Source organism: Sphingomonas sp. JUb134 (genome assembly GCF_004341505.2).
Taxonomy (GTDB): Bacteria; Pseudomonadota; Alphaproteobacteria; order Sphingomonadales; family Sphingomonadaceae; genus Sphingomonas.
Genome location: NZ_SLYP02000004.1, coordinates 1 through 55904 on the forward strand (window position 1 = coordinate 1; position 55904 = coordinate 55904).

55 protein-coding genes and 4 pseudogenes (1 of these 59 running past the window's edge) are annotated in these 55904 nt (G+C 64.3%); 28 read left to right on the top strand and 31 right to left on the bottom strand.

Annotated elements, in window-relative coordinates; genetic code table 11:
* From EDF69_RS19105 to EDF69_RS19160, 12 genes are all read right to left on the bottom strand, one after another.
* Positions 1-2031, bottom strand: a 2031-nt coding sequence (locus EDF69_RS19105; RefSeq protein ID WP_204991479.1) for a heavy metal translocating P-type ATPase, incomplete at its 3' end; no start/stop codon positions are given.
* Positions 2028-2636 carry a cation transporter gene (locus EDF69_RS19110; RefSeq protein ID WP_004212885.1) on the bottom strand — a complete coding sequence of 203 codons (609 nt, stop codon included), beginning with the start codon at positions 2634-2636 and terminating at the stop codon, positions 2028-2030. The genes EDF69_RS19105 and EDF69_RS19110, both read right to left, overlap by 4 nt.
* Positions 2633-3319 (bottom strand): ZIP family metal transporter, encoded by a 687-nt coding sequence (locus EDF69_RS19115; protein WP_004212882.1) that lies wholly within the window; start codon positions 3317-3319, stop codon positions 2633-2635. Before EDF69_RS19115 ends, EDF69_RS19110 begins: the two co-directional genes overlap by 4 nt.
* 3 nt (positions 3320-3322) lie before the next feature.
* Complete coding sequence (locus tag EDF69_RS19120; protein ID WP_017183574.1) at positions 3323-3736, bottom strand: hypothetical protein; 414 nt, start codon at positions 3734-3736, stop codon at positions 3323-3325.
* A 47-nt stretch (positions 3737-3783) separates the two neighbouring features.
* On the bottom strand, positions 3784-4161 hold the full coding sequence (locus EDF69_RS19125; protein WP_021238674.1) for a hypothetical protein: 378 nt from the start codon (positions 4159-4161) through the stop codon (positions 3784-3786).
* Entirely contained in the window at positions 4158-4646 is a 489-nt protein-coding gene (locus EDF69_RS19130; protein WP_004212879.1) for an SRPBCC domain-containing protein, read from the bottom strand. The genes EDF69_RS19125 and EDF69_RS19130 overlap by 4 nt, the downstream gene beginning before the upstream one ends.
* A gap of 53 nt (positions 4647-4699) precedes the next feature.
* Positions 4700-7945, bottom strand: coding sequence for an efflux RND transporter permease subunit (locus EDF69_RS19135; RefSeq protein ID WP_004212878.1), 3246 nt, complete (start codon positions 7943-7945; stop codon positions 4700-4702).
* A gap of 3 nt (positions 7946-7948) precedes the next feature.
* Positions 7949-9127, bottom strand: coding sequence for an efflux RND transporter periplasmic adaptor subunit (locus tag EDF69_RS19140; RefSeq protein WP_004212877.1), 1179 nt, complete (start codon positions 9125-9127; stop codon positions 7949-7951).
* Positions 9127-10404 carry a TolC family protein gene (locus EDF69_RS19145; RefSeq protein ID WP_013039111.1) on the bottom strand — a complete coding sequence of 426 codons (1278 nt, stop codon included), beginning with the start codon at positions 10402-10404 and terminating at the stop codon, positions 9127-9129. The genes EDF69_RS19140 and EDF69_RS19145 overlap by 1 nt, the downstream gene beginning before the upstream one ends.
* 60 nt (positions 10405-10464) lie before the next feature.
* Complete coding sequence (locus EDF69_RS19150; protein ID WP_007406840.1) at positions 10465-10761, bottom strand: hypothetical protein; 297 nt, start codon at positions 10759-10761, stop codon at positions 10465-10467.
* 73 nt (positions 10762-10834) lie between these two features.
* Positions 10835-12802 carry a cytochrome c/FTR1 family iron permease gene (locus EDF69_RS19155; RefSeq protein WP_004212871.1) on the bottom strand — a complete coding sequence of 656 codons (1968 nt, stop codon included), beginning with the start codon at positions 12800-12802 and terminating at the stop codon, positions 10835-10837.
* Positions 12802-13428: a cation transporter gene (locus EDF69_RS19160; RefSeq protein WP_004212870.1), complete on the bottom strand. Its 627-nt coding sequence runs from the start codon at positions 13426-13428 to the stop codon at positions 12802-12804. Before EDF69_RS19160 ends, EDF69_RS19155 begins: the two co-directional genes overlap by 1 nt.
* Positions 13429-13506: 78 nt before the next feature.
* On the opposite strand from EDF69_RS19160, the gene EDF69_RS19165 reads away from it, so the two are divergent.
* Entirely contained in the window at positions 13507-13923 is a 417-nt protein-coding gene (locus tag EDF69_RS19165) for a MerR family transcriptional regulator (RefSeq protein ID WP_004212867.1), read from the top strand.
* Here EDF69_RS19165 and EDF69_RS19170 read toward each other — a convergent pair.
* Together EDF69_RS19170 and EDF69_RS19175 are read right to left on the bottom strand one after the other, a co-directional pair.
* The gene (locus EDF69_RS19170) at positions 13917-15119 is read right to left on the bottom strand and encodes an aspartyl protease family protein (RefSeq protein WP_013039112.1); all 1203 of its coding nucleotides are present in this window, start codon (positions 15117-15119) and stop codon (positions 13917-13919) included. The genes EDF69_RS19165 and EDF69_RS19170 overlap by 7 nt on opposite strands.
* A 289-nt stretch (positions 15120-15408) precedes the next feature.
* Positions 15409-15981 (bottom strand): recombinase family protein, encoded by a 573-nt coding sequence (locus EDF69_RS19175; protein ID WP_009824027.1) that lies wholly within the window; start codon positions 15979-15981, stop codon positions 15409-15411.
* Between the two features lie 191 nt (positions 15982-16172).
* Between EDF69_RS19175 and EDF69_RS19180 the strand changes: the two genes are divergently transcribed.
* Positions 16173-17573, top strand: a complete 1401-nt coding sequence (locus EDF69_RS19180) for a Mu transposase C-terminal domain-containing protein (RefSeq protein WP_004212864.1) — start codon at positions 16173-16175, stop codon at positions 17571-17573.
* On the top strand, positions 17500-18378 hold the full coding sequence (locus EDF69_RS19185) for an AAA family ATPase (RefSeq protein WP_009824028.1): 879 nt from the start codon (positions 17500-17502) through the stop codon (positions 18376-18378). The genes EDF69_RS19180 and EDF69_RS19185 overlap by 74 nt, the downstream gene beginning before the upstream one ends.
* A gap of 314 nt (positions 18379-18692) precedes the next feature.
* Here EDF69_RS19185 and EDF69_RS19190 read toward each other — a convergent pair.
* Positions 18693-19505: pseudogene (locus EDF69_RS19190) on the bottom strand (integrase); the annotation flags it as partial.
* Between EDF69_RS19190 and EDF69_RS19195 the strand changes: the two are divergent.
* Positions 19486-20163: pseudogene (locus EDF69_RS19195) on the top strand (Tn3 family transposase); the annotation flags it as partial. The pseudogenes EDF69_RS19190 and EDF69_RS19195 overlap by 20 nt on opposite strands.
* Positions 20164-20342: 179 nt before the next feature.
* Positions 20343-21269, top strand: coding sequence for a hypothetical protein (locus EDF69_RS19200; protein WP_132884437.1), 927 nt, complete (start codon positions 20343-20345; stop codon positions 21267-21269).
* Here EDF69_RS19200 and EDF69_RS19205 read toward each other — a convergent pair.
* The 3 genes from EDF69_RS19205 to EDF69_RS19215 all read right to left on the bottom strand — a co-directional run bounded on the left by EDF69_RS19205 (position 21263) and on the right by EDF69_RS19215 (position 24956).
* Positions 21263-22279: a ParB/RepB/Spo0J family partition protein gene (locus EDF69_RS19205; RefSeq protein ID WP_029624404.1), complete on the bottom strand. Its 1017-nt coding sequence runs from the start codon at positions 22277-22279 to the stop codon at positions 21263-21265. The two genes, EDF69_RS19200 and EDF69_RS19205, sit on opposite strands and share 7 nt — an antisense overlap.
* Before the next feature lie 79 nt (positions 22280-22358).
* A complete protein-coding gene (locus EDF69_RS19210; RefSeq protein WP_010124628.1) occupies positions 22359-23564 on the bottom strand; it encodes an AAA family ATPase in 1206 nt (401 codons plus the stop codon).
* A gap of 165 nt (positions 23565-23729) precedes the next feature.
* Positions 23730-24956: a replication initiation protein gene (locus tag EDF69_RS19215; RefSeq protein WP_204991480.1), complete on the bottom strand. Its 1227-nt coding sequence runs from the start codon at positions 24954-24956 to the stop codon at positions 23730-23732.
* Between the two features lie 580 nt (positions 24957-25536).
* Here EDF69_RS19215 and EDF69_RS19220 point away from each other — a divergent pair.
* The 4 genes and pseudogenes from EDF69_RS19220 to EDF69_RS19235 all read left to right on the top strand — a co-directional run.
* Entirely contained in the window at positions 25537-26391 is an 855-nt protein-coding gene (locus EDF69_RS19220; RefSeq protein ID WP_132884436.1) for a DUF7146 domain-containing protein, read from the top strand.
* 78 nt (positions 26392-26469) lie between these two features.
* Positions 26470-27798, top strand: coding sequence for a strawberry notch-like NTP hydrolase domain-containing protein (locus EDF69_RS19225; RefSeq protein WP_204991481.1), 1329 nt, complete (start codon positions 26470-26472; stop codon positions 27796-27798).
* A 109-nt stretch (positions 27799-27907) separates the two neighbouring features.
* A pseudogene (locus EDF69_RS19230) lies at positions 27908-29204 on the top strand (IS110 family transposase).
* Positions 29205-29418: 214 nt separating this feature from the next.
* Positions 29419-30588, top strand: a pseudogene (locus tag EDF69_RS19235) (strawberry notch family protein); the annotation flags it as partial.
* Positions 30589-30726: 138 nt separating this feature from the next.
* Here the strand turns inward: EDF69_RS19235 and EDF69_RS19240 are convergent.
* Genes EDF69_RS19240 through EDF69_RS19990 form a run of 3 tightly spaced genes read right to left on the bottom strand, consistent with a single transcriptional unit; the run spans position 30727 to position 33523 of the window.
* Positions 30727-31731, bottom strand: a complete 1005-nt coding sequence (locus EDF69_RS19240) for a tyrosine-type recombinase/integrase (protein WP_024310637.1) — start codon at positions 31729-31731, stop codon at positions 30727-30729.
* Positions 31728-32642, bottom strand: a complete 915-nt coding sequence (locus EDF69_RS19245) for a tyrosine-type recombinase/integrase (protein WP_132884434.1) — start codon at positions 32640-32642, stop codon at positions 31728-31730. Before EDF69_RS19245 ends, EDF69_RS19240 begins: the two co-directional genes overlap by 4 nt.
* Complete coding sequence (locus EDF69_RS19990) at positions 32636-33523, bottom strand: tyrosine-type recombinase/integrase (RefSeq protein WP_425336705.1); 888 nt, start codon at positions 33521-33523, stop codon at positions 32636-32638. Before EDF69_RS19990 ends, EDF69_RS19245 begins: the two co-directional genes overlap by 7 nt.
* A gap of 129 nt (positions 33524-33652) precedes the next feature.
* On the opposite strand from EDF69_RS19990, the gene EDF69_RS19995 reads away from it, so the two are divergent.
* Positions 33653-34069 carry a hypothetical protein gene (locus tag EDF69_RS19995; RefSeq protein WP_170233927.1) on the top strand — a complete coding sequence of 139 codons (417 nt, stop codon included), beginning with the start codon at positions 33653-33655 and terminating at the stop codon, positions 34067-34069.
* A gap of 259 nt (positions 34070-34328) precedes the next feature.
* On the opposite strand, the gene EDF69_RS19255 is transcribed toward EDF69_RS19995, so the two are convergent.
* The 8 genes from EDF69_RS19255 to EDF69_RS19290 form a co-directional block, all read right to left on the bottom strand.
* A complete protein-coding gene (locus EDF69_RS19255) occupies positions 34329-36794 on the bottom strand; it encodes a strawberry notch-like NTP hydrolase domain-containing protein (protein WP_132884433.1) in 2466 nt (821 codons plus the stop codon).
* A gap of 120 nt (positions 36795-36914) precedes the next feature.
* Complete coding sequence (locus EDF69_RS19260) at positions 36915-37493, bottom strand: replication initiator protein A (RefSeq protein WP_165890082.1); 579 nt, start codon at positions 37491-37493, stop codon at positions 36915-36917.
* Positions 37462-37872 (bottom strand): replication initiator protein A, encoded by a 411-nt coding sequence (locus EDF69_RS19265; protein WP_132884431.1) that lies wholly within the window; start codon positions 37870-37872, stop codon positions 37462-37464. The genes EDF69_RS19260 and EDF69_RS19265 overlap by 32 nt, the downstream gene beginning before the upstream one ends.
* Before the next feature lie 569 nt (positions 37873-38441).
* Positions 38442-39680 (bottom strand): plasmid replication protein RepC, encoded by a 1239-nt coding sequence (gene repC / locus EDF69_RS19270; protein WP_018251163.1) that lies wholly within the window; start codon positions 39678-39680, stop codon positions 38442-38444.
* Positions 39681-40046: 366 nt separating this feature from the next.
* A complete protein-coding gene (locus EDF69_RS19275; RefSeq protein WP_132884430.1) occupies positions 40047-40505 on the bottom strand; it encodes a MarR family transcriptional regulator in 459 nt (152 codons plus the stop codon).
* Positions 40472-40957 (bottom strand): hypothetical protein, encoded by a 486-nt coding sequence (locus EDF69_RS19280; RefSeq protein WP_018251165.1) that lies wholly within the window; start codon positions 40955-40957, stop codon positions 40472-40474. The genes EDF69_RS19275 and EDF69_RS19280 overlap by 34 nt, the downstream gene beginning before the upstream one ends.
* 22 nt (positions 40958-40979) lie before the next feature.
* A complete protein-coding gene (locus EDF69_RS19285) occupies positions 40980-41321 on the bottom strand; it encodes a hypothetical protein (protein WP_018251166.1) in 342 nt (113 codons plus the stop codon).
* A 27-nt stretch (positions 41322-41348) separates the two neighbouring features.
* The gene (locus EDF69_RS19290) at positions 41349-41837 is read right to left on the bottom strand and encodes a hypothetical protein (protein ID WP_017980767.1); all 489 of its coding nucleotides are present in this window, start codon (positions 41835-41837) and stop codon (positions 41349-41351) included.
* Between the two features lie 848 nt (positions 41838-42685).
* Here EDF69_RS19290 and EDF69_RS20000 point away from each other — a divergent pair.
* Positions 42686-43018: a recombinase family protein gene (locus tag EDF69_RS20000; protein WP_425336706.1), complete on the top strand. Its 333-nt coding sequence runs from the start codon at positions 42686-42688 to the stop codon at positions 43016-43018.
* Entirely contained in the window at positions 42997-43404 is a 408-nt protein-coding gene (locus EDF69_RS20005) for a helix-turn-helix domain-containing protein (RefSeq protein WP_425336707.1), read from the top strand. The genes EDF69_RS20000 and EDF69_RS20005 overlap by 22 nt, the downstream gene beginning before the upstream one ends.
* Before the next feature lie 66 nt (positions 43405-43470).
* On the opposite strand, the gene EDF69_RS19300 is transcribed toward EDF69_RS20005, so the two are convergent.
* Positions 43471-43989 (bottom strand): rhodanese family protein, encoded by a 519-nt coding sequence (locus EDF69_RS19300; RefSeq protein ID WP_132884429.1) that lies wholly within the window; start codon positions 43987-43989, stop codon positions 43471-43473.
* A 4-nt stretch (positions 43990-43993) separates the two neighbouring features.
* Positions 43994-44305, bottom strand: a complete 312-nt coding sequence (locus tag EDF69_RS19305) for an ArsR/SmtB family transcription factor (protein ID WP_132884428.1) — start codon at positions 44303-44305, stop codon at positions 43994-43996.
* 501 nt (positions 44306-44806) lie between these two features.
* On the opposite strand from EDF69_RS19305, the gene EDF69_RS19310 reads away from it, so the two are divergent.
* The 16 genes from EDF69_RS19310 to EDF69_RS19385 all read left to right on the top strand — a co-directional run.
* Positions 44807-45172, top strand: coding sequence for a DUF305 domain-containing protein (locus tag EDF69_RS19310; protein ID WP_021224444.1), 366 nt, complete (start codon positions 44807-44809; stop codon positions 45170-45172).
* A 1-nt stretch (position 45173) separates the two neighbouring features.
* On the top strand, positions 45174-46613 hold the full coding sequence (locus EDF69_RS19315; protein ID WP_021224443.1) for a YncE family protein: 1440 nt from the start codon (positions 45174-45176) through the stop codon (positions 46611-46613).
* 1 nt (position 46614) lies between these two features.
* On the top strand, positions 46615-47124 hold the full coding sequence (locus tag EDF69_RS19320; protein ID WP_021224442.1) for an RNA polymerase sigma factor: 510 nt from the start codon (positions 46615-46617) through the stop codon (positions 47122-47124).
* Positions 47121-47891 (top strand): anti-sigma factor family protein, encoded by a 771-nt coding sequence (locus EDF69_RS19325; protein WP_021224441.1) that lies wholly within the window; start codon positions 47121-47123, stop codon positions 47889-47891. The genes EDF69_RS19320 and EDF69_RS19325 overlap by 4 nt, the downstream gene beginning before the upstream one ends.
* Before the next feature lie 337 nt (positions 47892-48228).
* Entirely contained in the window at positions 48229-49101 is an 873-nt protein-coding gene (locus tag EDF69_RS19330; RefSeq protein WP_132884427.1) for a LysR family transcriptional regulator, read from the top strand.
* A complete protein-coding gene (locus EDF69_RS19335) occupies positions 49098-50249 on the top strand; it encodes a TDT family transporter (protein WP_132884426.1) in 1152 nt (383 codons plus the stop codon). The genes EDF69_RS19330 and EDF69_RS19335 overlap by 4 nt, the downstream gene beginning before the upstream one ends.
* A gap of 89 nt (positions 50250-50338) precedes the next feature.
* Entirely contained in the window at positions 50339-51574 is a 1236-nt protein-coding gene (locus EDF69_RS19340) for a molybdopterin-dependent oxidoreductase (RefSeq protein ID WP_132884425.1), read from the top strand.
* A gap of 12 nt (positions 51575-51586) precedes the next feature.
* Complete coding sequence (locus EDF69_RS19345; protein ID WP_132884424.1) at positions 51587-52069, top strand: c-type cytochrome; 483 nt, start codon at positions 51587-51589, stop codon at positions 52067-52069.
* Between the two features lie 157 nt (positions 52070-52226).
* Complete coding sequence (locus EDF69_RS19350; RefSeq protein ID WP_054435627.1) at positions 52227-52826, top strand: recombinase family protein; 600 nt, start codon at positions 52227-52229, stop codon at positions 52824-52826.
* A 130-nt stretch (positions 52827-52956) separates the two neighbouring features.
* Entirely contained in the window at positions 52957-53307 is a 351-nt protein-coding gene (locus EDF69_RS19355) for a type II toxin-antitoxin system RelE/ParE family toxin (protein ID WP_054435626.1), read from the top strand.
* Entirely contained in the window at positions 53304-53642 is a 339-nt protein-coding gene (locus EDF69_RS19360) for a helix-turn-helix domain-containing protein (RefSeq protein ID WP_054435625.1), read from the top strand. Before EDF69_RS19355 ends, EDF69_RS19360 begins: the two co-directional genes overlap by 4 nt.
* A gap of 26 nt (positions 53643-53668) precedes the next feature.
* Positions 53669-53908, top strand: a complete 240-nt coding sequence (locus EDF69_RS19365) for a Fis family transcriptional regulator (RefSeq protein WP_132884423.1) — start codon at positions 53669-53671, stop codon at positions 53906-53908.
* Between the two features lie 188 nt (positions 53909-54096).
* On the top strand, positions 54097-54780 hold the full coding sequence (gene parA / locus EDF69_RS19370; RefSeq protein ID WP_054435623.1) for a ParA family partition ATPase: 684 nt from the start codon (positions 54097-54099) through the stop codon (positions 54778-54780).
* Positions 54777-55043, top strand: coding sequence for a ribbon-helix-helix domain-containing protein (locus tag EDF69_RS19375; RefSeq protein WP_054435622.1), 267 nt, complete (start codon positions 54777-54779; stop codon positions 55041-55043). Before parA ends, EDF69_RS19375 begins: the two co-directional genes overlap by 4 nt.
* A gap of 53 nt (positions 55044-55096) precedes the next feature.
* Positions 55097-55348, top strand: coding sequence for a ribbon-helix-helix domain-containing protein (locus tag EDF69_RS19380; protein ID WP_231635604.1), 252 nt, complete (start codon positions 55097-55099; stop codon positions 55346-55348).
* Positions 55349-55705: 357 nt separating this feature from the next.
* On the top strand, positions 55706-55904 hold the beginning of the coding sequence (locus EDF69_RS19385; RefSeq protein ID WP_239556343.1) for a replication protein A. 341 nt of this gene lie beyond the right edge of the window; the window shows 199 of its 540 coding nt (coding positions 1-199); the start codon lies at positions 55706-55708; its stop codon lies beyond the right edge, outside the window.

A 55904-nucleotide genomic window follows, 5' to 3' on the forward strand; every position in this document is an offset into this window, starting at 1 on the left:
GCCGGAGATCATTATCATCCGCGACACGCCCATCTCGTGCAGCCGACGCAACGCGGTCTTGGCAGCTTCGCGAGGCGTGTCCATCAGGCCGATCGCGCCCAGGTCGCGGTCCCCCTTGCGGACCACCATTGTCGTGCGGCCGTTCTCGCGCAGCTTCGCGATTGCGTCCTGCGCGCCCTGCCCCAGCGCCGGAATGCCCTCACTTCCGAACATCTCGGCCTTGCCGATCCACACCGTCTCGCCATCCACGCTCGCGGTGACGCCCCGACCGGTCAGGCTCTTGAGGTCGCCGGCAGTCGGCACGGCACGATCGTTCAGACGTTCGCGGCCGTCCTTGACGATCGCTTGGGCCAGGGGATGGTCGCTCAACGCTTCGACGGCGACAGCCAGCGCCAGCAACTCGCCTTCATCGGCGCCATCGACGGGCACGACATCAGTGATGCGCGGACGACCTTCGGTCAGCGTGCCCGTCTTGTCGAAAGCGATCGCTTTGAGCGACCCGAGGTTTTCGAGCGGTGCACCGCCCTTCACGAGCACGCCGCCCCGCGCTGCACGGGCAACGCCCGACAGGACCGCGCTCGGCGTTGCGATCGCGAGCGCGCACGGGCTTGCCGCCACCAGCACCGCCATCGCGCGATAGAAGCTGTCGCGGAACGGCTCGTCGACGACCACCCATGCGAACAGCAGGAGCACTGACAGGACCAGGACGGCGGGCACGAAGATCCGTTCGAACCGGTCGGTGAAGCGCTGCGTCGGCGACTTCTGCGTCTCCGCTTCGCTCACCATCTTCACGACCTTGGCAAGCGCGCTTTCATTGGAACGGCGTGTCACCTCGATCTCGATCGCGCCGCCGCCGTTGATCGTACCAGCAAAAACCCGGCTTTCCGCGTCGACTGCATCGGGCTTGGCGCGTGCCGCTGCGGCATCTGCGACCGGCACCTTGTCGACCGGGATGCTTTCACCCGTGACCGGGGCCTGGTTGATCGCGCTGGTGCCCTTGATGACGAAGCCGTCGGCAGGCAGGCGCTCGTTCGGGCGGACGATGGCAATGTCCCCGACGACCATCTGCTCGACCGGGATTTCGCTGGTCTGCCCGCCGCGTCGCACGGTCGCGGTTTCGGGCGCGAGCTTCGCCAGCGCCTCGATCGCCTTCTTGGCGCGGCCCATTGCATAATGCTCAAGCGCATGGCCGAGGCTGAACAGGAACAGCAGCAGCGCACCTTCGGCCCATGCGCCCAGCGCAGCGGCGCCGGCCGCAGCGACCAACATCAGCGTGTCGATCTCGAACTTCTTCATCCGGAGGTTGTCGATCGCCTCGCGCAGCGTGAAGAATCCGCCGAAGAAATAGGCTGCGATATAGCAGGCGGTCGGCAGCCATTCGGGCGCGCCAGCGACCAGCCTCTCGATCGCGTAGCCGATCCCCAGCAGCGCGCCACAGGCGAGCGCGAAGATCAGCTCGGTATTGGGGCCGAGAAATTCGGCGTGGCTATGGTCGTGGCCATCGCCGGGGCCGTGCTTCTCTTCGCCCGCGCCGTGGCCCCCGGGGCCGTGGTCGTGGCCGGCATGTTCATCGGCAGCGACCCGCTTGCCCACCCTCACCTTCAGCTTGCGAAGCGCAGCGCGCACCTCCTCTTCGGTGGTTTCGCGGCGATCATATTCGACCCGGACAGACCCGCTGGTGCTGGCGCTTGCCTGGACCACGCCGGGCAAGGCGCACAGCGCATCGCTGACCGTGCGCGCCCGACGTTCGTGGTTGATCCCCGTCACCTGCCAGATCGCATGGCCGTAGCGCTCGGTGATTTCGGCACCTGCGGCGCGCACCATTTCGCGCAACCGTGGCAGCGGCAGCTTGGCGGCATCGAAATGGATGCACAGCGCCGCTGGCGTGTTGCCGTCGAGACAGATCACATGCGCCCGCTCGACACCTTCGCGCTTTGACAGGGTTGATACGAGACGGTCCAGGCAGGCATCGGCCGCGTCAGGAAGGTCCGGCAACAACACTGGAATGTCGAGTTCGAGCTTGTCGTTCATGACGACCTCCTTTCGCTTTTCTTGGTTTCGGCGCGCGCGTCGCGCAGGATTTCGACACCGCCCTTGATGGCGATGATGGCGGTGGCGAAGCCGACCAGCAGGTCCGGCCAATTGGTACCCAACCACAGCACCAGCACGCCGGCGATCAGGATGCCGCCGTTGGAAATGAAGTCGTTGAAGCTGAAGGTGGTTGCGGCCCGGAGATTGACGTCCGGATCCTTGAGGCGCTGGAGCAGCCGCAGGCAGAGGTAATTCACGACGCCGGCGATCGCGGACATGACCATCATGGTAGGTCCGATGGGCTCGCTGCCCTGCACGTAGCGCCGTCCGACATCGATCAAGATGCCGCCCGCGAAGATCAGCAGCATGACGCCCGAAGCGACCGCGGCGCGTGTCTTCCATGTCTGGCCCCGGGTGAGCGCCACAAGGCTCAGCGCATACACAGCCGTATCGGACAGGTTGTCGACGCCGTTGGCGATCAGCGCGCTCGAGTCCGCGAAGAAGCCGGAAACGAAGAAGCCCGCAGCGATCGCCGCGTTCAGCAGCAGGACGATCCACAGTGTGCGGCGCTCCTGCCCGCCATTGTTGTCGTTGCCCGGGATCATCCCATCATCTCCTCAAGTGTCAGCAGGGCCAGGAAGCCGACGAAAAACATCGAGCTGATGAGCGGGGTGTCGGGTTTCTCGTGCGCCTCGACCAGCAACTCCTCCGTGACGAGGTAGAGCAGCGCCATCAGCCCGAAGCTGAGGAAGCCGGCGATCATCACCGGCGACAGCGCGGCGACCGGCACGGCAGCGAGCGCGCCGATCGGCAGCAGCAGGGCCAATGCCGAGACGATCACGATGATGCGCAAGCGCGAGCGATAGGTTTCCGCCAGCTCGTCGGTCAGCGTCAGTCCCAGAAATAACACTTCCAGAGTGAGCGCGATCGTCAGCAGGAGACCTGCCTTCTCGCCCGCCACGAAAGCGAGGCCGAGCACCAGGCCGTCCACCAGAATGTCGATGCCGATCGCGGCGAGTAGCGCCATCGGCCCCTTGAAGCGGGCCTCAAGAGCCTTGAGCCCCAGCATGGTCGCGACGCCCGCCGCCCCGCCGATCAACGTCGCGCTGGGCGATGCCTCATGCTTGACCTGCGGCAGGATTTCGGTCGCTGCCGCCGCGAACACGACGCCGGCAGCGAGATGCTGTAGGCCCGCCACGAGGCCAGGTTTCAACTTGGTGCGGCTCGCGACAATCGCGCCGAGCACGACCGCCAGCACAGGCGCAAGCGTATAGAGCAGTGCCTGCATTTCCTAGGACTCCTCCGGGGTTCGGTGGCAGACGCGGATCTTCCCGCGTCGCGTGAACGCGATCGATCCGCCCGCCACGACAGCCCGCGAATGGTCGCCGCGAAACTCGTCACCGGTTCGCTGCGCGCGCAGGATCTCGGTCCTGCCCTTCGGCAGCCAGGTGACGGCCATTTTCAAGCCTTCATCGATGAAGTCGACATCGGCGCGTGTGCCGTCGTCGCAGTACATGATGCGCTGCGCGATTAGTTTCGACGTCAGATGCTTTTCATGCGCCGGCTCGGTAGGCTGGGTCGGCGCTGGATTACACGCCCCTATAACCGCCCCGGAGACGAGAACGACGCCGAGGCGCGCGATCGCCAGACCGGCCCGATTCAGGCCGCACAAGGTTGTCACATTTGAAATCGACGTGTCAGACATCGGTCTCTTCCGACGAAGCGCCCTGTGGCGTTCGAAGGCAGGGCAGTTCATCGCGTGCCTTCCTGCTCGCAGATCCGGGTACGGCCATCGCCTTCCACGATGGTGAGCTGCGACCCCTTGAAGGTCGCGGTGGCTGTTTCGCCGACATATTGCAGGCCCTGCGCTGGCGCGGTCAGCATCATCGGCGGTCCCCCGTTGGAGCGCCGCAAATCGATCTGCAGGCCGTTGTCCTTGTAATCGACGAACAGCGGTTCCCCGTCGGAACAGCGATATCTATGCCGCCCCATTTCCCCGGTCGTCACGGCGCTGTCGGACGAATGGATCTGCTGCTCCGTTGGCGGGGCTGGCGGCTTTCTTTCCGAGCACGCCGCGAGCCCGACAACGAGGATGACGGCGGGCAGCACCCGCTTACAGTGCATCATCATCGCGCCTTCCTCCTGTAGCGGAAGGGGACGCGCTGACGATTGATAGCCCGGGCAGGCTGACCTACCCGCCAGCGGAGATAGGTTGCGAGGCGATCGTCAGATTCGACCATCAGGGATCGCAGGCGGCGCAACATCATCGCCGCGAACGGCAGGGAGAGCGCCCCGCGCAGCGTGCAGCTATGCGTTAGCCTGGTGCCGCCATCGTCCCCCGCCAGCTCGTACCGCTCTTCGAGCGTGAACAGATAGGGGATGCCGCAGGACCAAGCGAAGGCGTGCGGTTTATCGAATCGATCAATCCGTGCTGGCGTCCGAATTGGCCGGGTGATGCCCTGGATCGCAAAGGTGCATTCTGTGTCGCCGAGCCGGGACGGATCATCGAGAAATACGAGCGGACTCCACGCCCGGCGATGATCCGGATCGGTGAGTGCCGACCAGATGCGCAGTGGCCCGCCGTGAAGCATCGAGCTGGTTATGGTGCGAGGCATATCCCCATCTCCCAGAGATGGGCGGGGCGATCGCGGATCGCCCCGCCCATCCATCAGGCCAAGTTGTTCACGAAGGTCTGACCGTGGTCGTCCCCTTCATGCTCCTCATTGTAGTGCTCGGGTTTCTCGATCACTTTCTGCCCGAACCGGGCATAGAGTGTCGGCAGCACGAACAGCGTAAGAAGCGTCGCCGAGATCAGACCGCCGATGACGACCGTCGCCAAAGGCTTTTGAACCTCTGCGCCGGCGCCTTCGCCCAGCGCCATCGGCACGAAGCCGAGGCTGGCGACTAGCGCGGTCATGATGACGGGTCGCAGACGCTGCATCGCGCCAACATGCGCGGCTTCCTCGCGGCTCATCCCTGATCGGATCAGATCTTGGATCGAGCTGACCATGACGAGGCCGTTGAGGACCGCGATGCCCGAGAGGGCGATGAAGCCCACTGCCGCCGAGATCGAGAAGTCCATGCCCCGCAGGAACAGCAACAGGACGCCGCCCACCAGCGCGAAAGGCACGCCGGTGAACACGATCGCGGCGTCGCGGACCGATCCCAACGCCCCGTAGAGGAGCAGCAGGATCAAGATGAAGCAAGCCGGAATGACCAGCTTCAGCCGTTCGCTTGCCGATTGGAGGTTCTCGAACTGGCCGCCCCATTCGAGATAGGTGCCGGCAGGCAGCCGGAGTTGGCTGCCGATCGCCGCCTGCGCATCCGCCACGACGGATCCGACGTCGCGGCCACGCACGTTGGCTTGCACCACCACGCGCCGCTTGCCGTTCTCGCGGCTGATCTGGTTCGGACCATCGACCACCTTGATCTCGGCGACGCTGGACAGCGGTACATAGCCGCCGCCTGCCACCGGCACCTGCACCTGTTGGAGCAGGCCGATGTCGGCACGCTGCGCCTCCGACAGGCGGATCACCACGGGGAAGCGACGGTCGCCCTCGAAGATCTGGCCCGATGTTCGCCCGCCGATCGTCGCAGTCACGGTGTCCTGCACATCCTGAGCCGTAACGCCCAACCGCGCCATCGCGTCGCGGTTGACGCGAATGTCGAGCATGGGAAGACCGGTCGTCTGCTCCACCTTCACGTCCGCTGCGCCTTGCGTTCTGCGCAGCACCGCCGCGATTTGCTCGGCCGTCCGGTTCATCTGGTTGAAGTCGTCCCCGAACACCTTCACCGCGATGTCGCCGCGCACGCCGGCGATCAGCTCGTTGAAGCGCATCTGGATGGGCTGGGTGATCTCGTAGGCATTTCCCGGAATCTTCGCGAGATTACCCTCGATCCGGCTGACCAGCTCCTCCTTGGGAAGCTCAGGATCCGGCCAATCCTTGCGCGGCTTCAGGATGACGAACATGTCGGTCGCGTTCGGCGGCATCGGGTCGGCCGCCAGCTCGGCGGTGCCCGTCTTGGAATAGACGAATTGCACCTCCGGCTGCTTCGACATCATCCGCTCGATCGGCACCTGCATCGCCTGGCTCTGCTGGACCGACGTTGCCGGAATGCGGAGCGACTGGATCAGCAAATCGCCTTCGTCGAGCTGCGGCAGGAACACCGAGCCGAGCGTAGTGAAAGCAAGCGCCGCCACCACAAGGCTTCCCACACCCGCACCGATCGTCAGCGTCGGGCGCTTCATGGCCCGGTCGAGACCGGGTTCGTAGCGCTTCTTCAGCCACGTGATGATGCGGCCGTCCTTCTCCTCGACCTTCTTCGACAGCCAGATCGCAATCATCGCCGGCACGAAGGTGAGAGAGAGGATGAAGGCGAAGGCGAGCGCGATGATGACGGTCAGCGCCATCGGTCCGAACGTTTTACCCTCCACGCCGGTCAGCGTGAGCAGCGGTACGTAGACGAGGATGATGATTGCCTGCCCGTACACAGAGGGACGGATCATCTCACGCGCAGCGGCTGCCACGGTCGCGAGCCGTTCCTTGACGCTGAGCAATCGGCCTTCATGATGCTGTTGCTCGGCAAGCCGGCGCAGCGCGTTTTCGACAATGATGACGGCGCCGTCGACGATCAGACCGAAGTCCAAAGCCCCAAGGCTCATCAGATTGGCCGAGACCCCAGCGCGCAGCATACCAAAGCCTGTCAGCATCATGGTGATCGGGATGACCAACGCCGCGATCAGGGCCGCACGGAAGTTGCCGAGCAGCAGGAAGAGCACGACGATGACCAGCACCGCGCCTTCGGACAGGTTTTTCGCGACCGTCTTGATCGTCGAATTGACCAGCTCGGTGCGGTTCAGCACCGGCTGAATTACGACGTCAGGAGGCAGCGAAGCGTTGATCGTCTTCAGTTTCTCAGCGACCGCGGTCGACACGATGCGGCTGTTCTCGCCGATCCGCATGATCGCCGTGCCGACGACGACTTCGGTACCGTTCTCCGATGCCGAACCCATGCGGATCGCCTGACCCGTCTTCACAGTCGCAACTTGTTCGACCGTGATCGGCACGCCGTTACGTGTCGCGATCACGGTCCTGGCCAACTCGCTGGCATTGCGAACGAGCGCATCCGAGCGAACAGCCAGACCTTCGCCATTGCGATTGACGAAGCCACCGCCGACGCTGGTGTTATTGCGCTCCAGCGCATTTCCCAGGTCCGTCAGCGTGATGCCGAGCGAGGCCAGCTTCTGCACGTCGGGCACGACGAGGAACTGCTTGGCGTAACCGCCAATCGAGTCGACACCGGCGAGGCCCGGTGTGGTCTTCAGAAGCGGCGTCACGATCCAGTCCTGCGCGGTGCGCAGGTAGGTCGCCTTGTCCTCTTCGGTCGTCAGTCGCTCGCCCTCTGGCGTGATGTAGCTGCCATCGGGCTGTTGGCCCGGTTCACCGGGCTTGTGCTTGTCGTCCTCGCGATGATCGAGACGAACGGTGTACATGTACACCTCGCCCAGGCCTGTCGCGATCGGACCCATTTCAGGGTTCACGCCGTCGGGCAGATTCTCTTGCACGCCCCGCAGACGCTCGCCCACCTGCTGGCGGGCGAAATAGATGTCCGTCGCGTCCGAAAAGACCGCCGTGATCTGCGCGAAGCCGTTGCGGCTCAACGAGCGCGTATATTCCAGGCCGGGGGTGCCGGCGAGCGCGGTTTCGATTGGAAACGACACCTGCTTCTCGACCAGCTCGGGCGAGAGGGCAGGCGCGCGGACGTTGATCTGGACCTGATTGTTGGTGATGTCCGGCACCGCGTCGATCGGTAGCCGGTAGAGGGAAAAGGCGCCGATGGCGGCGACGATGACGGTGAGGAGCAGGACTAGCCAGCGCTTCTCGACCGCCCAGGTTACGATACGGGCGATCATGGCTTAATCCTCGTGGCTCGCTTCGCCCTTGCCGATCTCGGCCTTGAGCGTGAAACTTCCGGTGGTGGCGATCTGTTCGTTGCCGGTCAGGCCCGACCGGACGATCACCGTGTCGCCCGACGCATCGCCGAGCTGGACCGGGGTCGCCTTGAAGCCGGTGGGCGTGCGCACGAACACGACCGACTTGCCCTCGAAACTCTGGACCGCCGTCGTCGGCACGCGGACCGCCCCGCTCCCGCCGCTGCCCGTGAGCTGCACGGCTGCCGTCACAGGCTCGCCGACCCGCCATTCGCCACCGCGATTGTCGAGGGTGGCGAGCGCAGGCACGAGCCGCGTCTGCGGATCAAGCGCCGGCGACACGAAGGTCACGCGGGCGGTCGCCTGACGGCCTGCCGCCTTCACCAGCACCGTATTGCCGGGACGCACCCGGCCCGCATCCTCGGGCTTGAGATTAAGCGCGATCGACACCTGGCTCAGGTTGGCGATGCGATAGAGTTCGGCATCCGCCGCGACCGTTTGTCCCAGCGTCACGGGGCGCGCAATGATCTGGCCCGAGATCGGCGCGGCAATGCCGAGCCGGTTGAGCCCGCCGCCGCCGACACCCGCCGCCGAAACCATGCTCTGCGCCTGCGTCAGGGCGATCCGCGCCTCCGTCGCCGCTGTGCGGGCGGCGATCAGATCCTGTTCAGGGGAGACTCTCTGCGCGAACAGCCGCTGTTCGCGCGCGAGGTTCGAATTAGCGAGCTGAAGCCGCGCCCGCGCCGCCTCGACCTCGCCCTTGATCTGCGCCGCCTCGCGGCTTTCGATGACCGCAATGGTCTGGCCGCGTCCGACCGATTGGCCGAGGTTACGGGTGAGCGCGACCACGCGTCCCGCAATTGCGGCCGAGACGACCTGCGTTCCCTGTGGGTCGCCCTCGATGATCGCGGGCAGCTCGATCGTCCCGGCCCCGCCGATGATCGGCCGTCCGACCTGGACGCCCGCTGTGGCGATCTGGTCGGCACCCAATGTGACGACGCCTTCACCGGCATGACCGCCTTCAGCACCGCCCTTTTCCGTGCCCGCTGCCGTCTCATTGGCAGCTGCGCCTTCGGCAGTTGCCTCGTTTCCGCCATCCTTGCCGCCGCAGGCAGCCAAGAGCAGGGCGAGCGACGCCGCGCCCGCGAGATAAAAGCTCTTCATCACTGATTCCCCCCATTGGGCGCACGAGCGGTCAGTCGCTCCACTTGCGCGCGGGCATTCTGGTAATTGGCAAGCGCGTCGATCGCGGCGACCCGCGTTTCGGCGAGCGTGCGTTCAGCATCGAGCAATTCGAGCTGGCCGAACTTGCCCTCGCGATAGCCGATCCGCGCGATGCGGGCGGCCTCCTGTGCAGCCGCCAGCGCCGGCCCCGACGCCGCACGAGCCGTCGTTGCGGCATTGGCCGCCTGCGCCTGCGCGTCCGTGATCGCCTGTTCGATGTCGAGCGCGGTCACGCGGCGCTGCGCATCCGCCTGGGTCCGCTGCGCGGTCGCCTGCGCAATCGCGGCGCGACCATTGTTGAACACCGGGATCGGGATCGACACGCTGAACACCGCCGCCATGTCGTTGGTCGCTTCCAGGCGGCGGATCGACGGCCCGACGTTCAGGTCAGGCACGCGATTGGCGCGCGCGAGCCGCACGCCGGCTTCGGCAATGGAGAAATCCGCGTTGGCTGCCGCCAGCGCGAGTGTGCCGGTCGTGTTGACCGGTGCCAACGGCCCATAGACGTTCACATCGGGAAGGCGATCGAGCAGCGTGTCATCGAGCAGGCCGTCGATCGGCCGTCCGATCCGACGCGCCAGATTGGCGCGGGCCGCCTCGGCCAAGCGAAGCTGCCGCTCCACATTGGCGTCGGCATTGATACGCGCGACATCCGCGCGCTGTTGCTCGAGTGGCGATGCCCGCCCTGCCTGCACGCGAACGCTCGCGGCCCGCAGCGCATCGCTGGCGATCCGGGCCTGATCGCGGGCTGTCATTACCCGGCGATCGGCCGCGACCGCTTCGACATAGAGCTGCGTTACCTGAAGCCGGACATCCGCCGCGATGATCGCGGCCTGGATCTCGGCCCGGGACAATTGCGCATTGGCGACCGCGACGCGGGCGCCGCGCTTGCCGCCTAGCTCGATCGGGATCGCAAAGCCGACCGTGGTTTCCGCGCTGCGGACCCCCCGATACGGCCCGGAGCCGATGACATTCTCGACTTGGCCTTGAACCACCGGATTGGGCCGCAAGCCGGCGACTGTGCGACCTGCACGGGCCGCGTCGATTCCAGCTGTCGCCGCTTCCGCAGCAGGGGCCGAACCGCCCGCTGCACTGACCGCTTGGTCAAGCGTGTAGACCGGCGCATCCTGCGCAACAGGCGCGGACGGTCCGACCTGCGCCTGCGCCATCGTGGCGCAAGACGCTGCGGCCAGCATGGCCGCGAGGATACGATTCATGAAAATAGGACTCCTGACGATGATCGACAGGGGCGCGCCAACGCACGCCCAAATCGGACGTCAGGCTTGGGGGGGCCTCAAATGGACCATGCCGGTGCGGCCGTCGAGCGACGCAGAGGCGGAGATTGTCGGCTTGGGCACTGTGAGGACGGGGGTATATTCCATCGTCGTGCGCGCAGGCGCGCCGACGTCGTGTCCGTGACAATAATTGTGATGATGCGGGACATTCTTGTCCGAGTCCGATGGCACCTGATCGATGTCACCGGCGGTATGGACCGTGAACTCAACGCCCGCGATGCTTCCCCCCGCCAGATCGGCGGCATGGGCCATGCCGGAGAAGCTGGTCAGGACCAGCATCAGGCATGTCAGGAAAGGCAAAAAGGCTCGCACTAGCTTGCCTCTATCACGGAAGGGTTTTCATGTCATTGCACTAATTCGAACCAAGGGTCACTGAGCCGGAACCCGAGCGGGATCGGTCGCGCCCGTTCCAGGCGAACCCGACCGCAATGGCGACCGCCATCAGGAGTTGCGCCAGCACCGATTGCCAAGTGGGAAACACGCCGAGCATCGACAGCCGTGGCACGTCCGCGAGCGGTGCGATGTTGATAAGGCCGGCTTCCTGGAGCGCGGCGACGCCTTTACCCGCCAGCACGACGGTCAGGACCGCCATGAGCCAGGAGCTATAGCGGAAGAACTGCGCGATCGGCAGCTTGCGACTGTAGCGAAGCATGGCCCAAGCGATCAGGCTGAGCAGTCCAATCGCCGACCCGGCCCCCGCGAGAAGCATCCCGTTGTCACCTTGCGCCGAAAGCGCGGCATAGAACAGGATCGTCTCGAAGACCTCGCGATAAACTACGACGAACGCCAGCCCGAACAGGAACCAGCCCGACCCGCCCGAGAGCGCCCGCGACATCTTCTCGCGAATATAGCGCTGCCACTGATCGGCCTGCGCCTTGCCGTGCATCCAAATCCCGACCGAGAGCAGCACGACCGCGGCGAACAGCGAGCCAAACCCTTCCGTCAGCTCCCGGCTCGCACCGCTGATCCCGATCGCATAGGTGGCGACCGCCCAGGTGATCCCGCCCGCGATGATCGCGCTGACCCAGCCGCCATGCACGTACCGCAGCGCCTCGCCGCGCTCGGCTTTACGCAGGAACGCGATCATGGCGACAACGATGAGCAGGGCTTCGAGCCCTTCACGCAGCAGGATCGTGAACGCGCCCAGGAACGTGGACGCTTCGGTGGCGGCATCAGGCGCGAGCGCCGCTTCCGCATCGTCGAAAAGGCCGCCCAGTACTGCGACCTTCTCCGCGAGATCATCGGGCGACGCGCCCCGGTCGATCGAGGCGCGGAACTCCCCCATCGCGCCCTCGATTCGACCCATCAGCGTCGCGTCGCGCGCGGTGAGTGTTGGCTCGATCGGCTCGAACCCATCGAGATAGGCCGACAGCGCCAGCTCTTTCGCCATGCGCGCATCGCCGCGCCGCGCAGCCGCCACGCTTTCGGCGAGTTTGGCGCGGGCGACCGCGAGCGAGCCGGGAGCCTGTTGTATCACCTGTTCGGGATGACGACGCAGGAACGCGAGCACTGGGTCAGCCTTGGCGTCGCCGATCGCCGCGCCGAGCGCGGCCGGGGTGAGCGCGACCAGGGTTTTCAGGTCCGGAATGCGCCGGCGAAGGGTCGGGTCGGATTTCCAAAGCCGCTCGCCTTCGCGCGCCTGCGCATCCGTGAAGGCGAAGCTCCCGGCTCGGAATGCTAACGCCCAGCGCTGATCGTTGGGCAGATCGGCGAAGCTCTGCATCGCGGTCCCGTCGATGCCTTGCGTCACCACCTGATAGAGCGCGAACACGCTGCGCTGGCGCGCGCGCTCGGCATCGGTGAAAGCAATCGGGGGCGTAGCGAGCTTGGCGGCGTCAGGGCCACGGCCGTTGCCCGTCATCCCGTGGCAGGACGCGCAGGATTGTCGGAACAGTGCATCGCTGGAGACGAGGTTCGGAGCCTTATCGGGCGCGAGCGGCACCGGGTAGGCGCGCAACAGATCGGCCGCGAGCCCGTGCGCCAATGTTGCCACCTGTTCAGTCGGTCCCTTTTCCGCGATCACCGCCTGGAGGTTGGCAGCCCGCTGGATGAGGGCTTGACGCTCCGGCTTCGCCGGCAGGCCCTGAAGCCGTGTCGAGACCGACGCGGCGAACTCCGTCATCTCGGCATATTCCGACGTGCTCTTGATCCGACCGTTGGCGACCGCGCCGCCATAATCGACGGCCATATAGTCGAGCAGCCGCCATGCGGTTTGCACGTCGCCGGGTTCGGCGATTGCCGCAGCAGGGATCAGCAGCGCCGCGAGCGCGGAGAGCAGCCGCAACGAGAGCATTGCCCGGATCAACGCGAGCAGACGCACTACCGCTCTCCCAATTCGCGCCGAGCGCCAGTGACGATTTCATAAGCGGAGTGGAGGAACAGGAGGGCGATGAGGCCGGCGACGGCGAGGTCCGGCCAGGCGCTTCCTGTCCACGCCACCAGACCGGCCGCGGCGATCACCGCCACGTTGGCGAGCGCGTCGTTGCGGCTGAACAGCCAGATCGCGCGAACATTGGCGTCCCCTTCCCGGAAACGCGCAAGCACCAAGGCGGACACGACATTGATCGCGAGCGCGACAACGCCGATTGTGCCCATCAGTTCGGCATCGGGCGCGGTTGCGTTCAGGGCGCGCCAAATCGCGAAACCGATTACGCCCACGCCAAGCGCACCGAGAAACAACCCCTGCGTCAGCGCGACCTTTGCCCTCGCCCGTGCGGACCAGGCAAGCGCGAGAAGACCGATAAGGCTGATCGACCCGTCCCCGAGAAAATCGAGGGAATCCGCTTTCAGCGCTTGGCTATCGGCGATGAACCCGCCGAACAGCTCGGCGACTCCGAAGCCGAGGTTGAGCACCACGACGGTCAGCAGCGCACGGCGATAGGCCGGATCGGTTTGCGCGCGCGCGGGCTCCCCGTGGCACCCGCAGCTTTCGGTAGAAGCATTCATGCGGCCTTCCTTACCACCTCCAGTCGCTGTAGAAGCAAGCGAAATGTGCGACACGTTCGCATAAGCAAGGATGGCATGATGAAGCCGGTGATGATTGGGCAGCTCGCCAGCGAGACCTCGACGAAGGTGACGACGATCCGCTTTTATGAGTCGATCGGGTTGCTCCGATCCGCCCCTCGCACGGCGTCGGGTCGCAGAACCTACGATGCCAGTGACATTGAGCGTTTGCACTTCATCCGCAACGGTCGCCGGCTTGGCTTCTCCGTCGACGAGATCCGTTCGTTGATGGGGCTGGCGCAGAACCCGGACCAGGATTGTGGTGCCGCCTCAGCTATCGCTGCTCAGCACCTCAAGGATGTGGAGGAGAGACTGGCGCAACTCGCGGTGTTGCGGGATGAGTTGGCAATGCTCAGCCAGAGCTGCACCAAGGCGCGCATGGCCGATTGTCGGATCATGAAGGCGATCGGCAAAGGCCACCCTCAAGCCGATCAATAATAATCGGCCAGCCTGAGCTCGCGCACATCACCCGAGGCCATCGTCAGCTTTACGAGGGTGCCAGCAGGCCGGGAGCGCACTTGCCAGAGCTCCCCACGCGTATAGTTCGCATCGATCGAATGGCCGTTCACCGCCACGATCCGGTCGCCGACCGCCCAGCCAGCCTTTTCCGCGGGACTGTTCGCCGCCACATGAACAACGGTGAGCGCCGTTGGTGAGGCTGCGAGGCCAAGGCCGCTACGGTCCTTCAGCATCGGCAGGCGACGACGAGGACCGAGTGGCCGGAGCCACACGAATCCGGCGGTCACGTCGAACACCACGTCGAATTGAGCGATCAGCGGTAGGCCGACATTGCCAACCGTGCTGGTGGAGAGCCAAGCTCTCATCCCGAGTGTGGGGACGTTCGAGACGCCAAGCCCTTCGATGTTGATGTTCTGGATCGTGAAAGCATCGTTGATACGCACACCATCGACGCCGCCGATCGCCGCGGTCGAGACGAGCTTCCCGTTCAACAGCCCTTGATCGCGGGCATAGGCCGACGAGAGCATCAGCGCGGCCGAGCTGCCAAGATCGATCATCAAGGGCACGGGAGGCAAACCCGAGACGGAAGCTCGAATGAACAGCTCCTGCTTGGCACCGCGCCCGAGCGCGACAGCGCGCCAGTCGGGACCGGCGAGAAACGTGCCTGACTTGACGACCGCCATACGCCTTTTCGCGAAATCGAGCGCGATGCAGCTACCCGTGAACATATCGGCACCGAGGAGGATATCGATCGGTCGTCCGAAGGCCGCCGACACTGAACTCAGATCACCAACGACGGCAAAGGGTAAGCGACGGGTTTCGCGGGCGAGCTGTACGTCGATGTCGCGGACCAGCAGCACCGGGGCCTTGGCGCTCAGCCCGCTAATCATGCGCCGCTCACCATCGTTCAAGCCGAGCTTCGCCGCGAGCGCCGTGCTCATGATCGACGCGCCGCTGCCACTGTCGAGCACCGCCCGCACCGGCACTCCGCGCACTTGTGCCGAAACAAGGAGGGTATCACCCGTGCCGACTTCCAGCGGCTCCCATTCGAGGTGAGCCGCACCGAAGTTCCACGAGCCCGCAGACCGGGAAGTCTGTCGCGCGAGCGTTGGAGAACCGAGCACCAAGCCGGTTCCACAGGCCACCAGCCGCGCCACTAATGAGCGTCGAGACATACCGATTGCTTCAACACGGGCCGTCAAAAAGCCACCTCCAGCCCCCCGTCCGCAGGAGAGCAAATTGCGGTTACATGCTCCAGCCACTGGAGGAGCAAGTGCTTTTGGTGCGCCCGAAAATCCTCAGAAGCGCTTGGAGAACTTTAGATGAAGGATGGTGCAGACCGCTTAGATGCCTTCCCGATAACGAACGGTTCCGGGGGACGCTGGGCCGATCGGGACCGCGAACGGTGTAAACGCTCGCGCTAAGTGGCGGCATTCTGATCGCGCTATTTGTCGGCGAGCGTCGCTACGCGGCTACCGGCTTGGTCTCGGCCGATCGCACATAGGCGTAGAGTTTTGGCTTGGAGATGCCGAGCATCGAGCAAATCTTGGCGATCGGCATCGTGTTCTCGTGGTAGAGCCTGACGGGCAGGTCGCGCTTGTCCTTGCCGAGTGCGGCCGGCCGGCCACCCTTCTTGCCGCGAGCGCGGGCTGCGGTGAGACCGGCCTGGGTCCGCTCGCGGATCAGGTTGCGCTCGAACTCCGCCAATGCCCCGAACAGGTGGAAGGTAAGCTTGCCCGACGTGGTGGTCGTGTCGATCGCCTCGTGCAGGCTCAGCAGCCCGACCTTTTCCTCGTCGAGGTAGGTCATCCATCCGATCAGATCACGGAGCGAGCGGCCGAGCCTGTCGAGGCGCCAGACCACCAGTGTGTCGCCGGCGCGAAGCAGCTCCTTCACCTTTTCCAATCCAGGGCGAGCGGCAGTCGCCCCGGAGGCCTTGTCGGTGATGACCTTCTCGCAGCCGGCAGCCTTCAGCGCATCACGCTGGAGGTCCAGGTTCTGCTCGGCGGTCGATACGCGGGCGTAACCGATTTTCATGCGTAGGGCCGGTGGCGCCCCGATCGGGCGCGGTTTGGGAAGAAAGTCGTCATCGGCAGGTCTATGTTGCCCTAGTTTTCTTTACCGGGTAGATTTACGTCGAACAGGCCGGTTTGGCAACGCGAGCGGACTCGCATGGCGATGGGCAGGCAAATCTCCGTTTTCCTTACCTGCGACACGGACCGTCGGCGGTGACGCATCCGGCGCTTGTCCCGCCGCTGGCGATCGAGCGCTACCGCGTCCTTGAACCGCACCTCGCCGATGGCATCCCGCTCGCGGACCTCGCCCGCACCGGCACGCTGAGCGAGCGGACGTTGCAGCGCTGGCTCGGGCGCTACCGTGCCGAAGGACTTGCCGGTCTCGCGCGTCTGCCGCGCAACGATCGGGGCAGGCTGCACCTGCCGGAACATCTGGTCGAACTGACCCGCACTCTCGCCACCAAGCGCCCGCGACCCCCGGTCGCCGCCATTCACCGAAAGGTGCAGGAACTCGCCATCGCGCATGGACACCGAACCCCCAGCTATGCGGCCGTCGCGCGTGTCGTCAGGGCGATACCGGCAAGCCAGATCGCCGCAGCCTCCGATCCGGCCGTCTACCGCGACCAGCACGAGCTAGTGCATCGGCGCGAAGCCGCGACCTCGAACGAGATGTGGCAGGCCGATCATACCGTTCTCGACATTCTCGTGCTCGATGATGCCGGAACCCCGGTGCGTCCTTGGCTGACCGTCATCGTTGACGATCACAGCCGAGCCATCGCCGGTTACTTCCTCAGCCTCGATGCCCCCAGTGCCCTCAACACGGCGCTCGCCTTGCGGCAGGCGATCTGGCGCAAGCCCAATCCCGAATGGATCGTCAGCGGCATTCCCGAACAGCTTTACGTCGACAACGGCTCGGATTTCATCTCCGAGCATATCGAGCAGGCGTGCATCGCCCTCAAAATCCGCCTCATCCATTCGCTGCCGGGGCGTCCTCGCGGGCGCGGCAAGATCGAGCGGCTGTTCCGCACCATCAACGACATGTTCCTGCCCGACCTGCCCGGCCACCTGATCGCGGGCAAGCCGCTGTCGGCGCCAGTGCTCACGCTCGACGAGCTGCGCGCCCGCTTCGAGGCGTTCGTGTGCGGCGTCTATCATCGTCGCCCGCATGGCAGCACCGGCGAACCGCCGATCACGCGCTGGCAGAAGGGCGGGTTCCTGCCCGCAATGCCCGACAGCCTTGAACAGCTCGACATGCTGCTCGTGCACGTGCCCAAGCCCCGTAAAGTGCTGCGCGACGGCATCCGTCTGATGGGCAGGCGCTATGTCGAACCCACGCTCGCGGCCTTCGTCGGCGAGCAGGTCGAGGCGGTCTATGACCCCCGCGACCTGACCGAGATCCACGTCTACCACCAGGGCCGGTTCGTCTGCCGTGCGCTCAGCTCCGAGCACGCTGGGCACCCGTCGTTGCGCGCGATCCAGCGCGCCCGGCGCGGCGCGAAGGAGCGCGACAAGCAGGTGCCTGCCCCCACGGAGACCTTCGATGGCGACCAAGAGGATACGGCTTCCCGGCCCACCACCTACCGAGGGCTCCGGCTCTACGCCGCTGACGATTGAGTTCCTGGTCGAGCAGCCGTTCCTGGCGACCCGCGAACATGCCCGGTTCGTCGAGTTTGCCGAAGCCTGCGCGCACTACCGCTATATCGGCGTGTGTCATGGCCGGCCGGGCGTCGGAAAGACGCGATCGGCGCGCGAGTTTTCCAGCTTCCCCGACCTGGGGGAATATGCCGCGCTCCGTCCCATTGCCGCGCTCCTTGGCGAAAAGGTCGCTCGCTGCCGCGCCGTCTTCTACACCGTGTCGGTCAGCAACACGCCCAAGACGATCGACGCGGTGTTGGGCCTCAACCTCATTAAGCTGGGCTATGCCCGGCTGACGGTCGCGGGCGGCTCGCAGGACGAAATCACCCATGACGCCGCCCGCATCGCCTGCCCCCTCGTCATCGTCGACGAGGCCGACCGCCTGACCATAAAGTCGCTCGAACATCTCCGCGACATGGCCGATCGCCACGGCTTCGGGCTGATCCTGATGGGTATGCCGGGCTTGGAGAAGCGCCTCGCCCGCTATGCCCAGCTCTACTCGCGGATCGGCTTCGTCCACGAGTTCAAACCGCTTACCGAGACCGAAATGCGGCTGCTGCTCGCGACCCACGCCGGCGATTTCGGGATCAGCTTCGACCCGGCCCAACTCGACGCGATCGAAGCGCAGGCAGCCGTGATCCGCATCACGCGCGGCAACTTCCGGCTCATGGAGCGCCTGTTCGCGCAGATGCGGCGGATCATGACCCTCAACCGCGTCGAGGAGGTCACCGCTGACATCGTTCAGGCCGCGCGCGATTGCCTCGTCATCGGACCCGGCAACTGACAAATAGCGCGATCAGAACGCCGCCATTTAGCGCGAGCGTTTACACAGGATAAGATCCATACCGTTTCCGGAACCACTTTCTTGTTTCCTCTTCGAAATTGGACTGTGCTGATGAGTTTGAGCGATGGTGGCTTCGCTCATACACTACGCGCTACCAGGCCCCTGCCCGTTTCTTAGGCTTAACGTTGTAGCTCAAGACCCCGGGGGCTCAGCCTCCCTTCTCCGGTTCTTGCCGCTGCGCAAATCCCTCGATCTACCTGCCGCCGTCGTGTGGTCGCACGGCATCATCCAAAGACCTATTTAGGCCGTCATGACTAGCCAATCTTCGCCATAAGGCGCCCCGCCGCCCCCTGCTCTGCCGCGAGATTGCGATTATAAGCGAGCGGCATCCGCGGCGACTTCCACCGCAGCGCGTCCATGATGCCGGCCAAATCCTCCCCGCTGGCGAACAGGTCCTGATTGAGCCCGATCCGCGTCGAGTGCGCACTGATCCCCTTCAGCAACCGCGCCAGATCGTCCGCCGTCAAATCGGGCAGCGCGCCACGGTCGAACGCGCGGCCGATGATCGACCGAAAGATTGGTCCGATCGAGCCCGGGTGCAGCGCCACGGTGCCGATGTCATATTCGACGCGCGCCTTCACCGCCGGCTTGGACAGCGTCTTGCGCAGATCCCACGTCTCCCGGCCCGAGATGCTGTCGATCGGCCGACCGCGCACGGCTGCCCGCGCCTTGTAGCGCCGCACCTGCACCCGCCGGAACAGCGGCCCTGTCGTGATCCCCGCCGCTTCGGTCCACGCCGCGATCGCCGCGACGGTGCGCGGGCTGAGGTAGGCGGTCGCCCCCTCCCCGTCTTGATCGCCCTTATGACGCAGAATCTGCAGCAGCCGCGCTTCGGGATCGATCGCCTCCTCAATATGCTCAATGGCGACCGCCACCAGTTCGGAGGCGCGCAGCCCGGTGTCATAAGCGGCCGATAGCAGCGCCCGATCACGCAGCCCCGGCAGATCCTCGCCACAACTCTCGAGCAGCGCGCGGATGTTGAGCCCCCGCGCCTTGTCGCGCTCGACGTCGCGCACCGGGCCCTTGAACCGCAGCGGCCGCGCCTGCTTCTGCGCAGCCCCCTTCTTCGGCTACCGCTTCGCGCCGCGCCTGCGCGACATCAAGGAGCGTCGTTTACACCTCCTTCCCGGCCAAGAATCCGGCCCCTTGCTTCCCGGCATGACGGCCGAACCGATCGCATTGGGTCATGTCGCGGCGCATTGGGACGAACTGCTGCGGTTCGCCACGTCGATCCGCACCGGCACCGTCACTGCTTCGGCAATGCTGCGCCGCTTGTCCGCCTATCCGCGACAGAACGGACTGGCCCTCGCACTACGCGAGCTGGGCCGCCTCGAACGCTCCATTTTCATGCTCGACTGGCTGCGCGACATCGACCTGCGCCGGCGCACCCAGGCGGGCCTCAACAAAGGCGAAGCCCGCAACGCGCTCGCCCGCGCGCTCTTCTTCAACCAGCTCGGCGAACTGCGCGATCGTCGGTTCGAGAACCAGACCTATCGCGCCTCCGGCCTCAACCTGCTCGTCGCCGCCATCATCTTGTGGAACACTCGCTATCTCGAAATGGCGCTGGCGGACATCGGCACAGCCGACGAAATCGCACGCCACATCGCGCCATTGGGCTGGGAGCATATCTCGCTGACCGGTGACTATAGCTGGAATGTTGAAGATCAACCCGATCCGGACGCCTTGCGACCGCTGCGCGCCGTCAACTCCCTACTTGCCGCGTGACGTTCGCTATCCGTTCGCCCTTTCCGTGCAGATACGTCACTTTCGTGTAGTCACCCCTTATAAAGAACGGTCAAATCCGCTTATGTGATAACTGCAATTATCAACTATCCACTCTCAGGGAACACGAGAGACCACAACCAACCGATGACTTTGGTTGTGATACGAGATAGGCAAACACCATGGCTCGCCCTGCCCCAGCACCTCCCCTTTTGCTTATTGGTCGGCTCGACGGCCGCCTTCTAGGAAGCCCGGCGCGCGATATCTGGCTCGCCCGCGCCCGCGTGAAGGCCGCGGCGACGGTCGCCGGCATCGCCGGTGTCCCGGTCGATACAGCGGCCCTCCTCGATTGGATTTGCAGTCGAACCCCTCCACCCCGCCATAGCGAGGGCCTCAACGATCCACTCTCTATCGCCGCGCTCATGCACTTCTTGTTGCTCGCCGACGATTCCAGCGATCCCGTCGCCCGCGCCTCGCTCAATGTGCTGCGCACCTTGCTCGATGATCGCGCGCAGGCCGAGATGTGGGGCGGAGATGATCTGGTCCGGTTCGGACAGACGTTCAGAGAGGCCCGGAAGAGACTTTGCGTCCCATACCCCTCCCCTACCCTTCTATCAGTCGCTGAGCGCCTCCTGGCAGTCCACAAGGAGCTGGAAATCAGTCCGACGGAGGGTCGCAGCGTCACGACCATCGACGGGCGCACGCTCCACGTCGATCCGAGAAGCTTCGGAACGGTCTGGCTTCTCGCCTGCATGCTCCCCAGCGCGCTGGCTGCCGCTGGCTTCACGCTCCAGCATATTCCGTCCTTTGTGTGGCTCCCAAAGTTTCTGTCGAGCGGCCCTGCCGAGCTAGCGGAGGAACTCGAAGCCGCGCTCGGGCGCACAGCCGCGTTGGGGCTCACAGAGCTCGACAGGCTTGAGCGCATTGTAGCCACCCTGCCCTCAGACCTTGGCGTTACGCGGCGGAGCAAGTTGCCCACACTCATGCGCCTGGAGGCATCATACCCCGGACTGCGCGTGCCCGCGATCGCCCGCTTGCTCGGCATATCTCCACAAGGCGCGGCGAAACTGGCCGCGCAGGCTCGATCGGCGGTTACAGTCCGCTATTGAGGCCAATGCTGGTCCAGGAGGGATCGGATGGCCTCCTCAGCATCCTGGCGTGTCGCTCCGCCCCTGTTCAGCAAGGTTAGACGGACGCCCTTGCGGTCGGCACTCTCGATCCGGAGCACCGGCTTGCCGGCCGCGGTCGAGACCGTCTCGGCCTTTCCTGTCTTCTTGGGGGATCCTGTCTTCTTGGGGGCGTCGACCGCCAGGCTTAGCGCCTTGATAACATCAAGGATCGATTGGGCTGGAGCGCCGGCTTCCCGAGCATCCGCGATCCGGCCTGCTTCGGCGAACGCCCTCGCCTTCCGCTCATCCGGCTTTAGCAGGCCCTTTAGCGCTATGGCATTGCGGACTCCGAGGTCCTGTGGATTGGAAAATGCCCGCGTCAGTTCGGTAGGCAGTCGGGCAAGATCGAGATATCGGGTGAGCCAGCTTTCGCTCACCTTCAATCGCTCCGCCATCGTCCGCTGTCGCCCATCATAATAGAGGTCCAGCGCCCGGAGATAGTCCCTCGCCCGCTCAAGATCGGTAAGATCGTCGCGCGCCCGATTCTCGATGTCGGCCAGGCGAAATGCTTCCTCGTCGCCGATCTCCCGGATATCGACGAGGAACTTGAAGTCCGGATAATTGTGCGAGCGCAGCCAGCTAATCGTCCAATGCCGCCTCGCCCCGCAGATTACCTCGAAGTCATAGTCCGCGTGGCCGGACACGCGCCGCACGATCGCGGGCATTTCCTGGCGACCTTGCGCCTTCATACTCTCGATGAGATCGGCGCAGCGTTCTTCAGTGAGGAGCGCATAGTCGCGATTATGACCGATCCACATGCGACAGCGCGCAGGGTCCACCAACTCGTGGGTTCGGGTTACAATCGCCCCTGACGCGAGGTCTGACAGCCGGTTCGATCGGCCGGTCAGGACGTTTGATGCGATCCCGGTCCGGCGCTGCGGCGCAGGTTCATCCGACAGATCGATCCCTGCCGCCAGATCGGCCGCAAAGCCACTGTTTTTCCTGCTCAAGCGAGCCTCCCTTCACCGAAATTGCACGCGTGCAATTTTCTCCGTTCTTCCGATCTTGCACGCGTGCAATTCGGTATTTTCATGCCAGCGCAGCCCTTCGCAGAGCCGGTTGGTGGCTCGGCCACATCGACCGAATATCGACTTCGATTTCACTGTTTACGCCGTCGAGATAACCCAAGCATCGGTTACGAACGGCCGAACTGGTGGCCGGTCCGTCGAGCTCATAAACAGTCATGAGCCGTGCGGTCGCATTGTCAATCTCGGCCGAATCCTTGAGCGGCGTGCGGACCATCGCGTGGCCGAACAAGGTCCGCATCAACTGTAACAGCTCCTTCTGCATCGACTTGTTTTCGTCGACCTTCGAGGCAACAAATCGGAGGAACTGGAGCTGCGGCGCCATACCTCGCTCTGCAAGCTGTTCGATCGTCTCGTCGAGCATCGAAAGGAAGGCGGCGGTCGAGGAGAAGTCCATGACCGTCGGCGGGACCGGCACCACCAGCGCGTTCGCGGCGCGAAGCACGGACAGGGAGATCGCCCCGAGCGCGGGCGGTGGATCCATCACGATGACGTCGAAGCGATCGGCAATACTGTCGATACCGACCTTGAGGCGGTTCAACAGCGCATCGAACCCTCCCCTCGCCATCCTCGCAGCAAGCTCATACTCGGAATTGAACAGCCTCAGATTGGCCGGGATCAGCTCCAAACCGTCAAAATGAGTCTTGCGGAGCGCGTAATCGAGTGAGGTCCGTTCATCCTCCCGGAGGAACGGATAAAGCGTGTCATCTTCAGTCAGATCGAGGTCAGGCACATAGCCGAACAAAGTCGTCGCGGAGGCCTGGCTGTCACAGTCGACGAGCGCCACCCGATAGCCTCTGATCGCGAGATACTGGGCGAGATGGACAGCAACGGTCGACTTCCCGACGCCGCCCTTGAAGTTCTGGACTGCGATGACGCAGGCCGGATCTCCTGGTGCCCGATATGGCCGGGTCCCGAAGACCCCCCGCATGTCATTCAGCTGTGCCAGCGTATAGCGTTCACGCCGGTTATTATCGCCGCGCGACGGCTCTGGCAGGCGACCGTCCTTCTCTGCGTCGCGAATCGCAGCCGGTGTGCGGCCCACCAGTTCCGCAGCCTTGCTGATAGTGAAAGTCGGTTCACGCCGGTCATCAGCTCGAGCGCTACGCGCTGAATCCCTCAGCTTTTCCAGCACCGACGACGTTCGCGCGGCAAGCGTCGCAACCGAGACGAGACGTTCGGCTTCCTCAATATCGAGTCCGTTAGACACATGCCCACCTTTCGCAATCAAGCAGATGGTACTTCAACTTGCGCTTTTCGGTCAAGAAAATCGCGAATTGCGAAAGTGAGCATCCGCTATTCGTGTATTTTCGCCCTCCTGCGGCCCTATCCTGACTCGGTGGGGGCTACGGGAAAATTGCACGCGTGCAATTTCCTAGCTCGGCCGTCCCCGGCGCGTAAGGAAGGCCTCGCAGAATCCCTTCCAAGACTTCTCGAGTTTCGACCCCGAGAGCGTGTTGAGACGATCCCCCATATGCTCACGGTATGCGTCTGCGATCAGGTCGACGTCCCATCCACCGCCGTGGCGCAACCCTATCTCGCGCGCCGCATTCTCGGTCACGCCGAAGTGCAGCTTACCCCGCGGGAAACGCGCCCATGGCTCAGCGTTCACCCCAGCGGAACTTTCTGGGGTGGCAAGAGACGCGGTCACGCGCTTGAGGACGTCAGCCACCGCCGCACTATCTACTGCGTCGCTGCGGGGGAGGGCGCTCTCAATGGCAACGACTTCTTCGACCGCATCCTCCCGGCGCGCCTTCCGCCCGGTTGAGTGCCGACCAAGTTCATCGACCGTCGCGATCTGCGCAGGCGCGTCCTTGGGCGCGAAACGGAACTCAATCTCGGTTACCGCGCGGCCGCGTCGGATCTCCTGCCACTCCACCGTGTAATGGGCGAGCTGATCGATTTCTGTCTTGGCAACGGTCAGGACCTTTCGCCGTAACTGGGCGAAGTCGCCGTATTTATCCGGATCGATCCCAAGCGCCGCACGCAGGCCGACCATATCGACCTTCCACACCGGCTGACGCCGATGCAGACGAAGCGCACCCTCCTCGTAAAGCTTGAGCGCATAGGCCGACCGGAAACCCAGAACGGCCTGACGGTTCATCACCGCATAGGTTTCGGACTCCTGGATCAGGCGGCGAGCATCCGGCGTGAACTGCCATTCGATCCAGCCCGTCTCCTTACCGCCGTCTCCCACCTCCTCGACTTCTTCCCAGGAAGCCTGGATCAGGTTGAAACGCTTGGTTGTCCGCTTCCCGCGCCAAGACTTGTCGTCCTCGGCAAACAGCGTGCGATGAAGCTCCTCAAGCATATCGCCGATGCGTTCGTTGCCCTTGTGGCCGCGGCGGATATCCGCCTTTCGCATCCGGTGGGTTATGTCTTGCCACGCATCGCCGCCCGCCGTCAGGATCATCAGCGCCAGCAGGCGCGAGGAGGTGAGACTGAGAGACTGGCCCTTGACGAATCGAACCTCGACGAGCCTACCGGGTTTGACGAACTCGTCGCCGCCTTTGCGGGCGAGGGCAGCGGCCACGCGCATAGACCGGGCGGTCGAAACTTCATCGCCGCCAACGTCTTGCTCGTTTTCCGCTGGTTCTCCCATGCGATTCACCCCAATCTGCGGGGAAAGTTGCCTGTCCTGACCTCGCTCGTCAAGTCAGGACAGGCTAATTGGCGGAAATCGCCCCCAGGAGGTCAGGATAGAATCGCTGTCAGACTCGGTCGAAATTCCAGCGATTCTGCTGAGTCGCACAATCCGAAGGGCACGCCCCAATTGGACAGGTCAAACAGCAAGAAAATACCCACATTACCGTGCCTGGAAAGGCCTCCCCCAAGAGGACAGGATAGCCCCCAAGGGGACAGGATAAGTCCCCCATGCCGACAGGATAAAGCCCCCAAGAAGGCAGCCAATTGCCCCCATCAGGTCAGGAATGACGTCAATTCCCTTAACAAATACAATCAGTTGCTCTCCCTGAATCTATGAATCATTAGAATCTGAGAATCACCCCGCCGCTGGCGCGCCGGGCGTTTTTCAAAATGTGATTTGAAAGAAGTGAGTCGGCGAACGCCTCCCCGACTCGCCCCACCTCCACGATCGCGCCTCAGGATAGGCCATGATGACCCCATGGCTCCAGATGGAAGAGAGGAGGGGGGCTGCCGTGGGCGAGCAAGGAGGATGAACCATGCCCCTCACAGCAAAGCGCCCGACCCGAGAACTCGTCGACCTTGTCGGAACCCTCGGCGGCAAATGGTCCGGCTATGTCGCTATGTGCCGATGCCCCGCGCATAACGACAGCGACCCAAGCCTCTCGATCAGACAGGGTGATCGCGGAATCCTCGTGACCTGTTTCGCAGGCTGCGCCCGTGAAGATGTGCTCCGCGAACTCAGGCGTGTACGATCAGGCCATCACTATCCGATTCCCGATGAAGGCCAGTACCACCGACCCTCGACCGGCGCGCGCATCTGGGACCAGGCTCTCGAGATTACCGGAACGCTTGCTGAGCGCTATCTGGATCGACGCAATCTGCTTCCGGCGCCGCCCGACGTCCGCTATCACCCGCGATGCCCCTATATGCCGAAGCCGAGAACGGTCTATCAACCGGCTCTGCTCGTCGCGGTGCGCGAAATCAGCCAGCTCGTCGCCATTCAGCGGATCTTCCTCGACCCCGCGTCCGCCGACTATGTGCGCAAGGTCATGCTTGGCGTCCCGGGCAGCGGCGCGTGGCGGGGCAGGGCAGGGGGTTCGATCCTCGCCATCGCCGAGGGCTTCGAAACGGCGGACGCCTTCAGCCGAATGCACGACATCCCGTGCTGGGCATCGCTCGGGGCCCGCCGCCTCGACCAACTGATTATTCCTCCCAGCGTCACCACGCTCCTGATTGCCGAAGACAACGATCTGGAGGGACGGCGAGCCGCGGCCAACGCTCAACAGCGCTACATCCGGCCAGGTCTCTCGATCGAACGTGCGCCGCCACCATCCATCTACAAGGATTGGGCCAAGGCGCTTGATGCTAACGAGCGGCTTCGCCGCATCTAGGCGCCGAGCGCCGGAAAAGGGGAGGGGGACCGGGAATGTGTCGCTGCCGAAGGTGCAGCCACGCAGGAGCCTCTAAAAATGTCCAATCTCTTCGACACGGCCGCCCAGGCTGATCGCGAGGCTGTCCGCCTCCTCCTTCCTCATCTCCAGTCCGGCGATCCCGTCCACCGCCGGGTACTAAACCAAGCGATGTCGGCGGCTTTCGGTGGGTCCGATGCCGATGGTCACTGGACCCAGCGCGATAGCTTTGAACTCCTCGAGCACGCGCTTTCCATCCATCTGCAGGCAAGCGGGTCAATTCTCTCCGGAATGGCGGATATCCGTCCCCTGATCGCCCTCTCCGAGCGCTTGCCGACCCAGACCGTCCGCAGCGAAAATCAGATCGAATGGCAGCAATTCTCGACCCCGATTGATATCGCGGGCATCCTCACTTTGCTGGCCGACGTGCAGCCGGAGGATGTCATCCTCGAACCGAGCGCCGGTAACGGGCTCCTGGTCGCGCAGCTCCCGACCCACAAGGCGCTCCATCTCAACGAACTGGACCCGCTTCGTCGAGGCAGGCTTCACGCCGCTTTCCCCTCGGCAATCGTCACAGGCCACGATGGAGCAACGATCAACTCGACACTCGCTTCGTTTGATCGGCCAACGCTGATCCTTATGAATCCGCCGTTCTCACGGTCCATCGGCCGCGGAGCTGACGACTATGCCGCTGTTCGCCATCTGCAGGCGGCACTGCGTCGCCTGGTCCCGGGTGGCCGACTGGTTGCGATCATGCCCGACTGGTTTGGCCCGGGCGCCCGGATGCGCGACCAGTACGAAACCGTTTTGCGCGACGTGACCGTCCGAAGCGCCATTCGCCTGGAAAAATGCTACCAGAAGCACGGGACCTCGATCGCGGTTCGCATCTTCGTCATCGACAAGGTCCCGGGCAAATCGCCGCCCGCGGTCATCCAGCGCGCGTCGATCGCCGATCTCATCGATGTCCTCGTCATTCCCGAACGATCGTCCGCACGGCCCAATGTGGCGGTGCCCGCTCCGAAGCGATCGACGGGGGTGGCCCTCTTCCGCGCGGTCAAGAGCAGCCGACCAGGGCCTCGTGCCTATCACGCCCCGACACGCAACAACGTCCTACCGGTCGAATATTCGAAGCTCGAGGTTGCTGCTCCGCTGCTCGAGCAGACCGGCGTCTATCTACCCTACCGCCCGAGCCGCATTAGCTTCGCCAAGGCTGGTGAGCATCCGACAGCCCTCGTCGAATCCGTTGCGATGGGGTCGATCCCGGCACCGATCCCGGACTACGTGCCATCTCTCCCCGAACGGACCGTCAGCGAACGTCTTCTATCGGCCTCGCAGCTCGAGACCGTAGCACATTGGGAAGCGCTGGTTTGGGAGCCGCTATGGCCCTGATGAAGACAAGGCCGCGTAGCGGCCGCAGGCTTCATCAGGGCAAGCCATGACCGGTCAGCAGGTATCTAAAGTGAGGTTGTCGAGACAACACTTTGGAGGCTGACCGACCATGACCAAGCTCACCTCTACGCCTGCCGGCGCCGTGCTGGTAGCTATCGATATGTCCAAGAGCCGGCAGGAGGTTCTCATCGAGCGACCGGAAGGCGGCCGGCGCCGGCGGATGACCGTCATGGCAACCAGGCAGGACTATGACGGCTTTGCCGAAAAACTCGCTGCCATCGGGCGCCCTATCATTGTCGGGTTCGAGGCGACGGGTAATTACCATCGCACGCTGGCACATCGGCTGCTGACGGCAGGGTTCGAGCTGCGCCTCATCTCGTCGGTCGCGCTCGCCAGAACGCGCGAGGCGCTGCACAATGGCTGGGACAAGAACGACCCCAAGGACGCGCAGGTCATCCTGCACATGCTGCGGATCGGTGCGACGCAGCGCTACGTCGATCCTCTCGCCGCGGGCATCAATGACCTGCAGGAACTCTCGAAGACCCACGAAACGATCTCTAGGATGAAGACGCAGACCTGGCACCGCATCCTGACCCACTACCTGCCGCTGTACTTCCCCGAGATCGCCCGCTTCGCAGGCAACAGCCGGTCCGACTGGTTTCTCGCGCTCATCGAGCGGTTCCCCACTCCTGCCAGCATCACCGCGCTCGACGCTGGGGCATTCTCGGCAGCTGCCTGGCCTCTCATCGGCCGCAAGGTTTCCAAGGCCCGTCTTGTCAATGACATATACGAAACGGCCTGCGCTTCGGTGGCTCTGCCGGTCCCGGAGGATTCGGCAGCAATTACCATGTTCCGCATGGTCATCGCGCAGGGACGCAGCCTCATCCACCAGCGTGACGAGATAGAGCGGCTTGCCCATGACAGGCTGGCCGAGCATGTTGATTATAAGCTGCTGCGCAACATTCCGGGCATTGGTCCGATTAACGCGCTGACCATTCTGGCCGAGGCCGGTGATTTGCGTCGCTTCAACCATCATCGACAGTTCCTGAAGTTCTGCGGCCTCGATCTCGCAACGTGCCAGTCAGGCACGTTTCGTGGCCGCACCAAGCTGTCCAAGTACGGCAACGCGCGTCTGCGCCGCACCTTCTGGATGGCTGCCCAGGTCGCCGCGCGTCAGCGCGACAACAGTTTCCGTGACAAGCTCGGACGGTACACCGCCGGGCACGCGGACGATGCCGACCGTCGCCGCAAGGCGATGACGGCGCTCACCGCCAAGATGGCGCGCGTGGCTCACGCCGTCGTCAAGACGGGGACAGAGTACCGGCCGTTCCTCGAACGGTCGGATGCCAGGTGGAAGGACCCCTCTCTGCAAGTGCCGTGAGGGCGCTCGTCGAGCGACCCTGTAGATAATGTTCGGGCCTTCCACCTGGGTGCGTATCTCGTTTTAAGGATGGTGAGGACCACGGCCGCCCCGGCGCCGCTGGATCCTGTGTTTGCTATGGCAGGGAGCGATCCCGTTGACGGTGGAAGCCATCTGGCTCAGATTGCATGCCGCGCCGATGGTTGTCGGCGCATGGATATCTGCTGGCCAAAACCCGCCGCTGCTTCCAGACATAGGACGTTGTCTATGCGGGCCACGCCTGGGCTCAATGGATCCCCGGAAACTTCAAACCCGACAAAGAGGGCGTCGGCCTGATCCTCGCCGAGGACGGTCATACTTATCGCAAAGGATTCTTTCTTGGCGACGGCACCGGCGCCGGCAAGGGACGCCAGATTGCGGCCTGCATACTCGACAACTGGCTGCAGGGCCGTCGCCGCAATATCTGGGTCTCCAAGAACGCCCCTCTCCTCGAAGATGCGCGCCGCGATTGGACGGCGTTGGGTGGGCTCAGCGGTGACATTCAGCCACTTTCCAACTGGAAAATCGATGAGCCGATCGCCCTCGATCAGGGTGTGTTGTTCGTAAGCTATCCGACCCTGCGCTCCATGCGGGGCGATTCGACGCGGTTGAAGCAGATCATCGATTGGGCCGGCGCTGACTTCGAGGGTGTCATTGCTTTCGACGAAGCTCATGAGATGGGCGGCGTCGCAGGCGGGGAGGGGGCTCTTGGCGCCAAGGACGGATCCCAGCAGGGCATCTGCGGGGTGCTGCTACAGAACCATCTACCGGCGGCACGGATTCTCTATGCCTCGGCCACCGGCGCGTCGGTCGTCAACAATCTCGCCTATGCCGTGCGCCTCGGGCTATGGGGACCGGGCACGGCCTTTCCCGATCGCGAGCAATTCATCAGCGGGATCAGCAAAGGCGGTATCGCAGCGATGGAGCTTGTCGCGCGCGACCTCAAGGCGACGGGTCTCTATGTGGCCCGGGCCCTCAGCTTCGCTGGCGTCGAGTATGAGATCCTGCGGCACGAGCTGACCCCCGCCCAGATCGAGATCTACGACACCTACGCCGACGCCTGGTCGATCATCCATCAGAACATGGAGCGGGCGCTCGAACTGACGGGCGTGGTCGACGGACTGGAAAATGCGACACTTAATAGCGGGGCCAAAGCCTCCGCCCGCTCGCGTTTCGAGTCCACCAAGCAGCGCTTCTTCGGCCAAGTGCTGCTCTCGATGAAGCTGCCAACCGTGATTGCCGCCGTCCGGGAGCACCTGAAGGCGAACCAGTCGGTCGTGATGCAACTCGTCACCACCGCCGAATCCATCCTCGACCGGCGCCTGGGTTCGCTCAGTCCGGATGAACGCGCCGAACTGGAGATCGATCTGTCTCCCCGCGAATACGTGTAATGTGGAGCTCCACATTACACATATTCTTTGCAGTCGCAGTTTATGTCGAGCGTGGCGGCGAGAGACGCAGGTTTCCTTCGGTTTTCCATGATTTCACTCCAGATAATATGCGGGTTAGAGGGAGTGTTCGAAGACGGGTCAGGCCCGCCTTCGAACGTCGGTGAGCATTGTGATCAAGGCGTCGGAAGGCGGCTTGAAGCGCCCCGGCTTGATCGCAGGGGCACCGTGGGCTGCGAGAATCTGCAGCTTCTCTTCGGGATCGGCGCGCAAGTAGGTCTCGGTGCTCTGGATACTGGCGTGGCCGAGCCATAATGCGACCTTGCGAATGTCCCCCGTCGCCGCGAGCGTGTGCATCGCGCAAGAATGACGAAGCACGTGGGGTGTGACGCGCTTCCCAAGGATCGACGGCTGCTTCGTCGCTGCCGTCTTGACGTGCTCGGCCAATCGGAACGCAAATCCGTCGCGGGTCATCGGCTGCCCGTTGGCATTGAGGAAAATCTCGGTGACCTCAACTTGAGGCCGGATCGCAAGCCATGCGCGCAATGCGATCTGGGTCTCCTTCCACAGCGGCAGGACCCGTTCACGTCGCCCTTTGCCCATGATGTGCATGGTGGACAGGGAGCGGTCCGGGAAATCGCCCAGTTGCAGCGTTACGAGTTCCGACACCCTCAGTCCGCCAGCATAGGTAAGATGCAGCATCGCGCGATCACGGGTGCCGAGGCGTGTCCGGGGATCGGGTGTATCGAGCAAAGCCTTGATCTCGGCCCGGTCGAGGTAATCGATCAGCGCCTTGTCTGTCTTCTTGGTCGGGATTGCTCTGACACGGAGTGCCTGATCGAGGCAGGCTGGAATCCGGTACTCGATGTATCGGAAGAAGGATCGGATCGCGGCGAGCCTGCCATTGCGGGTCCGCACGCAGCTGCCGCGGCCGATCTCCACATGATCGAGGAAGGCCATGATCATGTCTGTGCCGAGATCCTCAACCTCGAGATCGGTCGGTCGGCGCTTCAGCCGATCGGCAGCGAACTGGACGAGGAGGACGAAGCAGTTGGCATAGGTCTTCACCGTGTGCGGGCTGACGGCGCGTTCGCGCGGCAGATGTTCCCGCAGATATGCCGAGAGATGGGGAGCAAGCGCCGTCATGCCGCTTCTCCTTGAAAAAGTTGCTCGCTTGCAGCCGCAATGTCGCGCAGCAGCACTGGCGTGGCTTCGAGATACCAGTACGTGTTGGCGATCGACGCGTGCCCCAGGTAGACACTGAGACCGGCCATGTGGTGGGCAATGGCCTCCCTCTCACGCGGGCAGGACTCAAGCGAGCGAACAGCGAACGTATGTCGCAGATCGTGGAGTCGCATGCCTGCCGTACCGGTTGCTCCACGATATCCGAGAAGCCGGGCCAACCTGACGAACACGACGTGGGCGCGCACCTTGTGCGGCGCCCGCCCCCGGATAGTGACGAACAGGTCATTACACTTGGCCGGGTGCTTCGCGCGGATCGCAATGTAGGCTTCGAGTGCTTGGCGCGTCGATGGCTGCAAGGCGATCAGTCGCTGCTTGCCGAACTTGCCGTTGCGGACGACCAGCCCATCCTCGACCAGATCGTTGCACTGTAGCGCGAGAGCCTCGGAAATCCGGAGACCTGTCGCCGCGAGCAGGCCGAACAGGTAATGGTACGTGTATGGGCTAATCGTGCCATGGGGCGGAACGTTCAATGCCGCCGCCATGATCGCCCGCACCTGGTCCGCTTCGATTATGGTCGGAGTGGGACGTGGCCGCTTCCCCCGGCCGAAAACGCCGACAGGCGGGACTTCGTTGTCTGGGTCCTCGGCATGAGCGAAAAGGCTGAAGTTACGAGCAGCGTCGTACCTATGGCGAGCCACGTTTTGCGAGCTTGCCGTGTGGCACCAGTCGTAGATGCGCTGCACTCGGGTGTGCCGGTCACCGAAGCGTTCAGCGAAAGCGGCGTATTGGCGCAGCAGTCGTTCCTGTTCCGAGAACTTCCGCCCCAAGCTGCGATACAGCGAGACGTATCTGGCAATCTGCGTGCTCAGCATGACGGTTCTCCCGGCCATGGCTGCGCGATTTTCATGAGCATCGGCAGGTCGACCTTGGCGTAGATGGCGGTGGTCTCGGGCGAGCTGTGGCGCAGGATCGTTCCAACGGACTCCAGCCCTGCGCCCGCGCGCAGCAAGTTGGTGGCAAGCGAATGCCGGAAAATGTGCGATCCGGTCGGCACGCCTTCGATCCCGCCGCGCTCATGCGTGCGTGCAACGATGCCGGCGATCTCCGCCGATGAGCGGAACGAACGGAACGGGGCTTGCGCGCGCACGAACAGATGCGGATCGGCGGTCTTGGGACGCGCCGTGGCAATGTAGTCCAGGATCGCGTCACCGACGTCCTGAGGCAATGGCAGGCGATCAGGCCGACGCGTCTTGCCCTTGACCGTCAGGTGGCCCGAGCGCCAGTCGATATCGTCGAGGTGCATATCCCGAATATCACCGGCACGCAGGCCAAGCCGGGCGAGCAGGAGAATGATGGCCTTGTCCCGAACTTCCACCGGGCGATCAGTCGGACATGCGCCGATGATCTGCTCGATCGTTGCCGGGTTAACGTGCCGGGGCAGCGTCGAAAGACGGTAGCGTTGCACTGATGGGATCGCGTGCAACAAAGCTGGACGGCAAATACCCTGCACGACCAGGAACCGAATATAGCTCCGTATTATCGTGACGAGCAGTGATGCCGAACCCGGCGTCTCCTTGCTTCGTTGTTGAAACGCCCGTCTGAGGACGGCTGCATCCCATTGTGAAGGCTCGCCGAGCATAGGCGCGAGCCGCCTGATATCGGCCCGGTAGCGCCGGATCGTCTCATCGGTCGCGCCGCGGTGTTGCTTGAGCCATGCCAGATATGCCGCCATGTGCGGGTCGTCATCCGACACCAGTTCGACTGAAGGGATGACACCGCGGTCGCGCAAGAACTCGACGAAGTGCCGAGCGCCTCGCCGCCGCCGCTTCGCGCCCGAGGCAACAAGCTTGCCTCGCTTGCGCCAGACCGGACATCGACAATCATGCGCGCCGTACTGGTCGATGATCGTGTCATCGATATCGGCCCATTGTCGTCGCGCAATGCGAAGCCAGGCCGCGAAATGCTCGGCCTCGGATCGATAGGACTGGGCCGGTCCTTGCGCGAGTTGCAAGCGATCGATCCCATCGAAATAGTCGGCGAGGTGCCGTGGCAGATCGTCGATCCCGTCGTCGACACCGACGTAGCCTTGATCCTCCAGGAAGCGGACGAAGCGCCTGACTCGCGCTGCAATGTCCGCCTTATAGACTGGCTGCTGCGCCGAATACCGGTGGCAACGGCACCGATGCTTCTCGAACCGCCGAACGGTCCGATCGTCGATCGTGCGGATCGCGATCCCATGCAGTTCCATCCAATGCAGGAAATGACGGGCCGCAGCGCCAAACAGAATCGCACTGCCTGACCTCTCGTCGAGCGACAGAGAGGAGAGGAATGCGGTGAGTAGAGCGTCGTGACTGGGCGGGTCTTCGACCCGGAGCCGGGCCGCTCGAAACGACAATAATGATCTTGATCGCATGTTGGTTCCTTCGACTTGTTCAGGTCGAGGGAACCGTAATTATCTGGAGTGAAATCATGGAAAACCGAAGGAAACCTGCGTCTCTCGCCGCCACGCTCGACATAAACTGCGACTGCAAAGAATATGTGTAATGTGGAGCTCCACATTACACATACTCGCGCGGGGAGAGCTCGATGTCGAGGTTGGCGCGCTCCTCGGCACACAGGCCGGCAAGGGCGCGGTTGAGCATCGCCTCCGAGGTCGAGACGAGCTGCACCACCACGCTGTCACCGCGGGCAAGGTCCTTGGCGATCGCGGGGATCAGCGATGGGAGCTTCATCCCGATCAGGAGCTGGCCGAAGAACCGCTGCTTGGTCGACTCGAAGATCGACAACGCGGCGGCCTTGGCCCCGCTGTTGTAGGTATCCTTCGAGAAGCTGTCGGTGACGCGCGTCGCATCGAGGGCGGCGCGCAGGTTGGCGTGGATGATCGCCCATGCATCGGCATAGGCGTCGTACACCGCGATCTGGTCGACCGTGAGCTGATGCTCCAGGATGTCGTACTCGACGCCGGCGAAGCTCAGCGCGCGCGCGGCGTAGAGCCCCTGCATCTTGAGATCGCGCGCGATCAGCTCCAGCGCCGCGATCCCGCCCCGGCGCAGGCTTTCCACGAACGCCTTGCGGTCGGCGAAGGCCGTGCCCGGCCCCCACAACCCGAGGCGTGTGGCGTAGGCGAGATTGTTCACGTCCGATGCGCCCGTGGCGGAGACGTAGAGGACGCGGGCGCGGGGAAGGAGGTTCTGCAGGCGGACGCCGGCGATCCCCTGGTCGGACCCGTCCTTGGTGCCGAAGCGGCCTTCGCCGCCGGCGACACCCGCCATCTCGTGCGCCTCGTCGAACACGATCATGCCGTCGAAGCCGTCCCCCAGCCAGTCGAGGATCTGGCGAAGCCGTGTGCCTTTGTCGCCGCGGTTGGAGCGCAGCGTCGCATAGGTGAGGAAGAGTACGCCCTCGCCGGCGCCGACGGGTACCCCGAGCTTCCACTGGTTGAGGTGCTGGATGTCGAGTGCGAGGCCGCCCACCGCGGTCCAGTCACGGCGCGCATCCTCCAGCAGCGTCTCGGTCTTGGAGATCCAGACGTGCTTGCGACGGCGGCGGAGCCACTGGTCGAGGATGATCGAGGCGACCTGGCGGCCTTTGCCGGCGCCGGTGCCGTCGGCGAGGAAGAAGCCGGTTCGGTAGGGCTGGCCCGCGTCGTCAGGCGTCAGGGACAAGCCCTCTTCGGCGGGCAGGAACCGGCCCGGGAGATCGCGCTCGAAAGCATCGCTGGCGTAGATCAGCGTCTCGAGCTGGGCGTCCGACAGGACCTTGCCGTCGACGACGTGGGCCGGAAGCTGAGGCCGGTAGCTCGGCCGCGGCGCGGTGATCGAGCCCATGGCAATCGATTCCACCAGCGCCGTCGGGTGCTGCGACGCGCACCCGATCGCGATCCGGCTCGGCCGATAGGGCAGGTAGACGCCCACGGCCTCCTCCACGGGCGCCGGCTCGGCCATGACGGTATAGTCGATGTTGCGGGTGGCATTGGACACGCGCTCGCGCGTGGTCGGTGCCGGGAGGCGGCGCCGTGCCGAGAGTCCGCCGAGGAGCGAGCCGGAGGAGGGGCGCATGGAGCGCGGTACCGGCGAGGGAGCGGGCGACGCGGGCGCCTGGACGGCGGCGATGTGGGCGAGGGCGGCCGCCAGCGTCTCGCAGGGCGTCAGGTCGGCCCCCCCGGGCTGGCCCTTTTCGAGGAGCATGATCTTCACGGCCTGGCCAGTGCCGTGCTTGGCATAGGCGTTAGCCGGCAGGAGGAGGTGCAGGGTAAGGCCGCACCCTTCGCTGGCCTTGATCCAGGCCCGGCTCGACGTGTCGACGCGGTCGGGGAGGATGGCGGCGCAGCGGCCACCCGGGGCAAGCCGCATCAGCGCGGCGCGGAGGTGGCGGAACGCCGCCAACGGATCGGCGTGACGGCCGATGCTGCGCGAGAAAGGCGGATTGATAAGCAGCGCGGTCGGCCGGATCGTCGGGGATAGCAGATCGTGTATCAGCTCGGCGTCGTGGCGGGTGACGGATACGCCCGGAAAGGCGGCCTGAAGCATCTCGGCGCGGGCAGGATCGAGCTCGTTAAGGACGAGGCTGGCGCCAGCGCGGCGCGCAAAGGCGGCGAGGAGGCCGGTGCCGGCGGAAGGCTCCAGCACCAGGTCGGTGGGCGATAGGCGAGCGGCGAGCGCCGCGAGATACGCGATCGGCGCGGGAGTCGAGAATTGCTGGAGCGCGATCTGCTCCTCGCTCCGGACGGTGTGCGTGGGCAGACTCGCCACTAGGTCGGAAAGCGCAGCAAGGCAGGCCATAGGCTCGAACGGCAGGACCGCGCGCTCGAGGTGGAACACCTGGGCGAGTTCCAGCATGTCGTAAGCGTCGCGTAAGCACCAGCGCCCGTCAGCCGAGGATCGGCCATAGGCCTGCTCCATTACCCACAGCAGCGTGTCGCGCTGGAGCGAGCCGTTCCTGGCGATCGCCTCCGCGACAGCCTTGGCGGCGGTGATGGGGGGTTCGGTGAAATCGAATTCGAGGGCTGCGGCTGAGGTGCGCATCGAGGGGCTCCGTTCTGTCGCCCGGTGCTCATCACCGGATCAACAGGCCGGAGGCCTCCCTCTCCTCTAGTTTAGTGGGTTGCGTGTCAGCCTGGAGCGAAGCCCAAAGAGCTAGCTCCGTCAGGCCGCCTCGGACGCCATCTCCACGTCTTCGTACACCTTGAGCTGCTCGTCGGACCTGACATCGTCCGATCCTGCCAGCGTCGCGATCTGCGGAACGATCGGCCGGGCTCGCTGTGCGTGCCGGGCCGTGAACGTCACGAACGTCTGCAGGCGAGGCCGCCCAGCGGTGGGTACCTTTTCGCTGTGCAGCGACAGCGAGAAGCCCGGCAGGCTGTCCTGCTCGGCCACCTTGGTGATCTCCGCGCGCGCATTCCGAAGCCGGGCTGCGCCGCACCCCATGCGCTGCGCCACCTCCTCGAGACCGAGCGTAAATGGCTGGTCGGGCTGGCAATGGAACATAGCGATCTCGTAAAGTCGACGCTGGATCGGAGTCAGCGTGAAATAGTCGAGATCATAGGCCGCGAGACGACGATCGCGAAGCACGGCGCGATAGAACCAATCGCAGACCGTCACCTCGATATATTTGACGCGCTTCTCGCCGCGTACATCCTCCGCGTAGACTACGCGAAAGTGATCGAGCCAGGAGAAGTTGTCTTCCTGGGTTTCACCCCCCCGTCGCAATGTTCGTTTCGACAACGGTATTCCTGAGCCGCCGCAGAGCATCGATCAGGTAGGTGTAGGAACGCTTGCTCGCGTTCGAACCGGTGATCCGGAACAGATCGTGCGCGGTGAAGCGGATGGTTCGCGCAGGCGAGCCACCCCGGTCGAGGAGATCCGTCATGATGCTCGCGACGTAGAGCAGGATCTCCTTGTCGTAGATCGTCGCGATCCCGTGTTTCCCCGACGACACCTCAATGCTCACGCCTTCGGCCTGAAACGTCATGGGTTCGAGCTGTCGGGCCTTCTTCAAAGCGAAGAACGGAAACTCGGCCACGGTCCGTTCGCCCAGAATCTCTCCGAGCAGGGGGCTATCGAGCGTAAACAGGTTGCCTTGTATCTCCATGGGTCGCGCCATCGGGGGACTCCTCGAGGGAGGTGATGACAAACATTGGCGCCCCGTTGCAACGCCCGATCCGCATTCTCCCGGGCTTTCGTGCGGTAAAGCACGAGCTTTAGAGCCTTTAAGCGCCGATCTTCGACCGATCTGCCGCCTCGATCCCGTTCAAGGGACGAGTGCCGACTGGAATGCTGATCAGATCCGATTCGCTTTCGGCCCTGCCGCCTTGATTCGTGCTTTACCGCACGAAAGTGCCGGTCCGTAGCGCGTGAGCGGCCCGGATGTGGTGAGTTACCGCACGAAAGGTCATCCAAACAGGTCAATGCGGGCCAGCTTCAGGCGGGAAAGCGCACGTAAGCCAAGCCCCGCGGACGGTGATGAGGACGAAAACGCGCACGAAAGCCGGTAGAGCATCGATGTAGCGGCGCCCTACCGGATTCTGAACCGCGTCAGGATCTGGAGTGGAATAGCGCACGAAAGGGAGCGAGCCGCCCTGCGTGTCGATGGGCGAGGTTCGAGCGACGTTCGTGCTTTACCGCACGGAAGGGTCGTAGGGGCGCGGCTCGCAGCGGCGGGCAACCACCCGATCACTGGAGCGCCGGGCTGGTGCGGAAGCCCCAGAGGCTCTTCGACAGATCGAGTTCGCCGCGATGAGCGCGGGTCACCATTCCAGCGAAATAGGCGCCCGGCGTCAGGCGGATTTCATCGCGAGCGTCCCGTTCCGCTGTGATCATAACGGCGATCGACGCCCCATCGGCGCCGAGATGGTCGAGCGCATCAACCCAGGTCCCGGTTCGTATGCCTAGATCGTTCCGAAGCCGGGCAGCGGCCCGATGAAGATCGGTCCAGCCCGGCCGGTCACGATCTACGTACATCGCCGTGGTTGGAAACATCTCGACGAGCTCACGGGGCGAGGTCTTGAAGTCGCTCTTGGACGGCGATGCCGGGAGCTCGGCTTCACCGTCATGTCCGCCCTCCCGATCAAAACTACAATCTCGCAAAGCCTGTACGGATTTGAGAGAGGGGTTGGTTTGTATATGTATGAAGGGTGAGGATTTTGACCCTGAGCCGTCTGTTTCTACGACAAACATGAACTCGTCGATCGTGCGGCCGATCTCCGCTTCGACAGCCGGAAGACCCGCAATCGCGGCCTCATAGGCCGTTGCGTCGCGGCTCGTGCGCGCAGCTGCGGCTTGCTGGGCGATCTTCTCGATGGCGTCCTGAAGCGCGATCCAGTGCGAGCCGGTCAGGCGCATGTCGGCCGCCTGGGCGAGCGCCTGCGCAACCATGCGACGTACCCGCGCAATCTCCTGGCGGCCGAGTTTGTCCATCCGGGAGAAGGCGCTGTGAGCCTCTGCTGCGGCTTTCAGCTCCTGAAAGCGGACGCGTAGAGGAGAGAGATCGATCCCATAGGCGCTGATGATCTCGCCCGTGTCGCTTCTCTGTCCACGACGACGACCGTGGGCGGCGTCGCGCATCGTGACGAGAGCCAAGGCGCGGAGCTGGCGGAGCCGGGCCTTGATCGCACTCTCGGTGACACCGGCGAGCTCAGCCAGCGTGTAGTTGCTCGGCCACGCGATCGGCCGGGCATCGCCCTTGTAATCGTCGGGGCGGGTGTAGCCGATCAGATGCTTCAGCGTCTCGAGCGCTGACGCGCTCAGTCCGATGGCCGTCTTGGCGCCGTCGAGGATGCGGTAAAGATCGTTGCGATCGACATCGCCCGCGGTCTCCATCCGCGCTGCCAACTCCCGCTCGATATGTCGGGTGAGCGCGGAGATCGGGCGGGCTCCGGTCCGCCCCGTAAAGGCGGTTTGGGTATAGGACATCGTTCGACACTCCCCGTGGGAGGCCGTCACCAGACAAAGCTATAGCGTGGCGCGAGGCGCGCGATCTTGAACGGGGCGGGGGAGGGTGCTACCTACAGCTACTGTCGTAGTAGGCCTCACGCTTGCCGGCGTGTGGTAGCGGATCTCCGCAGGGTGCCCGGCCTCGTGCCGGGCATTCTTTATTTGGTCACAGCCGGCTCCCTGTCCCGCCGCGATTCCCTTTGATCCGGCGTCGAAACCAGAAGCGTGGAAAACGGCGCAGCGTTCAAGGCAGCTGACTCGTGCTTTACCGAACGAAAGGGGCACCAATTCTCGTGCTTTACCGCACGAAACCGCACGCGCCGCGCTCGCCGCAGTAAGTGACGGTCAAACGCCTAGTCGTTCTGCGCCCAATTGCAGATCAAGCCAGTGATCGAGGGCGTCGCCAAGTACAGGCTGCATCGTGACGATCAGTCGGCGGCGGTCGTTCGGGTCCGGTCCACGGCTGATATAGCCCAGCGCTTCGATGTTCTCGATGTGCCGCAGCGCTGTCGTCGTCGATCCGCCACTCAGGCTGCAGAGTTGCGAGACGGCGACAACGTGCTGTTCACGCGTCGCGACGTATAATTCTAGGATCATGTCCCAGCTCGGATCGTAGAACCGAACACCGGTGAATTGTGTAAACCTGCGGCGTCGGCCCGAGAGGATCGCCTTCGCCGCAGCGAGACGCCCCCCGTCGCTTTCTTGGCTCGACCGCTGCGCAGTAAGCAGGGTGTCCTCGATCGCCTTGCGGGGAAGGCGAACGACGACGTCTATGAGTTCGTCTCCTTGAGATGCTGTAGCCATTGTCGTCTCGACCCATCTCGGATGTGGGGCGCGGCATGAGACGCCAGGCGGAAAGTCCCGAGCGCGAGCGCGCCGAGTGCCAGATAGGCGTAGATGCCGAGGCCGGTGTGGTAGGCAAAGAGCGGCACGCGCGGCAGCAGCGCTCCGCAGATGCTCATAAAGAGATCAGCCAGAGCGAATCCTGCTGCCCAAACGGGCCAGAAGCGAGTGGTCGTCGTTCCCAGCCAGAAGAAGCCGGCGGCGACGGCGGCGTCGATGGCGAGCACCCAGCCTTCGGCGGGCACCCAAGCGCTAGAGGGGGCAAGCAGCCGAAACGCTATCGTTGCGCCGAAGCCCGCGACGTTGATCAAGACGCCCAGCCGCTCGGGTCTGCCGCCCCGCACCAAGGCGAAAAGCAGCACGACCACCATGACCACGTTGAAGACGACCGCGAGGATAACCTGGGTCGTCACAGGCTTCGCCGTCCCCCGTTTCTCAGGCCCCCTGCAGCTCCCTTTCCTCTTCCGACGCGATTGCCGGTTTCGGCAGGTTCTCGCCCCAACTCGTTTCGGAGAGGCCGAGCTGCCGGCCGGCCTTTTCGATCGAGAGGTGGGCCCGCAACGCCATCTGGTCCTGACCTTCGACGAGTGCAGCGAGCGCCGCCACAGTCGCCTTCACCGTCCGCTGGGCCATCGCAGGGGAGAGCCGATGAGCGTCCGTCGCGTCGAGCGTGGTTAGGAGAAACTGGGCGGTGTCGCGGGCTGCAAGATTGATCGATCGCTCGGCCTTCCGCAGCTCGTCGGCGATGATCCGGCTGGTGTTCGTCAGTGCGTTCATTGCGCCTCCTCGGGCGCACAGCGCCCGTCAAAGTGGTTTCAGCCCAAGCAGGAGGAGCAGCGTCACGAGGGCCATGCCGGCCGCAGTCAGCCCTAGCGGAACAACGATCGCGATGATCGTGGTCCAGGAGGCGACCTGCTTCCAGGTCATCATGTTCGCTGCCGCCCTAGCGGTCGGCCAGGCAGGAGGAAGCGGGAAAGTCGGCTCGTCGGAAGGTAGGGCGATTGCAGGGGGTAAAGGCTCTACCCCGGCGTCGTGATCAGCGAGGAGGCGTGCTGCGTCAAAGCGTGTCGGCACGCCGAGGAGATTGTTCGCCTTCAACAACTGCTTGTCGACAGCACGGTGGCTGCTGCCCGTCGTCGCCGCAATCTCCTTCGAGCTGCGATTTTGGAGCACGAGGCGGAGGTAGGATTTTTGCCTCTCGGATAACAGGCCGATCCGCTCCGGGGGCGTCAGCCTGTCGTTGGAGGTGGGGAAGGGGGCGGTAGGGTCACGACCGGGATCGGTGGTCAGCATTCTTGGTACATAGGTGCGCAACTCGGAACGGTTCGACTCCAGGTCAGGGGCAATTTCGACTCACGCGTCACCCCATGCAAGGCTTCGTTCGCAGCCGTCTCGGCCAAGTGCTTCTAATGAAGGACAGATGCGTCACGAAGCGATGCGGACGCGTCCTGGAGGTACGTTGCCCAGAGCGACAGGATCCGCGCTTCTGCCGGCCGTTCCGCAGCGGAGATAGAAGCGAACTCAGCGAGCATGCGCGCAAGATCGCCGCTCGCAACGACGCGCTCCCGCTCTAGGATCGTGGCAAGGAAAGCCAGGCACTCGCCTTGCGCGCGCACCAGGGCATCCAACTCGGCCGAGATTGGAGGTTCCGAGTCTCGCTGAAGGGTCTCGGCTTCTCGACGCCAGCGCGCGGGTAACCATTTTGACAAAGCCATTGAGCGCGTCCCACCGTCCGCCGCAGCCGGGACGGTTGAACACGCGGGAACACTGGTAACCACGCCCCACGTATTCCCCACACCGGCAAGCCGACGACAAGGTCTTTTATTCCGCGGGCCGCCCGACAAAGTCGGGGACCCAGTGTTCGGCCGCACATGCGGGCCAGGTTCGGTGTTCAAGCCGCTCCTTGGCTTGCCTGCTATGGCACAGACGCGCTTTGAACGCACCCCAATCTTGTGGCGCCGATCGACGCAGAGGGGTGCTAGGCGACGGTGAGGCTCATGGTGCTTGCCGGAACGGCTATAACGTGACAGGGTGGCTATTTCGGGCCGGCTAATCTCGCTAGGCTCGGCGACATCGGTAATTGCTGTTATGAGCCGGTATCGGCGGCAGGGGCTCACTTGAGCGTACCCGATGGAGCCACTGTGACGAACCCTATTCGCGCGGCGCGGGTGTACCTGCGTGTCAGCACCGAGGAGCAGGATCTCGAACGCCAAGAGGCGATCGTCGCCGGTGCGCGTGCGGCCGGCTATTACGTGGCAGCGGTATACCGAGAGAAGGCGTCGGGCGCGCGGCCCGACCGGCCGGAGCTAATCCGCATGATCGAGGATCTGCAACCGGGGGAGGTAGTGCTGGCCGAGAAGATTGACCGGATCAGCCGCTTGCCGCTCCCGGAAGCCGAGCGGCTGGTGGCGGCGATCCGTGCCAAGGGCGCGCGGCTAGCGGTGCCGGGATCGTGGACCTGTCTGATTTCGTAGCGGACAGTGCCGGTGTAGCGCGCATCGTGCTCGAAGCGGTGCAGGACATGCTGCTGCGAGTCGCGCTCCAGACCGCGCGCGACGACTACGAGACGCGGCGCGAGCGCCAGCGCGAAGGGATCGAGATTGCGAAAACGGCAGGCCGGTACAAAGGCCGCAAGCCGGACACGGCGCTCCACAAGCGCATCGTCGGGCTCAGGGAGGCAGGCATGAGCATTGCGCGGACGGCCGAGCTGGCCGGCTGCAGCATTGCGCAGGTGAAGCGGGTAACCGCGCTGCATCGGTCGAAAGCGGATTCAGACATGAACGGGACGCGCGCTCAAGGTGCGAGTCATGCGACGAAGATCGTCACTTCGGTCGTCGAAGCGGATCGCGCGGCGAGCTAACCGGACGGGTTTACCAGGCGATATACACGGCGAGCTCGTCCGGCGCCCCGTTCGGGACTGCCCGTTTCAGGCTGTCGCGCGGCGGTTCCATGGCATGGCGCGTAGCAGCCTCGCCAGGCCGCACCACCCGGTCATACCGGCGAACATCAGCCCTCCGCCTACGAATGCCGACAGGACGAGGTATGCAGGCGCGACGAACAGGCCAAGCAGCACTCCGGTCAGCACCAACGCGCCAGCGGTAATTTGCACCTGCCGCATGATCTCCAGCGGCTGCGAACGATCGATGGCGGTCGGGTATCCCGCACCACGCCATGCATCGATGCCGCCTGCAAGAATATAGGCAGGGGCTGCACCCGCAGCCGTGCCGAGCTGAGCTGCATTGGCCGCGGTACGCACACCGGACTTACAGTGGAAGACGACCGGACGCCCGTCACGCGGGAGATCGCCGATCCGGTCGAGCGGGATGTTAACGGCGCCGGGGATGCGCTCTCGCGCATGTTCGTCGGCACCGCGAACGTCTATCAGACGCGCACCAGCATCGATCGCGACGCGGGTGTCGGCGGGAGAGAGAGTCGTAAGGGTCATCGCATCAATCCTTGCAGTAAAGTTGGTAGAGGGTGGCAAGGAGCGTTTCGACGCGCGGATCGCCGATGGCGTACCAAAGGGTCTGGCTTTCGCGGCGGAAGGTGACGAGGCCTTCGTCGCGCATCTTTGCGAGATGCTGCGAACAGGCCGATTGCGACAGCCCGACATCGCGCGAGAGATCGCCGACGGTCACCTCCCCATGCTCGACCAGCTTACACAGCAGCATCAGCCGGCGCACGTTGCCGATCGCCTTCAGTGTGTCGGCGACCTGTTCTGCCTTCGCTTCGAAGGTAGCCAGATCCATCAGCCCGGGCATCCGCATCGCTCCATTAGAGCTTGCTAATTTAGAGGCGGCTAATGCATTGGCAAGTGCTAACGGAAGACATTCGTGATCCGGCCCCAAACTGGGTCATGACATGGAACGGGCACGAAACTTCGCTCAGCCTGTCGGAACCATACAGGTCAATTGCCGCACATGCTGGCTATCCGACAGAGATTGTCTTGTAAGCGCCGCAAGGGGCACGAGCAGTCGCTTTGGTGCTGCCGTTGGACGACGGCAATCAGGTGTTTTCTGACAGGTTCGAGCGTCCCGTTTCCCCGTCGATCCGGCACCATTCCGGGAAAAGGCAATCGGGAACAGGATTTGGGAAAGCCCGCTCCTGGGCCGTGATCCGACTTCACGGGGGCACCGTCGTTCCCGATTGCCGTTCCCAATCGGGAAGGCTGATAACCGGCTCACCCATGGAATAAACCCGGACGAGCGTCGTCTATGCTTTCAGGACTGATGCGCCGGAGGCTTATGCGTAGACGATATTGGATGCTCGGTCTGACTGCTTCGGCCCTGCTCACAGGCGCAGTCGCGGCCGCCCCTGCCGGTGGTTACGCCAGCATGGTGGCTGCCGCGATGGACCGGATGATGGCGGGCATGATGGTCAAGCCGTCCGGCAACGTCGACCGCGACTTCGTCACGATGATGCTCCCGCATCATCAGGGTGCGATCGATATGGCAGTGGCGGAGCTGCGCTACGGCCATAACGAGCAGCTCAAGCGCATCGCGCAGGAGATCATCATCGATCAGCAGCAGGAGATTGCCGCTATGAAGTTGGCGATCGGTCAGCCGCTACCGCCTTCGACGCCGGCCCCGACGCAGGGCGGCGACCACCACAGCCCTATGGAGCACTGACATGATCCGGACCATCCTGCGCTCGGCCGCCTTGCTGATGAGCGCCGCACCGGGCCTCGCCATGGCGCAGCAGGCGCCGTGGAACGCCAAGGACATGCCCGTCAGCCACCGCGACCGCGTCTATGCGTCCGAACAATTCTCCAACACGGTGTCGGTGACGGACCCGGCCGACAACCGGCTGCTCGGCGTCATCAAGCTCGGCGATCCGCAGCCGATGAACTTCTCCCCGCTCTACAAGGGACAAGTGCTGGTCCACGGCCTGGGCTTCTCGCCGGACGGGAAGACCTTGGCGGTCGTGTCGATCGGATCGAATGCCGTGTCGTGGATCGACACCGCCACCAACACGGTCAAACACACGACCTATGTCGGGCGCAGTCCGCACGAGGCGTTCTTCACGCCGGACGGAAAGGAGGTCTGGGTCACCGTTCGCGGCGAGGACTATATCGCCGTGCTCGATCCCGCGACGTACAAGGAAACCGGCCGCATCAAGACGCCCGGTGGTCCGGGTATGACGATCTTCTCGCCCGATGGGCGATACGGCTATGTCTGTTCCTCGTTCAATCCGGTGCTGGCCGTGTTCGATGTCGCAACCCACGCACAGGTCGGACAGGTGGCGCAGCCGAGCCCATTCTGCCCCAACATCGCCGCGACGCCGGACGGCAAGCAGGCGTGGTTTACGCTAAAGGACATCGGCAAGACGGTCGCATTCGATGCCAGGCCACCCTTCACAATCCTCAAGGTGCTGGATACCGGGCCGATCACCAATCACGTCAACTTCGCCCGCACGGCCAAGGGGCAGTTCGCCTATGTGACGGTCGGCGGGGAGAATGCGGTGAAGGTGTTCCGCACGTCCGACTTCACGCTGGTGGCAACCATTCCAGTCGGCAAGATGCCGCACGGTGTCTGGCCGTCCGGCGACGGTCGGCGCATCTATGTCGGGCTGGAGAATGCCGATGAGCTGGCCGCGATCGACACCGCTGGCAACACGGTCGTCGCTACCGTGCCGGTCGGACAGGCACCGCAGGCGATCGCCTATGTGCCGAACGCTGTTCCGACAGGCCCCGGCACCGACAATCTCCAGCCGCTCGGCACGGCCGGCAAGGCGTTGCATCTGACTATGGGGCCGATCGGCGGCAAGGGTGCGGCAAGCAGCATCACCCTCTTCGACCAAGGCATCATTCAGGTCGTGCAGAGTGCCGTTACCGGTTTGCAGCCCAAGAAGCCCTACATGCTCGTGCTGACCGCCAACGCGGATGGTAGCGGCGCTGTAGAGCCGCTTGCCAACTTCATGAGCAACCCGGCGGGTGCGGCGATCGTCAACGCGTCGGGTCCGATCCGGCAGATCGTTCAAGGCAGCACCGCGACGCCCCGCCGTTTTCTGGCGGTCGCTGAGGTGGTGAACGGCGCGCCGGGACGCATCGTGCAGGTACAGCGCGACTGACATGGACCCGCTTGCCGCCGCGATCGAGCCCCTGATCCCCGGTCTGCGCCGCTATGCCCGGTCGTGGTTGCGCGATCGGGCAATGGCAGATGACGTGGTGCAGGATTGTCTCGAGCGCGCGGTCGGGCGCTGGCGACAACGACGCGGGGCGGAGGTGCGCCCATGGGTCTATACGATCCTGCACAATCTGTTGGTCGACCATCAGCGGCAGCATAGCCGGCGAGGCACAGCGGTTCCGCTCCACCTCGTGGACGACGCCACGCTCGGCCGTCCGGCCGATCAGGAAACAGGCCTACACCACCGCGACCTGCTGCGCGCCCTTGATGCGTTGCCCGAGGAGCAGCGAACGGTGCTGCTCCTCGTATCGGTCGAGGGCCTGCCCTATGCGGAGGTCGCTGCCGTTGTCGGCGTGCCGCTGGGCACGGTGATGTCGCGCATATCCCGGGCGCGCGACCGACTGGCGACCCTCCTCCGGGAGGGTGAACGGCCGCGATTGAGGAGCGTGCAATGACCAGCCCGATCGGCGAGGACGATCTGGCCGCATGGATCGATGGCAGGCTGTCGCCCGAGCGGCAGCGCCTGGTCGACGCCTATCTTGAAGGCCAGCCGGACCTGCATGCCCGTTTGCGGGAACAGGCGGAGCAGGCGCGAGCCCTTGCATCCCTGTTTGCCCCGATCGCGGATGAACCGATCCCGGCGACGATGCGCGTCGCAGCCATCAGGGGGCGGCAACGTCAGCCGCGATGGCAATTCGCCATCGCCGCGTCACTTCTGCTGGCGGTCGGGTTTGGCGGTGGTTGGTCGAGCGCGAAGTGGAGCGGTGAACCCCGCGCAGGCATCGCGGCGCTGGCCAACGAGGCGAGTGACAATTTCCGTGTCTATGCCGCCGACCGGATACGACCGGCGGAGATCGGTCCGGATCAGCGCGCCATGCTGATCCGATGGACCTCCGCCCGTTTGGGTGAGCGCGTCACCATCCCGGACCTCAGCACAGCCGGCTATCGCTATGGTGGGGGGCGACTGGTCGCGACGCCTCACGGCCCTGCGGCACTGCTCCTCTACGACGGACCGCAAGCGTCGAAACTCGCGGTGCTGACGAGGCCTATGCAGATCGACAAGACTGCGAGCATGACCAGCACGTCCAGCGGGACCATGGGCCGGGTCACATGGGCAGTCGACGGGATCGGCTATAGTGTGGTGGGCGAGCGGCCTGCGGCCGAGCTGCATCCGATTGCCGATGAAGTCCGGCGGCAGGCCGATGCGGCGCTGGTGTCCTGATAGCGCCCTTGCTGCTCCTCAGCGCCGACAGGCACCGGGCGGGCCAGCGCGATCAGGGCTTGCGCTCGGCATCCTTCCTGGCGGCCTCGGCCGGCGTCAGGCGGGCTCGCTCGCGGATGTGGCGTTCCAACGGCGCGCCGACGAACAGGACGAGCATCGCAAGGATCACCCCGCCAGTGATGAGCGGCCATGGACGATCAAACGTCGCAGGCCCGCCTAACGCTCCAAGTCTTCGAGACCATCGCAGACGAAAGGCTGCCGATCATTCCGATATCTAGATTGGAATGACCATATCAAACGGTTGGTCGTATCGATCTAAGTACGCGATATATGCTGCATGACCCTGGAGCAGCTCAGAATCTTCGTCGGTGTCGCGGAGCGCGAACACGTCACCAAGGCAGCGGAGGCGCTGAACGTCACGCAGTCCGCTGCCTCCGGCGCGGTCGCGGCCCTCGAAGCGCGCTACGGAGTTCCTCTTTTTCACCGCGTCGGGCGTGGCATCCAGCTAACCGAAGCAGGCCGAGGCTTTCTGGAGGAAGCGCGCGCGGTGCTGGGGCGGGCAGCGCATGCCGAGACGATGCTCGCGGACTATGCCGGGCTTGCGCGTGGTTCGTTGCGGATCGTCGCTAGCCAGACGATCGCGAGCTACTGGTTGCCGGCAAAGCTCGCCGCCTTCCACGAACGCCACCCGCAGATCGCGGTTGAGCTCGCGATCGACAACACCGAAGGCGCGGCAGCGCAGGTGCTGAGCGGCGCGGCGGAACTCGGCTTTGTCGAGGGCGAGGTGGACGAACCGGCACTCGCCCACTGGAACGTCGGGCGTGATCCGATGGTGCTGGTCGGCCGCGAGGACGCCGAACGTGTCGACGAGGCCTGGCTGCGCACTGAACGCTGGATCGTCCGTGAGCTGGGATCGGGTACGCGCTCGACCTTCGAGGACGTGCTGCGAACGCGCGGGTTTGATCCGGCCCAGCTGACGATAGCGATGACGCTGCCGTCCAACGAGGCGGTGCGCACCGCCGTCGAGGCGGGTGCCGGCGTTGCCGTCTTGTCGCGATTGGTCGTCGCGCGCGCGCTCAAGGCCGGTGACCTTGTCGAGCTGCCGCTCGGGCTGCCCGACCGCGCCTTTCACGCGCTGCGCCACAAGGAACGCTATCGCACCCGCGCGGCCGACGCGCTGACGGACCTCATCAAGGAGCAGGTCGCATGACTGCCGACACGCACTCCGTTCTCAGCGGCCTCAAGCCGCTCAGCCGGCTCGATCATCCCCGCGAGATGATTCGTCAGTTCACGCCCAACTGGTTCGCCGCGACGATGGGCACCGGTATCCTCGCGCTCGCGCTGCCGCAGGTGCCCGGCATCGACCCTTCGCTTAAACCCGTCGGCGAGGTGTTGTGGTTCTTCAATATCGCACTCTTCGCGCTGTTCGCCGGCCTTTATGGCGCGCGCTGGGTGATGTTCGGGCACGAGGCGCGGCGCATCTTCGGGCATAACACCGTGTCGATGTTCATCGGCACCATCCCGATGGGCCTCGCGACGATCATCAACGGCTGCCTCGCCTTCGGCATCGCACGGTTCGGGAATGGCATCGTACCGGTCGCACACGTCCTGTGGTGGATCGACGCCGCCATGTCGCTCGCCTGTGGCGTGCTGATCCCGTACATGATGTTCACCCGTCACGAGCACAGCCTGGACGGCATGACCGCGGTATGGTTGCTGCCGGTCGTCGCTGCCGAAGTGGCGGGCGCCAGCGGCGGGCTGCTCGCGCCGCATCTGGCCGATCCTCATGCGCAGCTAGTCACGCTTGCGACCTCCTATGTGCTGTGGGCCTATTCGGTGCCGGTCGCGTTCGGCATCCTCGCCATCCTCATCCTGCGCATGGCGCTCCACAAACTGCCGCAGGAGAGCATGGCGGCGTCCTCCTGGCTGGCGCTGGGACCGATCGGCACGGGTGCTCTGGGCATGCTGGTGCTCGGGGCGGACGCGCCGGCTATCCTCGCGGCGCACGGGCTGGCCGGTGTCGGTGCCGTCGCGCAAGGGATCGGCGTTGTGGCCGGACTCTGCCTGTGGGGCTTCGGCCTGTGGTGGCTGGCGCTCGCGACGCTCATCACCATCCGCTACTGGCGCGCCGGCGTCCCGTTCAACCTGGGCTGGTGGGGCTATACCTTTCCGCTCGGCGTCTACACCGTCGCCACCTTACGCCTAGGCACGACGCTGAACCTCGGTTTCTTCGGTTTCGTCGGCACGGTGCTGACAGTCGCGCTTGCGGCGATGTGGCTGCTCGTCGGCGCCAAGACGCTGGCCGGTGCATGGCGGGGCAACCTGTTCGTCTCACCCTGCATCGCCACCCCGAACTGATCCGCCATGATGATCGGATCAGTCGGTCCGATCACTTGCAGAATGCCCCTTCGATCTGCCAGCGTGACTGGCCACAGGAGAGCCTTGTCATGGACAATTTCGACGCCGGGCTGGCGAGTGAGACCAGCCGTCGCCGCTTTCTCAGCCATGCCGCGCTCGGCACCGCCGGCCTTGCCGCCGCGCCGGCACTGGCGCAGCAGCTCGTCGACCTGAAGCTGCCCGGCGGCAATGCCGAGCGGCCGATGACCAGCGCCTTTCCCGGCAAGGGCAGCATGATCCTCCAGCGCGTCCATCCACCCTTGCTGGAGACGCCGATGGAGGTCTTCGACAAGTCGGTGTTCACGCCCAACGACCAGTTCTTCGTCCGCTGGCACTGGGCCGACATACCGACCTCGATCGACGTCGAAAGTTTCCGCCTCAACGTCTTCGGCCACGTCAATCGGCCGCTGTCGATCAGCCTCGCTCAGCTGCTGCGCCTTCCACGGGTCGAGATGGCGGCGGTGAACCAGTGCTCGGGCAACAGCCGCGGGCTGTTCCAGCCGCGCGTCGCCGGCGCGCAATGGGGCAATGGCGCGATGGGCAACGCCAAGTGGCTCGGCGTTCGCCTGCGCGACGTGCTCGACCTCGCCGGGGTCAAGGCAGGCGCGGTGCAGGTGCGCTTCGGCGCTCTCGATCAGCCGGTCGTGGCGGGCGCTCCTGACTTCGAGAAGGCACTCGACATCGACCATGCCCGCGACGGCGAGGTCATGATCGCCTTCGGCATGAACGGCGAGCAACTGCCGCTCCTCAACGGCTTTCCCTGCCGGCTGATCGTGCCGGGCTGGTACTCGACCTATTGGGTCAAGATGCTGAACTCGATCGAGGTACTGCCCGGCCCCGACGACCAGTATTGGATGGCCAAGGCCTACAAGATCCCCGCGACGCCGGGCGCGAATGTCGCGCCCGGCGCCAGAGACTTCCCGACTGTCCCCATCAACCGCATGATCCCGCGCAGCTGGATGACCAGCCTGCCCGATGGCCAGACGATAGCCTATGAGGCATCGATCCCGGTCGGCGGCATCGCGATGGGCGGCGACTGCGGCGTCGCCAAGGTCGATGTATCGTCGGACGGAGGCCGCACCTGGTACAGGACGACGCTCGGAGCGGACGAGGGCAGGTACAGCTTCCGTCGGTGGGATGGTCGCGTGCCGCTGCGACGCGGTGCCAACCCGATCATGGTGCGCTGCTGGAACACCAACGGTGTCGCCCAGCCGATGAAGCCGATCTGGAACCCGGGCGGGTTCATGCGCGGCAATATCGAGACCACCACCATCATCGCGGCCTGAGGAGCGAGTAGCATGAAGACCCCGTCTCCCGGCATGATGGCTGCTGGCCTGATCGGCCTGACCGGCATTATCCTCGTCTCGATCGGGGCGCCGAGCAGCCGCAAGGCGCCTGCCCCGATCTCCGAGACATCCGAGCCGGCACCTCCCACCAGCGTCTCAGCCCGCGGCTTTTCGCTCGCCTCGACCAGCGTCGACCTGCCGGTCGATGACGCTACCTACCCCGATGGTCCGCACGCCGACGTCATCAACGCCAACTGCACTTCGTGCCACTCGGCCAGCATGGCGCTAACTCAGCCTGCGCTATCGGCGGACCAGTGGAAGGCGACCGTCACCAAGATGCGTGAGGTGTACAAGGCGCCGGTGGCCGAGAAGGACGTTGACGCGATCGTTGCTTATCTCACCGCTATGCCGAGCCAGAAAGCGGCACCCGCAACCGGCAAGGCACAGGATCCCGACCCCAAGGTGGCTCCTGATGTCTCAGGTGGAACCGGATAAGCAAACCTCTCGCATAATCTAAAAAGGCGATCTCGACAGACGATCGGCAGCCTTCAGTAGGACTTTTTCAACAGCCACGGTCGGTTCTGACACCAACTCGCCACCCCAGCTTTTCCAAGGGTTTGCAGGTGTCATAAACCCGTGCCACAATGACAGCATGGAAACCGTGCCAAATGGTCGCAGGCTGATCGGCTACGCCCGCGTGTCGCGCGGCGACTCGCAAGACCTCGACCCGCAGCTTCGCGCGCTGACCGATTCGGGATGCGATCCGATCTACCGCGAGGAGGCATCGGGCGGCCGGTCCGATCGGCCCGAGCTGGCGCGCGCGATCGGCGCGTTGCAGCCCGGCGACGTATTCGTGGTGTGGAAGCTGGACCGGCTATCGCGCTCGCTTCGCGACCTCCTGTTCACGCTGGAGAAGATCACCGAGGCAGGCGCGGGGTTCCGATCGCTGACCGAGGCCGTCGATACCACCACGGCGGCAGGGCGCTTGATGACGCAGACCCTGGGCGCGTTCGCCGAGTTCGAGCGCGCCATGATCCGCGAGCGGACCATGAACGGGCTGCATCATGCGCGCCAGGCGGGGCGGCACCTTGGACGTCGGCCGAGCCTCACCGGCCCCCAGCGTGCCGATATCATCGCCAAGGCCGAATCCGGCCAAGGCTCCCCCGCCCAGCTCGCCAACCTGTTCCGCGTGTCGCGATCGACCGTGCAGCGCGTATTGCGCGAACATCGGGCGCGATTGGCGGGAGTGTAGCCCCCTGCCCTGCCCGGCTTGATGGAGGTCGTCGTTTCGACGTCCGCGTCTTTATCCTACCCACCCGACCCTTGGGCCGAGCAACGCTTATCTCTTGACCGCGTTGTGAGATACAACTACATTTGAGCCAATGCATCGAAAAGCCCTGCGCAACATTTCGTGGATCAAGGGCGCGCTCAAAGAGTTCGGCCGCTTTCCCGAGGACGCGCAGGACCAGGCGACCGACGCTCTCACGGTGATCGCCGAGGGCGACACGCCGGAAATCGCCAAGCCCATGACCGGGTTGGGTTCGGGCATATGGGAACTGGCGATCAAGGAACGGGGAGAAGCCTTCCGGGTGATCTACGCCCTCCAGCTCGACGACGACATTTGGGTGGTTCACGCCTTCCAGAAGAAGTCCAAGAGCGGGATCGCCACCCCGAAGCAGGAAATCGACTTGGTGCGCGAGCGCATCAAGCGTCTGAAGGAGGCGCTGCAATGACCGACGATGACGACTTCGAGCTGATCCGAGGCACTGGCAACGTCTATGCCGACCTTGGCATGAAGGAACCCGAACAGCGCCAGCTTCGCGCCATTCTGGCGGGCGAGATCAGCAAGACGCTGGCGACCGACAATCTGACGGTGCGGGCGGCCGAGAAGATCACCGGCGTCGCTGCCGCCGATTTTTCGCGCATCCGCCAGGCCAAGCTCAAGGGCTTTACCATCGACCGGTTGATGACGATTCTCGACCGGCTCAATCGCGACGTGCAGGTGTCGGTATCGGTATTGCCGCGTAAGGTGGACGGTCAGGCGGGGTTTCACCTTCATCCGGCCTGATCGGCACGCACCGAGAGAGATTGAAGATGGCTGACAACAAACACCGAGGGCCAACCCTCGACAGCTTCCTTGAGCAGGAAGGCTTTCTTGCCGACTCACAGACCAAGACGATCGACGAGGACGCCGTTCGATCCGAAATGCCGAACGCCGAGACGCGCGCGGCGATGGAGTCGGCGCGCGTTACAATGAAGGCGCACCGCGTCGGCTTCACCGATCCGCAGGAACTCCTTGACGCCCTCGACGACGAAACTCGTTTAGGTCGCTGATAGCAGCAGGACATGGGGTGCCTGCCGCTGCGCGGCACCGCCGCTCAAGCGGTCTTGGCCCGCCGGGTTCCGATCGGCTGGCGGGGGCGAGGATCCGCGCAGCGGATCGCCGCCTTGACCTAGACGCATGGAACGTCCACACGTGAACGTGTTCACAAGTCCACACGTTCACGTGTTCAGGGGTTCACATGAAGGTCATCACCGTCATCAGTCAGAAGGGCGGCGCGGGTAAGACGACACTGGCAATCCACCTAGCCGCGGCCGGGGCGGGCGCGGGGCTTGCCGTGTTGATTCTCGATACCGACCCGCAGGCGACGGCAAGCCACTGGAGCGAGTGGCGCGGATCGTCGGACCTTGAGGTGGTCGATTGCGCCTCCCCTCCCCTTTTGCCCCGCAAGCTCCAACAAGCGGCCGAACTCGGGGCCGACTTGGTGGTGATCGACACCCCGCCCCATGCCGACATCATGGCGCGGGAGGCCTGCAAGGTCGCAGACCTGGTGTTGATTCCGTGTCGTCCGCAAGCCTTCGACCTCAAAGCCGTCGAGATGACGGCCGAGCTTGTGCAGGCGAGCGGCAAGCCCGCGTTCGTGCTGTTCATGGGCGGCCCCCAGCGCGCGCCGACAACCTACCGGGATGCCCGCGAGCTGATCGAGGGCAGCGATGGCGTCGCCGGCATGGGCGTAGACGTTGCGCCCGTCATGCTCACCCAGCGGGCGATCTATCATCACAGCACGGCGCAGGGGAAAACCGCGATCGAGCTGGAACCCGAAGGTAAAGCGGCCGAGGAGGTCGCCGCGCTATGGGCGTGGACAAGTGGACAGGTGAACGTGTCCACACGTTCACGGATGAACAAGAAGCGGGGCGCGGCATGAGCAAATTTGGCGCGATGAAGCAGCAGCGGGTGGAGAAGGCTGGCGCGATCGGCGACAGCCCCGACCAGGCGACGGCGACGCCCGCCACCCGCGCGCAGACCCGGCAGGGCAAGAAGGCCGTGAGCGCCTATTTCAGCCCCGAGGTCAGTCGCGGTCTGAACATGCTGGCGGCCGAGCAGGGAACGACGTTGCAGGCGCTCCTTGGCGAAGCCATCGACCTGCTCATGCGCCAGCACGGCAAGCATCCGTTTGGCGAGCGATAACTGTCCACGTGTGAATATGTGAACGTGTGAACACAAGATTAGGAGCTTTGGGGGTGGCAAGATCGACGAACGCCAGGAAATCGACCGGCACGCCCGCAGAGGTTGAAGAACCGATGCTGCCGATCGAAGCGCCACGTCGCCAGCGCAATCGCATCGGCAAGAAGTCGATCGCCGGTCGTTTCGATCCGGCGGTTGCCCGAGCGTTCGCGATCCTCGCCGTCAAGGAAGACAGCACGATCGAGGCGATGTTGACCGAGGCCGTCCTCGACATTCTCCAGAAATACAATCAGCCCATCGAGAAGTGAACAGGTTCACGTGTGAATGTGTGAACACGTGAACACCTGACCTATTGCGCCAGCATTATAGAGCGCACTTCCCAAAGACATAGGAATCTGACAGGCTTTGGTGTCGGCGGACACGTTCGCCGATTCGCCGTGGCGATCGTAGCGGGTGGCACCGCTAGGGCCAAAACGACGAAAGCCCGGCTTGGCGGCCGGGCTCTCGGAAAGTCTGATGGGCGGAGGCCCGCGTTCTGTAGCAGGAACAGCCTCCCGCAGATCGGACGCGAAGTCAACTCGAAAACGCTGTTTTCGAGAACGGGAGAGCTTTGTCCATGAAGGATTGCCGCCAGCAGCCGGGCCGACCGAACGACGGGAGGTTCCATGCAAACTGTGTTCGAGGCCCTTGGAGGGGCGAAGGGTAGGCGGCCCGGCCGTCAGACCGGCCAGCGGGTCCACCGCTACAGCCGCACCGAGGAGGGCCGGGAAGGGCGGTTCTGGCAACCGTTCAGTCCCAAGAACGTCGCTCGCTTCATGCAGGCGGCCGAGAAATATGACCGGTTGAAACGGCTTGCCCACCGGC

Excerpts from the sequence above, each read along its gene's own strand:
- EDF69_RS19150 (WP_007406840.1), bottom strand. The coding sequence starts at position 10,761 with ATGCTGGTCCTGACCAGCTTCTCCGGCATGGCCCATGCCGCCGATCTG.
- EDF69_RS19120 (WP_017183574.1), bottom strand. The coding sequence starts at position 3,736 with ATGTCTGACACGTCGATTTCAAATGTGACAACCTTGTGCGGCCTGAAT.
- EDF69_RS19290 (WP_017980767.1), bottom strand. The coding sequence starts at position 41,837 with ATGCTGACCACCGATCCCGGTCGTGACCCTACCGCCCCCTTCCCCACC.
- EDF69_RS19310 (WP_021224444.1), top strand. The coding sequence starts at position 44,807 with ATGCTCGGTCTGACTGCTTCGGCCCTGCTCACAGGCGCAGTCGCGGCC.
- EDF69_RS19245 (WP_132884434.1), bottom strand. The coding sequence starts at position 32,642 with ATGCTGAGCACGCAGATTGCCAGATACGTCTCGCTGTATCGCAGCTTG.
- EDF69_RS19140 (WP_004212877.1), bottom strand. The coding sequence starts at position 9,127 with ATGAAGAGCTTTTATCTCGCGGGCGCGGCGTCGCTCGCCCTGCTCTTG.
- EDF69_RS19265 (WP_132884431.1), bottom strand. The coding sequence starts at position 37,872 with ATGGCGCGACCCATGGAGATACAAGGCAACCTGTTTACGCTCGATAGC.
- EDF69_RS19165 (WP_004212867.1), top strand. The coding sequence starts at position 13,507 with ATGAAGCCGGTGATGATTGGGCAGCTCGCCAGCGAGACCTCGACGAAG.
- EDF69_RS19325 (WP_021224441.1), top strand. The coding sequence starts at position 47,121 with ATGACCAGCCCGATCGGCGAGGACGATCTGGCCGCATGGATCGATGGC.
- EDF69_RS19145 (WP_013039111.1), bottom strand. The coding sequence starts at position 10,404 with ATGAATCGTATCCTCGCGGCCATGCTGGCCGCAGCGTCTTGCGCCACG.
- EDF69_RS19330 (WP_132884427.1), top strand. The coding sequence starts at position 48,229 with ATGACCCTGGAGCAGCTCAGAATCTTCGTCGGTGTCGCGGAGCGCGAA.
- parA (WP_054435623.1), top strand. The coding sequence starts at position 54,097 with ATGAAGGTCATCACCGTCATCAGTCAGAAGGGCGGCGCGGGTAAGACG.
- EDF69_RS19125 (WP_021238674.1), bottom strand. The coding sequence starts at position 4,161 with ATGATGATGCACTGTAAGCGGGTGCTGCCCGCCGTCATCCTCGTTGTC.
- repC (WP_018251163.1), bottom strand. The coding sequence starts at position 39,680 with ATGTCCTATACCCAAACCGCCTTTACGGGGCGGACCGGAGCCCGCCCG.
- EDF69_RS19350 (WP_054435627.1), top strand. The coding sequence starts at position 52,227 with ATGGAAACCGTGCCAAATGGTCGCAGGCTGATCGGCTACGCCCGCGTG.
- EDF69_RS19300 (WP_132884429.1), bottom strand. The coding sequence starts at position 43,989 with ATGACCCTTACGACTCTCTCTCCCGCCGACACCCGCGTCGCGATCGAT.
- EDF69_RS19320 (WP_021224442.1), top strand. The coding sequence starts at position 46,615 with ATGGACCCGCTTGCCGCCGCGATCGAGCCCCTGATCCCCGGTCTGCGC.
- EDF69_RS19115 (WP_004212882.1), bottom strand. The coding sequence starts at position 3,319 with ATGCAGGCACTGCTCTATACGCTTGCGCCTGTGCTGGCGGTCGTGCTC.
- EDF69_RS19130 (WP_004212879.1), bottom strand. The coding sequence starts at position 4,646 with ATGCCTCGCACCATAACCAGCTCGATGCTTCACGGCGGGCCACTGCGC.
- EDF69_RS19240 (WP_024310637.1), bottom strand. The coding sequence starts at position 31,731 with ATGACGGCGCTTGCTCCCCATCTCTCGGCATATCTGCGGGAACATCTG.
- EDF69_RS19200 (WP_132884437.1), top strand. The coding sequence starts at position 20,343 with ATGGCTCGCCCTGCCCCAGCACCTCCCCTTTTGCTTATTGGTCGGCTC.
- EDF69_RS19135 (WP_004212878.1), bottom strand. The coding sequence starts at position 7,945 with ATGATCGCCCGTATCGTAACCTGGGCGGTCGAGAAGCGCTGGCTAGTC.
- EDF69_RS19215 (WP_204991480.1), bottom strand. The coding sequence starts at position 24,956 with ATGGGAGAACCAGCGGAAAACGAGCAAGACGTTGGCGGCGATGAAGTT.
- EDF69_RS19360 (WP_054435625.1), top strand. The coding sequence starts at position 53,304 with ATGACCGACGATGACGACTTCGAGCTGATCCGAGGCACTGGCAACGTC.
- EDF69_RS19365 (WP_132884423.1), top strand. The coding sequence starts at position 53,669 with ATGGCTGACAACAAACACCGAGGGCCAACCCTCGACAGCTTCCTTGAG.
- EDF69_RS19355 (WP_054435626.1), top strand. The coding sequence starts at position 52,957 with ATGCATCGAAAAGCCCTGCGCAACATTTCGTGGATCAAGGGCGCGCTC.
- EDF69_RS19225 (WP_204991481.1), top strand. The coding sequence starts at position 26,470 with ATGTCCAATCTCTTCGACACGGCCGCCCAGGCTGATCGCGAGGCTGTC.
- EDF69_RS19275 (WP_132884430.1), bottom strand. The coding sequence starts at position 40,505 with ATGGCTACAGCATCTCAAGGAGACGAACTCATAGACGTCGTCGTTCGC.
- EDF69_RS19340 (WP_132884425.1), top strand. The coding sequence starts at position 50,339 with ATGGACAATTTCGACGCCGGGCTGGCGAGTGAGACCAGCCGTCGCCGC.
- EDF69_RS19995 (WP_170233927.1), top strand. The coding sequence starts at position 33,653 with ATGCGCGCCGTACTGGTCGATGATCGTGTCATCGATATCGGCCCATTG.
- EDF69_RS19170 (WP_013039112.1), bottom strand. The coding sequence starts at position 15,119 with ATGTCTCGACGCTCATTAGTGGCGCGGCTGGTGGCCTGTGGAACCGGC.
- EDF69_RS19175 (WP_009824027.1), bottom strand. The coding sequence starts at position 15,981 with ATGAAAATCGGTTACGCCCGCGTATCGACCGCCGAGCAGAACCTGGAC.
- EDF69_RS19255 (WP_132884433.1), bottom strand. The coding sequence starts at position 36,794 with ATGCGCACCTCAGCCGCAGCCCTCGAATTCGATTTCACCGAACCCCCC.
- EDF69_RS19160 (WP_004212870.1), bottom strand. The coding sequence starts at position 13,428 with ATGAATGCTTCTACCGAAAGCTGCGGGTGCCACGGGGAGCCCGCGCGC.
- EDF69_RS19185 (WP_009824028.1), top strand. The coding sequence starts at position 17,500 with ATGGCGACCAAGAGGATACGGCTTCCCGGCCCACCACCTACCGAGGGC.
- EDF69_RS19345 (WP_132884424.1), top strand. The coding sequence starts at position 51,587 with ATGAAGACCCCGTCTCCCGGCATGATGGCTGCTGGCCTGATCGGCCTG.
- EDF69_RS19335 (WP_132884426.1), top strand. The coding sequence starts at position 49,098 with ATGACTGCCGACACGCACTCCGTTCTCAGCGGCCTCAAGCCGCTCAGC.
- EDF69_RS19220 (WP_132884436.1), top strand. The coding sequence starts at position 25,537 with ATGCCCCTCACAGCAAAGCGCCCGACCCGAGAACTCGTCGACCTTGTC.
- EDF69_RS19305 (WP_132884428.1), bottom strand. The coding sequence starts at position 44,305 with ATGCCCGGGCTGATGGATCTGGCTACCTTCGAAGCGAAGGCAGAACAG.
- EDF69_RS19285 (WP_018251166.1), bottom strand. The coding sequence starts at position 41,321 with ATGAACGCACTGACGAACACCAGCCGGATCATCGCCGACGAGCTGCGG.
- EDF69_RS19315 (WP_021224443.1), top strand. The coding sequence starts at position 45,174 with ATGATCCGGACCATCCTGCGCTCGGCCGCCTTGCTGATGAGCGCCGCA.
- EDF69_RS19110 (WP_004212885.1), bottom strand. The coding sequence starts at position 2,636 with ATGATCCCGGGCAACGACAACAATGGCGGGCAGGAGCGCCGCACACTG.
- EDF69_RS19375 (WP_054435622.1), top strand. The coding sequence starts at position 54,777 with ATGAGCAAATTTGGCGCGATGAAGCAGCAGCGGGTGGAGAAGGCTGGC.